This window comes from Halosimplex yunnanense (genome assembly GCF_054504345.1).
This window is the reverse complement of the sequence record NZ_JBTJEL010000024.1, coordinates 1-56286: the sequence shown is the minus strand read 5'-3', so window position 1 is coordinate 56286 and position 56286 is coordinate 1. Positions and strand designations below refer to the sequence as shown.

Sequence of the window (56286 nt, the reverse complement as noted above, 5' to 3'; positions counted from 1 at the left end):
AGGTCTACGACCGCTTCCGCGACGAGGGCACGCCCGCCGAGAAGCTCACGCAGTTCCCCGTCATCGGCTTCCTGTTCAACCCGTTCGTCACCCGTCGCGAGGACCTAACCGACGTCGAGCGCCGCGCACAGATGTTCGAGAAGCTGGACAGCCGAGTCAACGACGTGCGGTCGGAGTTCATCCAGCAGGCGTCGGGCTGGTCCGCTCGGCGGCTCAGCACGGTCGAACTTTTCGTGTTGAATATGGACTTCTGGAACGGCCGCGAACACGATTACGAGGACGCAGAGCGCGTCGTTCGGGAACAACCCATCATCGGCCACTCGCGCCGGGAGGATGACCACAATGCGTAACCTCGTCCTCCAGACGGGCAGCGGAGCCGTTAGCCAGCTCTCGGAGTGGCTTACGAATCCGACCTCAGCTGAAGGAGCGGCCCTCTACATTCTGCTCGCGGTACTGGTCGGGATCGGCGGGAAACTCCTCTGGGACCGGTACACCGAAGACGACGAGGAGGAGGTGGAGTTCTCAGACTTGCTCGACGAGGAGACCATCGAACAGGGCGCCGCCGAACGCCAGCTCCTCGACGACATCGCCGAGTCACACAAGACGGTGACGGCGCCGGCGGCGATCGAGTGGGAGACGCGCGCGGCACAGGTCGGCGAGCAGTGGACGACGACGCTGTACATCGCTGACTACCCGGACTACCCCAACGACGGCTACCTCTCCGAGCTCTTCGAGATGACCGACGTGCAGTTCGACCTGACGGCCCACATCACGCCGAAGAACCAGGAGCGGGCGCGGAACGAACTGCAGGACATCGCTGACGACCTTCAGGTGGACGCCGATCTCGAACAGAGCGTTCGGAGTGCCTACCTACAGGAGCGCGCCAACGAAGCCGCAGCGACGTACAAGGCCGTGGAGAATGGCGCGAATGTCTTCGACCAGGGGATGTTCGTCACGGTCAGAGCCGACGAGAAGGAGGAACTCCGGGACGCCGTCCAGAAGGTCAAGAGTGCGCTCCGTGACGATCCGGCGAACCTCACGCCGAAGACCGCCATCTGTCGGCAGGACCTTGCCCTTCAGTCTGCCGCGCCTATCGGCGACAACGAGTTCGGTCGCACATCGATTGCCCTCGGCGGCGCCGTCGGCGCGTTACTCTCCTCACCGCACAACGCGACGATCCTCGAAGAGGGCGGTGTCGAGTTCGGGATTCACAAGGACAACCAGAGCCCGGTGGTCATCGACCCATTCGCCCGAGATAACGGGTACGCGATGTTCACGGTCGGTGACACGGGTTCCGGAAAGTCGTTCAGCTCCAAGCAGAACTTCATCCGCTCCATTGAGCAGAGTAAGGACCGTATCGGCATTATCCTCGAGCCGCTGAACAACTGGGCCGGCGTCGCCGAAGCCCTCGACGCCAAACGCATCACGGTCGGCGGGACACTCGGCCTGAATCCGCTGGAGATCCGCGAGACCCCGGAACACGTCCAGCGGGCGATGGGTGAGGACGCGAGTCCGTTCAACGAGAAGCTCGACGACGCGATGAGCTTCCTCACGAACTTCTTCGCGCTGCGAGGCATATCCCTTGGCGACCGACGGACGACGCTCGAACTCGGGCTCAAGCGCGCCTACAAACGACAGGAGATTACCGACGACATCTCCACGCACAGCAACCCAAGCCCGACCATCCGTGACATGATGGACGTCTTCGAGGACATGATCGACGACCCCGAGGAGTTCGTCGTCCGCTCCGACGAGGAGTCCGGGAAGATCAAAGAAGACGCGACGTGGCTGCTCGACCAGCTCCGCCCGTTCGAGGATGACGGCCGCCACGCCAATCTCGGACAGGACTCCGAGTTCGACATCCGGGACGAGAAAGTCATCTATCTCGATCTGGCCCAGCAAGAGGGAAGCGTGGACAGCAGCACGGCGCTGACGATGCAGCTGTTGATCTCGCTGGTGTACGAGCGGGCGAAAGTTTCGGACAAGGAGGTAGTGTTCTACATCGACGAGGCCCGCTACATTATGCAGGACGCCGCGAGTCTGGCGTTCCTCGAAACGGTGTTCCGGCACCACCGCCACCACGACCTCTCGATTCGGCTGGTCACCCAGACCGTCGACGAGTTCTTCGAACACGCTGAATCCGAGGCGATCCTCGATCAGTGTGCGGTCAAGCAGTTCCATCGCCTGGACGGGATGGACGAGGAGTGGGCCGACGAGTTCGGCCTGAACTACGCCCAGATGCGGTTCGTCCAAGACGCGGTGCCCGGGAACGAGGACGCCGGCTTCTCCGAGGCGCTGGTGGGCGTCGACGGCGAGTGGCGCGGCATCCAGGTCAAGGCGATGCCCAAGGAGAAGCAGGTCATCGACTTCGACCCGACCTCCCAAGTTCGGTCCTCGCTTCCCGGCGCCGGCGAGAGCGCCGTCGATAGCGAGATGCAGGAGTTTCGGGCGGAGCTTGAAGACCAAGTAACGAACGGAACGAACGAAACGAACAGCTCCGACGAGGAATCCGACGCCGTCGCAGCCGAGCCGGACGGCGGGTCAACGGAGGGGAGCGACGATGACTGACTACCTGCGCGTCACCCCCACCTCCGAGCAGCTCGATCCCGAGAGTATCCCCCGCGTCCTCGACAGCCTCCACAAACTGACCAGGCCTGGCTCCTCAGGTCTGGGGGCGAAGCTGAACCCGCTCCACAGCGATACGCCGCCCCGGTTCGAGTTCCTCGCGATCAGTGATGGGCCGGATGAGCCGGTGGAGTTCTTCTACGGAGCCGACGCTCACCTCGATACGGTGGAAAAGCGGCTCCGCTCGATCTACCCGTCCACGTTCGATATCGAACGCGTCGACGTCGACGTCGCGAACCGCCTCATTCAGCCGGTCGAGTTCACCCCGCAGGAATTCATAGAGCACTACGAAGCCGGGCGGCTCCAGTACGAGTTCGGGCCGGGAGAGCAGTACGACTACGTCGACGAAGAACCGGCTGACCGCGAAGCCGACTCCGATCCGCTCGTCGACGGCGGCACGGTTTCGGCCACAATCCCCGACCATCACGTGGTCATCGGCGACTCTGTCCTCGAGTTAGCCCCGCCCGAGACACTCCCGGATGACGAGGAGCGACCATCCATCGAGAAGCCGACGATGACTCCGGAGGGGACGATTCTGACGCGGCCAGCCAACGATGCCGTCTCCCCGCTCGGTGTCCGGTGGTGTGGCTCCGCGTCTCGGAAGCAGGACTGGATGACGTCGCTGACCTCGTTCACGTCGGAGGACACCGACGGCGACCTCTCGTCCGTCGACCAACCCGGTGCCGCGCTCGCGACGCTCATCGACCACCTGATGGAGGCGATAGCACCGACCGCGTTCCAAGTCGTCTTCCAACGACGGAGCAGCTGGCAGTCCGACGCGGAGGTGCGGAAGGAGGACCTCATCGACGGCCGGGACACGTTCTTCCAAGAGGTCGTCGGGTCGTTCCTCGAGGTCGAGGAGCAACGGAGCGACCAGGACGAACGACAGCTCAGCGAGGCCGTCGAGAAACGAATCGCATCCATCGACGCGAAGAACGCCAAACGGTCGTTCACGGCCAACATCCGTGCCATTGGCGTCCCGACTGACGTCACTCACGGCGACCTCGATGCCCGCATGGATTCGCTCCTCCCCGTGTTCGACCCGCTCGACGGGCCGTTCTACGAGGTCGAGGGGCAGCGCCTCCGGGAGAGTGGCTTCCGTGAGAAAACGAAGGAGAAGAAGGCACGGGCCACACTTCAGCGCCTCTTCAATCGCGAGTTGACGACAGGTCGAGGGAAGACCCGCCCCGAGCTAGTCCTCTGTGGGACGGAACTCGCGAACTTCGTCCTTGTCCCCTCGTCCGAACAGTTGACCGTTGAGGGGACACGGGGGACTCGGGCTGAACAGCAGAGCCGAAATCCGCTCCCCTGGCCGAATCCCGACTTGATCCAGCAGTTCCAGGAGGGGATGGCGATTGGCTACGCGCTCGACGAAAACGGTGAGCCGCGACCGGATCCGATCCGGATCCCGCCGGACCTGTTGCCGACGCATTACGGGCGGTTCGCGTCGACTGGGGGCGGGAAGTCGAAGGCCATCATCAACGATGCGCTCTCCCTCCGCGGGTCGACTGGGGGCCCTGTCGTCCTCGTCGATCCGAAGGGTGACGGGATGTGCGAGAACTACCTCCGCTGCCACTACGAGCGGTTCGAGGGCCTCGACGACGTCTACCACTTCCGCGTCCCCGAGACGATTCCCGCGTTCTCGTTCTTCGATATCCGCCCGGCGCTCGAGGCGGGTCGTAACCGCGAGGACGCGATTCAGGACAAGGTCGACCACTTCCACGATATCCTCCGGATGATTATGGGGCGCGAACAGTACGGCCAGGCGTTCGTCGCGAACGAGATCCTCAGCTACCTCATCAAGGCGCTCTTCGACGAGGAATACGGCAGCGACGTGTTCGGGCTGGACGACCTCTTCGCCGCCGCCCTCCGGATGCAGCGCGAGCAGACGATTCCCCCCGTTTCAGCCGAGAACCAGAACATCGAGGAGTCGCTGACGCGGCACTTCGCGAAGGACAACCACCAGTTCCAGGTGTCGATGGACGCCGTCGGAAACCGCCTCGACAAACTCAAAGAGGACGCCCATCTCCGGCGAATCTTCAGCCACGTCCCTGAGCAGAACGATGCCGGCGAGTACGTCGACAACCGCTTCGATTTCCGCGAGTTCCTCGATGAAGACGCGACCATCATCTTCGATCTGGGGGACCTCCGACCGGAGGCCCAGCGAGCGATTACGCTGCTGCTGTTGAGCAACCTCTGGGACGCCGTCCAGGTGCGCCGGCGCGACGGCCAGACGGACTACGAGAAGCTCACCAACCTCATCATCGAGGAGGCGGCGCCGGTCGCGTCGACGAAACTCGTCTCCGAGCAGCTGCTACCACAGGGCCGCTCGTTCGGTCTGAGTATGGGCCTTGTGATGCAGTTCCCCGAGCAGGTCCGGAACCGAAACGAGCGCGCCTACGACGAGGTACTGAACAACATCAAGACGAAGCTCATTGGCAACATCTCGATCGAGCGCGATCTCGCGGAGTCGCTGGCTCACGAGGACCTCAGCCCGACCGAACTCCGCAACCGGATCAATACGCTCCCGAGCGGGGAGTGGATCGCCCAGCTCCCGAGTCCGTCGTTCGGGGAGACTGGTCCGCCGCCGTTCTCGCTGAAGCCACTCCCCATCGCGCCGGGGCATCCAGAAAGCGACCAGCCGCTCACAGAGCCACAGGAAGACCATTTCGAATCCGTGTCCCGGCCACGGATGGTCGAGCGCACAGCGACCCAGTACGGGCTGACAGCGACGACTGAATCGAGTCCGACTCCGGAGGAGACTGGATGGGGAAGTTCAGGAGCCGAAACGACGGTCTCGTCGGCTGATGGAGATACGGGGGACGACCCGAACCAGTCCGCATTCATCAGCCAAGCGACGACCGAGGACGGGTCTACGTCGACGACGCAACCCGAGACGGACAGCGAGTCCGGTGGAGACCACGGGGAGATCAGTTCGTTATTTGGGGAATCCACTGATGGCGACGAGGAGCCAGTTGCCGACCAGCCAGAGCAACCCGCCAACGGATCGTCGCCGGTTCAGGAAAGCGGCGTGCCGGTTCCCGATGACGAGCTCCGAGACCGCGGGCTCAGTCGCGACGACGTCCGGTTCCTGAGTCGTGTCCTCGACGTGATGAACAGAGCAGACGACGAGTATGCGCTCTTGGACAGCATGCGCCAGCTGCGAGACGCCTACGACGATCTCCATCTGGAGCAGCTCAAAGACCAGGACCTACTCGACGAAGGATCTGCTGCTGGCCGCAAGTACTACACCGTGCTCCCGGCCGGCCGAGATCTCCTCGGCAGGGAATTGAACGCCGGCCCCGGCGAGGGTGACCTCGGCGAGAAAACCCCACACAAAGTTGGCGTCCGGCTCCTCGAATTGTGGCTCCAGCAGCAGGATGACGTCGTTCGTGTCAAGCCGTACTACGAATACGACGATGGAACGGTGCTGGATGTGGCTGGGTTCAACGAAGAGGGCGACCTCGTCTGGGCTGGTGAAGCAGAGCTCGCGAGTAACAATAGGCATGCCCCGATCGAGGACTACGACAAGCTCAGTGCCGTGGACGGCGATGCAGTCTGGGCGTTCAACACTCGGCAGACAGCTACCGACGTGCTTGACTCGCTGGCCGACGCCGGTAAGATCGACGAGCGTGTCAATGGGCGGTCCGCGCGGTCGTTCGCGAACATCAGGGACGCCGTCGAAGAACTCAATTCTGACGGCTTGACCACCGTTCGTGGCTTCAAAAATCTCAAAGAGGATCTCGAGTCATGACGTGGCGACATGCAACTCGTGAGGAGATCTACGCCTACTACGCCGAGGAGTTCCCCCGCTATGTCGACGACCTGCCGGAGTTCATCACGGCGACCGGTCCGAAACAGTACGCTGTCGCCTTCCGCGAGTCCCACCCCGTTCGCAACGACGAGGTGCCGAATAAGGACTTCATCCGGCGGGATACGTGGCAAACGGGCCCATCAGGGGATCGAACGACGCCCGAGTTTGACGACTTCGAGGATGTCGTTGGGTTCATTCGGCACCCCGCTCGCAACGACCCGCTGGGGCGGAGCGAGTTCGCACTTGCTGATCCGGAGGTACTGGAAAAACGGGATCCACGCCCCGACGCCGTCTACTACGCACTGGATCACTGGGAACGGCCGTGGGTCCTGCTCGTCGACATCGACGCCAAAGACATCGCTCGGGAACGAGCCGCGGATACCGTCTCAGAGGACGTCGACGACCAGGGCGACGACGCGCTCCTCGACGACGCCGGCATCCTCGACGCCGAGCCGGCCGGATATCCGTATGCGTTCGAGGACGTCGACCGAGCCATCGAGTACGGCTTCGAAGTACGCGACATCTTCGAGACCGACCTCAACGCCGAGGAGACGATGGTCGTCTACAGCGGGCAGGGCGTCCACGTCTACCTCCTCGACTCTGACTCGGCGCACCGTTACGACGAGCAGAGTCGCGAAGTGTTGAACGACCTCCTCTTGGAGACCTACGAGATCCCCATCGACCCCGTCGTAACGGCTGACCGCCGGCGGGTCGCCCGCCTGCCCTACTCGCTGCACGCCGACGTCTGTAGCATCGTCCAACCCATCGAAAGCCCGGCATTCGACGTGCGGTCTGCCACGCCCGAGGTGATCGACGAATGAGCCCGAGTACACCAACCGACGACGAGGACATGGCGTATCGGGTCGCAGCGCTCCCGCTGGAGTACGGAGAGACACGCATCAACCAGCTGTTTACGCGTGGCTACAATCGATACGTCGTCGACGGCGAGGACCAACCCGAGGACCTCGTGAACGACATCGAACGGTTCGGCACCGCGGCATTCAAAGAACAGGTTCGCGCCGACGCAGCCGACGAGCCGTTCGTCGACGAACCGGGGACGCTCGCCGTGCTCGCGACGTTGAGTGCGATCTGTGTGAAGGAACACCCGAAGTTCGAGCACGCGTCGCCCCGGAACATCCAGGTGCTCTATGACATCCGTGAGCTGTACGTCAACAATCTCGCCTCCCTCATCCGTGCTCGCGGTGATGGGGCGCTCCAGCAGGACATCGCCGACGTGCTCTACAGCAAGGAGCCCGGTGAGGATGGGCCGCATCCCGGCCGGGTCTGTACGGGCATCACAGAGATGCCGGAGTTCGGGGATGGCCTGTACCTCGAAATCCCGATGGCGGCGGCATCACGCAAATGTCTCGTTCGGGAGGACGAGGCGTCGACGGGAAGTGACGATGGCGGAGAGATGCTGACACGAGTCGAAGACAACAAGCTGTACGTCCCGGTCGGTGATTTCGACAGCGAGTATCGGGACTACGCTGAGAGGGCGTTCAAGAAGCTCCTTCGGGTACAGGAGGATGGGCTCTCGGAGGAGCAGCTGACGTGGCTGACCACGAACGAGTCGGCCATCACGGAGCGGATCGACCGCTTCCTCGAGACCGGCCATCACGAGCGCATCTGGCGGAACTGGGACCGTGGCGAACGGTCGATTCGAGTGCTCCGGCGAGCCCTGAGTGACGCCCCCGACGACGTCGTCCAGAAAGGGGAGTTCCTTACAGCGAAAGAGCTCTATCGAGCGGTCAAGGCGTACGATGCCGAGGACGACTGGGAATCATCCGTGACGGATTGGATCTCGAGTCCGAGCAGTCTCGCCAAAACGTTGGCCGACCATGAGTCACATTCGGCGGTCACGATCGACCGCGACGGGCGCGTCAACACCTACCGAATCGGGAGGGCCGGAACCGGCGCCGAACAGATCGAGGTGCGGGAAATCGAGGATCTCTTCGAACTCCCCTGTATGGCGAATATGGAGGAGCGACTCCACGAGAAGAAGCCGGTGCGGAAGGATCTATACAACTTCGCGCGGATGGTGATGTGGCTTCCGCAGTACCAAGACAGCAGCCTCGACGAAATCGTCGCGGACCTCAAGGATGTCTTCTCCAGGTGGCCGTGGTACGACGAGCAGGAAACTGAGTACCAAGTCCGCTACGAGTTCTCGAACACGATCGACGGGGACACGCCGTTGCCGATGAACTGCGATAACGACGATATGCAACGGTACTGTATCGGCCAGGATCAATGTCCCTACTCGATCTGGGGCAGTCTCCCGTTCCCGGACGAGATGTACGAACAAGTTGACGAGCAGTCCGCCGGCCCCGCTGAGCAATTCTAAATAATTGACTTCCCCTCAGATTTTCGAGGAACGTGTTGCAGACCAAAACCAGTCTTTTCAGAATCCCCGTCGAGCAATTTTCAGCGGCTAACACAACCGGAATCGAGAGAATCGGGGTGTTTCACGATTCGAAGTACCGAGCCGGGGAGCCTCGAGAGACACTGAACAGGTGAAGCAGCGGCCCGATGAAATTTAGATACGTCCCAAATCACCTTCATTACCCCCTCGTCGAGCAAATTTTGGGACTCCAGTACCACTCCCGAACTCGTCGAGGTATTTTCTACCGCCTCAAATCGGCCCGACGGGGTTCTTCTTCGATTTGAGGCCGTCATATTGTCTTGCATATCGCGGATTTCGTCCAAAGAAAGAGGCGATATGCAATGTGCGAAGGCCGCCGGCTCTCTCGGGCCGAGGGGCCGTCACCCAGAGTTTGGATTCAGTAATCTATCAGATTTAGCGCATAGGTTGAGCGGGTGTGTGTCGGTGGTGTCTGTCGCCCCCGCGAGGGGGTGGCGGGGTACATCACGTTCCCCCGATACACGATGGCTTCGGAACGACACAGCAAGACACGAGCAGCGCATCAAGCAGCAAGTAGTCCCGACGGTCACGCGCCGTGGGCAGACCTCGAGGTGACGGTCCCGACCGACCGGGATCATGCGTCGATCGTCGCGCTCGTGGAGTGTGCTCTCGTCGAGGTCACGCACGAGGCCGTGGGCGCCGTTTTCGTCTCCCGGCAGGTCGGACGGGCGACGCGGACGCAGTACGTCGCCCGCGACGATGTCGGCGAGCAGTTCCAGAAGCGGCACTTCGACGCCCGGCTGGGCTGGCACGAAACCACCGTCCCTCGAGAAACCGTTCGCGACGAGCTCATCACCCAGCTCACGCGGTCACCGACCACGTCGGCGGACACGCGAGAGGCAGCAGCCGGCGAGCCAGACACCTTCGTCGTAAAACCAGTTCGAGAGCTCCGGACACCGTAGCGGTCAGGGTTAACCAACATTTCGAACCGATATCGACATTGTGTTGGTTAACGATGGGGCTGGATCCACACCCTCGCCCCCGCCCGCCGCCCTGATACTCGAGTGAGTATATCCTGACGGCCAGTCGGTCCGAAGGGTCGTGCGACGGGTTTTATCGGGCTACTGTTCGTCGAGAGCCAGTATGGTCGTCGTCGAGGAGGTCACCCGATTGAGCGAGCGCCGAACCCAGACCTCGTCCGAGGCGTTTCCGGACGAGGAACTGGCGTCGATTCGGGCGGCCGTCGAGGCTGTCCCCGTTGACGTCTTCGACGGCTCAACGAAACACACGGAGGTCGGCGGGTTCGATGCCGCGATCGCCGGCGGCCTCCCGCAGTACGAGTACGAGGGAGCTGCTGCCGATGGCTTCAACCCGAACTGCAAGCTCTGGTCGCATCTTGGGTTCAACTACAGCGTCGACCTCTACGACGCCGACGCCCGCATCGCCATCGAAGTCGAGAAGAGCGAGCGGAAGAACGTCAGCGACGATCTCCTCAAGTTCCAGAAAGGCTACCGCACACAGAAGGAGGGCCGCCCGAAGATCGAGTTCGGCTGTCTGGTGGTGCCCGTGAACTACCTCGGGCGGCACAACCTCTACCAGCATAGCCTGACCAAGCTCGACTTCATGAAGGGCGTCCTGTTCATCGATGACGTCGCCGTCATCGGCTACCGCGACCCACGGCCGGACTGACGCCCTCCGACGGAGCTGTTTGTCGGCGCCGGGAGGCGTGCAGCGCGCGACAGCGTGCGCAGCGTGATTCATCATGCCTGGTCCCGATCCTCACGACGACACGAGTGCCGACTACGAAGAGTTCGAGAAAGAACAGCTCGCCCAGGACCGCGACGCCGCGAGCCTCGCGACCGCGGACGTCGACGACGCGACGGCCCGGAGCCTGGTTGACGACCTCATCGACGCCGACGTCGTCACTACGGTGCCCGAAGACCAAGTTCTGGTTCACGAGCCGAGTGGCACTACCTTCGACTCGGCGACGCAGCTGGCCGTCTTCCACCGTGGCTGGACGGCCGGCCGCGACGCCGACGCGGAGAGCGAGTGATGCAGCAGACGCTCACCGGGTGTGCGTTCTGTGACGCGCCACCCGGCACCAAGGTGGGCGAGGCGCATACCTGGGGCGAAGACGAGCGGGTCACCCACCCGATCTGCGTCGCCTGCGCGATCCAGACGGAACCGGATCCCGACGAACGCGATCACTACGCCTGCGACAGCTGTGGGCTCGTCGTCGACGCCCTCGCGGCGCTGACGCGCTTCCGCGTCGAACTCGGTCATCTCGAAGGCCCGGTACAGCTGTGCGAGCGCTGTAGCCCAGGCGGGCTCGCGACGTACTGGACGCGCGACCTCGAGGAGCACCTCGTCAGAACGCCGGCGGAGTGACCCCAAACACTCTTTACTGCTTCGCTGTAAACTGTAATCAAGAACGACCCGTGTCACGCACTTCAGATCGCGCCGATGGCGACATCGTCCGGGACTTCCTCTCGGTCGCGGACCTGCTGGAGGAGCCACAGCTCGCCCAGCTGTACGCCTACCTCGCTCGTGAAGGCGAGGCGACCGTCCAGGACGTGATGGACGACCTCGAGTTCGCACAGGGAACGGCCTACAGCTACGTCAACCGGCTCGTCGACGCCGGCGTGGTCGAGATTACCGACAACGAACAGCCCCGCCGGTACGCCGCCCGAGCAATCGACCTGACCGTAACGACGGCCGCTGGCGACCGTGAGTACACGATCACGCCGGCGCTCATCGACGCCGTTGGCCGACGCGAGACGGACGCGGACATCGACACCTACATCGACCGTCACGGCGTCGCCGGCCTCGCGACGGCGCTCACCTACGCGGTCGCTCGCGAACGCGGTGAGGTAACCCACCGGCTGATGGCCGAGGATCTCGATATCTCCCCGCTGGCCGCGGAGATGATCCTTCAGGCGCTCCGGCCCGTCGTCCACGAGCATTACGACATCGAGGAAGCGGGGGCGTCGCTCGCGGAGCTGGATATCGACGACGGCGGCGCTGTCGACGACGCGTGAGCCGGCTCCACATCGCCGACACCGGCCTGTTCGTCGCGATGGGGCAGCCGTCGAACAGTCGCTACCAAGCAGTGCGGCGGTTCGCCCGCCGGAACGACGTCACCTTCGTCCTGCCCGAGCGGGTGTACGAGGAGCTGGCGGTCGACGATCCCGACGTCAAGGACGTGCCGGTCGACGCCGCGATCGACGAGGGATGGGCGACGGTGGCGGCGCCACTCGAGTTCTCCGAGCCCATCGTCTCCCGGGTGATGGACGGCGTCCAGCGATACATCGCGAACGCTGACGACCGGCCCGCGGACGAGGTCGAGCGGGCGGACGCTGCGCTTGCGGCCCTTGCCGCTCAAGAGCTCAGTTCGGGGACGGCAACGGAGGTGTACATCTACACGACCGATATCGCAGCCGGCGAGGGCGCTGAAACCGTGCTCGCGAGCGAGGGATACGGTGACTCGGTGACGTTCGTGAACGGCTTCCGATTCATCGAGGACCTGGTCGCCGGCAACAGCTAACCCTATTCAGGATCGAGGTCACGAGCGTCGAGGTCGCCGGCGAGATACTGCTCTCCCGTTCGCGTGATATCGTAGACGCCGTTGCCGAGGTGGACGAGGAGGCCATAGGTGACCAGCGTCTTGCAGCGGGCGTTGATGTGTTGGCGGGAGAAGCGCACGCGTTCGCTGTCCGCCATTTCCTTCGGGGTGTCGGGTCCGTCTTCAGAGAGATGCTCTAGAATGCGGTCATCGGCGCGAGACATCCAGTCGGCGTCAAAGCGCATAATCGCTTGTGGTTGCGCCGACGCTATCCCAAACGCGCTAAGTCAAGTAGCAAAGCGTATCGCTTCTATGGTTGACTCACAATGTTTTATACGCCTGTCATCCTAAGCCCCGAGCGTTCAGATGGAAACCCCTCCAACGGACAGTCCGGATGGATCGAGTGACTTCCTCGTTGAAATCATCGAGACACTGGAAGCGTGTGGGCTCGAGGACGACGCCTATCAGCTCCACGATTACGTCGACCCCGATGCGCTCGAACAGCTGATCGCCTCCGCCGATGAGACCATCGCGGTTCAGTTCACTGTCGAGGGGATCCCACTCGATGTCTCACCGGAGGGCGTGGACGTCATCGTCGAGGACGAGTCCGACGCTTTTTCCGAATAACGACTGGAGCAGTAATGATAGCGATTACTCTCGAAAGCCCTCGGCCGCTCGACGTCCCGCGACCGCCGCTGCGCTCCTCGTCCCTGCGGTGCTTGCGGGGTCGGGGGACGACCGAGACGGCCTCGCCCTTTCTGAGTCCGCCAGGAGTGTGGGTGGCCCACCGAGCGACGTGGTCGGCTGGATAGGTGTGTGCGTACCGGCCCGCCCCGCTCGCCGCTGCCGCCCTCCGCGTCGCTCGCGACCGACCATTCCGGGCGTGCGGGCGCTCTCCGCACTGCCCGCGCCCGTTCCGGGCTAAAATGAATCTGGTCTCGACGCCAGCGGGTAACCGCGGGGGGCTGCGCGGCGTGGCTGCTCACCCCCCACGCTTACTCCGCTGGCCGCTCGCTCCGGGCGGGTCGGCGCGCGGTGCTGGTTGGGTGACCTTCCTGAGGCGCGCTCTCGCTCGCGCCCAGTAGGGCGCTCGCGAAGGCGCGAGCGAGAGCGCGCAGATGGTTCTGTCGGTCGTTGCCGTCGGAAAACCGCGATGTAGGAGCATCGCGGTGGCGGCGCGTGAGCGCCTTCGTCGGAAATCACCCTGTGAGTGATTCCAATGTCTAGTAACAACGCTAGCGGAAAGGTCGTTTCGGTCGATGAACAGGCATTCGAGAAAGCGGGCGAGCAGGCGGTCGATGAAGACGGCTTCCCGGTCGTCGACGAGACGCCGGAGTTCGAGGCGACGGTCGAAGAGGAGACGCAGGCGAAGGTGGATGCGAACCACCCGGACGGGATCGCGGACACGAGCGAAGACCGGATTCACGGCGTTACCCTCGAACAGGAGGAACGCATTCAGGCGCGGGAAGCCGAACTGGAGCGCATCAGTGCCCAGGCCGAACTCGGGACGCAGGACGGTCGGGAGCAGCGCACGCGTGAGGTCGTCAGCGAAATGTGTGGCCGTGACGAGCCGGCGCCGACGGAGCGCACGGATCCCCGGGAGAAGCTGACGCAAGACGAACTCGCGGAGGTGAACAGGCAAGCGATGCGGATCAGCGACGAAGTGCAGGGCGGCTGGTCGAGAGCGGTCGTCGCGAAGCAGCTGGCCGAGAAGGTGGCGCGCGGTCGGGACGTCACGAAGGCGGTGCTGGAGACGCTCGAGGAGGTGAAGGCGGCGCCGGGGGCAATCGTGCCCATCGCGGATGTGCCGGACATCCCGGTCGGTGAGGTGACGGTCGAAGGCACAGTGAGCGAACTCTGGGATCCCAGTTCCCCAGCAATCGCCCAAGTCGGACTCATCGAAGACGAAAGCGGGCGTACGAAATTCACGATCTGGGAGAAGAGCAAGAAGACGGTAGTTCGAGAAGGGCAGACAGTCAGGTTCAGAGCGGTCAAGAAAAACTGGTACCAAGGACGGTGCAGTCTCGCCATCACGGGCTGGAGCAGGATCGAGTTCCCGGAGCGCGGTCGGTGGTGGGAAGAATAGCCAGTTGAGGCATCCTTCTTTTTTTGCTGTGTGCCGGACCGGCCCTGACCCCACCGCCCCACCCTCCGCTCCGTGCTCGCTTCGCTGCGCGCGCAGCCACAACCTCGAGACCCGATCTGAGATTTATCCCTGAAAACGGGGGAAACGGTGCGCGACCGGGCGGGTTTGTCCGACCCCACGAGGGGTGCGGGCGTGGCCAAAGCTCGGAGCTACGCATGAAAGTCGAAGGAGACTACACGTGCGACATCTGCGGCGAATCGTTCGAAACGAACGTCGAGATTGCCGGCCATATGCGTTCCCATCAGGTATCGATACCTGCTGAAACGATCATCGACGAACTACAGCGACTATCCGAAGAGAAGGGGCGAGTTCCAAAACAATCGGAGATCGAAGAAGAGACTGAATTCACAAAAGGCGCAGTGCGCTCAACGTTTGGGAGCTGGGACGAGGGATTGGAAGCTGCCAAACTTGAACCTCGAACAAACGGATATAGCGACGCAGAAGTCATCGAGGAGCTACAACGAGTCGCCAGCCAGATCGGCCATTCGCCCTCACGAAATGAGTGGCGAGAATTGGGGCGTATCTCGGCCAACACAGTCCAGACTCATTTTGGGTCCTGGAACGAGGGCCTCCGCGCAGCCAACTTGGAGACGACCACACAGCAGACCGCCACAAAGGAGGATGTCATCGAGGCGATTCAGAGCCTCGCCGCAGAACTCGGACGACCACCGAAAGCCCAAGAGATGGAACAGCACGGAGCGTGGTCGGTGAAAGTCACCCAGCGATGCTTCGGACGCTGGAATCGTGCGTTGCGCCGTGCAGGGTTCGAACCCCACAAACAATGGAGTATCAGTGAAGAACAGCTCCATCGGGAGATCGAGCGCTTAGTCGATGAGCTAGGCCACGTCCCATCGACTATCGAGATACGTGACTATGGTCGCTACTCGGTTGGATCTTATGTCCGCCGGTATGGGACCTGGCAAGACGCCATCGAAGCGGCCGGGTTCGAGTATCCCGGACGTCCAAGTGGCCCAGAGCATCCGCTCTGGAAGGGCGGCTACGGAGACATTTCCTACGGACCGAACTGGTACAAACAGCGCAAGCGTGCGCTGGAACGGGACGGCTTCGAGTGCCAGATGCCGGGCTGTCCGATTGACCGCGAGACCCACAGGGAACACTGGGATCGTGACCTGAACGTCCACCACATTACGCCGCTTGGCGCATTCATCGATACCGATGGAGTACTGGACTACGAACGGTCGAACCGGCTTGAGAACCTGATCACGCTCTGTCAACGCCACCATACGATGTGGGAGGAGTTCGCTCCGCTCCAGCCCGATCTCCGCTAACTACTCTCAGTGGTGTTTCTCGCCCCCAGCGATGGGTGGCGGGGACACCAGTAATCCTGTCTCACTATGACCGAAGATACGACACTCACGGCACGTGAACGGCTTCGTATTCACCTCCGCGAAGCCCACCGCGCTGGATGCCTGGAACGACCTGCCGCCGACGCCCCTGCGGGAGTGATCCGTCTGTGGGAACCGGCAGTCAGTGGACTTCGAACTGGAACTCGACATCATCCTCGTCGAGATTCTCAAGCTCCTGCGTCCTCTTCCGCTCCACACGGCCGAATATCCGCGTTTTCAGTTGGCGGCGACGGGTCGGATACTTGCGGTCGGTTATCATAATCTCTCCGTCCTCAACCTCGAACGATATCTTGCCTCGCCGCGGTCCGTGCTCCTTGCACGAGACTTGGTATTTCAGATCGTGTTCGCCCTCGTCGAATATCGCGCTCCCGAGCCAGAGCTCCTGGACGTCGCCCTCGTACACCACGTTTTCGAGGTAAATGTCGTGACGGCGCCCGCCACCGGTGAACCCGGACTTCCTGCCGCTCCGGATCTCCGTGACCGCCTGCGGCGGCTCGTACTCACTCACTATGGAGTCCGTCGCATCGATGTCATTCTCGAATTTGAACGCGTCGGCGGTGACGGTGAGCTGGACCTCACTGGCGGAACTATTCCCAACGTTCGCGAGGAGTAGCATGATGACCGCTTCGGCGTCCCCGTCTTCATCGGGTTGCGTCGGGCCCGAGGTGGATTGCTCGATTTCGAGAATCAGTTCGGGCCGTTTGTAGAGGAACGAGTACGACGTGACCGCGGCGGTCGTGACGATCGCAATCGGTACGATGTTTTTGATGATGAACACTCCCAGACCGGAGATCAAATCTATAGCGCCGGCGAGGATGTCCGGGAGCATGTGGTATTCCAAGACTCGACCGGCCATTACTTAACGCCCCTGACCGGGATGTGGCACCGACACCTCGCTCAGACTACCGATGCTATCGCGGCCTCCAAACGTTCGTGGACGTCGGTCGCACAGGTCAAAAACGGGTCTCCAATTGGAACGCCCAGACCCCGCTAGGACAGGGGTTCGTCGGAATCGCAGCCAAAGCTCACGTGGAACGTGATATCGTCCTCCGTCATCAAATCGAGGAGGTTCACAACGGCCAAGTACGGGTTTCCGCTCGTTTCGCGTGCACCAGAGGCCTCCACCGCTTCGTAGCCGTACGCCGTTTCTCGTACTTCACTATCCAGGACGACCTGATCTATATGGACCGGGGCAGCGACCCAATCCCCGACCGCGAGGCGCTGGAGGCGGCGTACGTTGAGCGGGGGCGTGGGTGTTCGCCAGCGAGTTGCGGAAGAAGTTCGCCGAGCACCGCGAGGGCCTGACGCCGGCCGATTGACGGCTCAGTGCTTTACTGTGAAAACGCTGTCCTCCTCTTCAACCATCTCCAGCAGCTCCATATCGGTTCGAAACTCCACCGAGTCTTTCTCGATGTACGACGGAACGAGGTTTGAGACCACCAGCTTTCGCGCCGATAGATCCTGCCAGTCGTTGCTAATCTCGTGTTCTACCTCCTCGCTGTGTTCGTCCAGGGCGGTGAATCGGTCGCCCGGATCAAGTCCAAGCCACAGATCCACCTTTTCCGGGAACGGTAGTCCGGTCGGCGCCCCCTCGTACCCGTCTGCCTCGATGTTGAAGACCTTGTGATCAAACTTGCCGTTCAGCGCCTCAATGCCCTCGGCAGTGTTCATCAAGAGCTCCGGCATCAGGTACTTGCATTCGACGAACCAGAGTTCGTCCTCGTCGTCGTTCACTACGAGCAGGTCGATCTCCGAGGAGTCCTCGCCGGGAATCTCCGCGCCGTGGTAGCACTCGAAGCCCTGGCCGGTAAGGTACTCGTACAGATTCTCCTCAAACTCTATACCTCGCCAGGTGGCGACCGTGTTCAGGATCTCGTGGCCACTGTCCTCGTCGCCGTTCTGGAGGAGCGGGAAGATCTGGAACCGCAGCAGCTGGGCGTACCACCGGGGGTAGATGAACCGGGTGAGTTCCCGTGTCTTCGGCGGGCGGCCAGGTTGCTGGTAGTAGACGTCTGTGACCTCAACCTCGAACAGGAAGGGATGGGCATCGAGATTGTCCTCGCCGACCACAACGTATTCGCGGACCTCGTCCCAGTCGTCGCCGAAGGTGTTCTCTCCGGCTTGAATAAGGCCGTCTTCGTTCGTCATTGCGAGCGTGCTGTCCTGGAGGATCAGTTCCCCTTCTTCGTTGGCGAACTGGCTGTCAATACGGTCGAGAAGCTCCGTAAGATCGAACACCGAAACGTGGTCGGGCATCGAGGTGGCGTAGATATCGCCGACGATGCTGTCAGCCGAGGCGACGAAGAGCATCGAGAGTATGAACCCGTAGAACGTATTGCCGAAGTCTTCCAGCGTGTCGATCTCGTCGCTCGACGGCTTCTCGAAACTCCGAATCTCGTTGTGTGTTTTATCGAATAGGTCGACATCTTCTTCTCTTCCACCAATCAGGCTCCGCAAGCATCGCTGGAAGCAGTACCTGTATTCAGAATCGCGCAAGTCGTAGTCGCTGAACAGAAATTTTCCCCTGTCCATCGGGACCGGGTATTCGAGACAAAGACGAAACTGGTCTTCCACGTGATTGAGTGCGGTAAGGAGTTCGGACTGCGTGGAAAGCAGCGTGTCAATAATGTCGTCGGGGTCGTCACCCCGATTTAGCTGATCGTCGCCGAATTGACTTTCGTCTGCCGTATATACGATTTTTATGAGATAAATTATATAGGCGAATTCTCGCATATTCAGACGACGATTTTCATAGAAGTCATGCGAGATGATATTGAGACGTTCTATGAGGTAGAGGAGCAAGTGGTCTTTGTCGTAGTCTTCTAGAAGCTGGATCAGGTTCTCGTCTCGCAGAAGCTGTCGATCCCGCTCTATTTTGTCCTCGACAACAGCCCGATCCGCCAGCTCGATGTCGAGACAGTTTGGGCACAGTAGTTTTTCTTCATCGCGATTCACGAAGAGAAGATGGCCGCATGTAGAACAAGGCATTACCGTGTATCCTGTAGGTCTCTGGATATGATATACTTTGGTAATCCTATTCGATGGCCGCTCATATTGGCCCGATAGACGGAGTATACCAATCGACCTAAGCCCTAACACCATCCGCTCCGTGTTTGTTTCGCTAAGCCTACAACCACAGCCTCAAGAATTGATTTCAAAAGGGGAATTCAGAATAGGAGAGGTTCCAGGGATAGACATTTTTGAGTGGACTATAAATTGGGGACTGAATGGACAGGTCCCGTCGACAGTTTCTGACTAAATCTGGTGCTGTCATCGGAGGATCGTATCTCCTCGGGACGGGTGTGGTTGGAGGAGCAGACTCTGAAAGCGATCTGCCAACACCCCAACCTCCGGATGGCGAGACTCTTGATATAGTATACTCAGAAGCATATGGCGAACTTGTGCTGTCGTCCGAGCGTCGTTACTGGGCGTTTGAGATTGATGGCGGGTGGGACGAACCTATGCTGATCGAGTACGAGGTCACCCCGAACGAGGGGTTCGATACGCCGGATGTCTTGATATTTGATGAGGACGATTTCGGGGAGTACAAGACGAAAATCGGTCGGTTCCCGATTGTAGATGGACCGCTTCTAACGGATAATACGTACTCGCTGGGACCGCTGGGGCAGATCTCTCTGCCGACAAAAACCCACCGCGAGAATATACATTTAGATAATATTCCAAAGTGGAGAGATAGCCAGCTGGGTTGGGGAGAAGACTCTCCTCAAGTAGATATGTATGCTCTGGAGTGTTTAACCCGGGAATCGTCCAGTGAGTTGACGGAGTCACATGTGGTGGAGCCAGGTGACTACTTTGCCGTATTCGATTGGACAGATGATGTACTGGAATCTACCTCAAAGGACAGGGTATCGGTAGATGTCTCTGTTCGAGCGGTCAACCCTGCGTTAGAGAAGGTGGAGAACGAGGTACCCACGAAGATGGAGGAACTCTATACTGGACTCCCAGAGGAAGAATCACCATTAGTGGAGGCGGGACGGGACTTAGCATCTGCCATCTGTGTCGAAGTGCCCGAGGAGTTCCACGGAAATTATTTAGAGGAATCCGTACCTGAAGCAGCTCAGGTTCTCTCCGGTCTCAAAATCGTCCTGGGCCTCGTCGAGGATCAGTTAGGGTACGATGCTTCGTTGGCGTACCAATTGACGACCCGAACAACGAGCTGGACACGGTGGAGTATGTCACTTCTTCCTATAGTCAGTAGTCTCAGTCAATTAGTTGATGATGCATGTGCGGTCACCGAGGCAGATCCAGAAGAGGCAGTGAGTGAGATCGAGAATATGTTGTTGAGCCTCGGAATCTTGGTCGCTGACCTTCTTGCAACAGCATTTGGCGTTACAGGTCGTGTGGCATCTTTCCTTGTGGGTATGGCGCGAAAATACTTGCTCGGGTTCGTTGCTCGGACGCTAGGATTGAAGGCTTACGTAGTATTGCTCAAGGAGCTTCTCACACTGACTCGATCAGGCATCTCTGAGGTTTTAGCTGTGATTAAGCGGATCACCCGTGAAATCGGTGAAGAATACGAGTTCCTAGACGAAAACGAAGTAGAACGAGTCGAAGCGCTAGATGAAGAAGATCTCGAGTCTTCCAGCTTCGATTTCGATTTCTTCAGCCTTAGTCCAGAGTGTAGCCCATAGATTGACTCCTATGACGTGTACACCCCGTCAACCAGGCACCACAATTTGAACGTGAAATGAGCGCTGAAAAACCGAATCACCTATTGATTTTAGGAGTGCGCCATCCTGATCGTCGTGTTCCGTCATTAGTTGATGAGAAAGTCGATGGAGAGGTCGACCGAATTTTCCATGAATCACCAGAGGGAGACTCGTCGAAGATAAAATATTCTGCGTGGACCGTTGTGAAGAACCCGTTAGCAGTGATTTTCGGCATACTTCGGTTGGCTACATTTGTCGTCGGCAATCTAGCTTTCGCAGCGAAGATGGTCGCTTCAGGAAACGCCACTCAGCTCACGTTGAAGAGTGGCGGACGAACACAATGTCTTCAGGCTGCCAAACAGCTCTCCGATAAACACGAAGTGGAATGGAAAGCAGTAGACGTCTCTTTAACAGAACGGGCCAAGTTGGTCCCTCGGCACTTGACGTTAATGAGCTGGCTTGCAGTCGTTTTTCTCCTGGTGTCGATAGTGCTGGCACTTACCGGTTCGATACCCTGGATGATTGCGGCCTTAGGAGCGGTTGCCTTCGCGACGACGATAGGGACGAGACTCGGCGATGTTCGTCGACCAATCAGGGATAAACGGATGTTTGAAAATATTCTCTCAGCCTGCGAGAAGCACGAATGTTCGCAGGTTGTTCTGATTACCGGCGAGAACCATGTCCAAGGCGTCGCCTCGAATGCGGCGCATTGGGATATCGACTACGAAACGTTCTGGCTCTCCTCTACGGCCGACATCGAGGACTAATTGAAACGGAGGACGCGCTACTCCGGAGAGTCTATTTGCCCCTCAATGGGTGAGGGGCTCGCTGTAAAGGCGGGTTCCTGAACACGGTGAGAACGATGGCAACCAGAGACATCTACGAGAGCGGATTCGACGAGGACGTCCAGACGGAATCGAACGCTAACCAGTGCCCCGAGTGCGACGGACGAGTCACCACGAACGCGGTCGAAACGGTCTGCGAAGATTGCGGCCTAGTTATCGATGAACAGCGCATCGATCACGGGCCGGAGTGGCGGGCGTACGACGACGAGGAGCGCGAGCGAACGGGTGCTCCACTCACTGCGGCTCGCCACGATCGCGGCCTGTCGACGGAGATCGGTCGCGGTACCGACGCGAAGGGGAACGAACTCTCGGGGCAGAAGCGACGGCGACTCGCGCGGATGCGCCGTGAGCAAACCCGTGGGCGCTGGCGGTCGAAGGCGGAACGGAATCTCGCACACGGGCTGGGCGAGGTACGTCGGTTGGCGAGTGTCCTCGAGCTCTCCGATTCGGTCCGTGACCAGGCGTGTCAGCTCTTCCGAAGCGCCCAGAACGAGGATCTGCTTCGTGGCAGATCCATCGAGGCCATCGCCGCGGCCAGCATCTACGGGGCCTGCCGGTGCAACGGCCTCTCGCGGTTAGTGGACGACGTCAGCCAGATGGCCCGCGTGGCGGAGTCACGGGTTACGAACGCGTACAAAACGCTGAACGAAGAGCTGGGCCTTCCTGCTGAGCCCGTCTCCCCCAGCATGTTCGTACCGCGCCTCGCCTCGGACCTCGAGTGTCCGGACAAGATCCGACAGCGGGCCCGAACACTCGCGGAGCAGGCCGAGGAACGCGGCGTCACGACGGGCGTCCATCCGGCCGGGTTCGCAGCGGCCTGCCTCTACAAGGCCGGTCGCGAGGAGGGACGATGGCTGACGCAATCTGAAGCCGCGGACGTGGCGAACGCCTCGAAAACGACTGTCCGGGCACACCGAGATACGTTGGAGGAACAGGTCGCCTGAGGCAAATCACTGTCTCTCCGTCTGTACTGCACATCGTTCGATCCACGCTACGATTTAAACACGAAGACGAGCCATGTTCTCTGTAGATCACTCTATGAACGGTCGTTACTCTGACTATGAGGAACTGCGGCCGACCGGTGAGGCGTCCCACGTTCCGGACATGAGGCTGGACGACGGGTACGAAGGTGACCCCCAGCGGCAACGCGTTGCGACGAGCGCTGGTGGCTACCCTGATGCGCCGACGACCACCGACGGCGAGTGCCAGTCCTGTGGGACGTCAGTCCCAGATGGCCAGATGAAATGCCGATTCTGTCTCACCAACCATCTCGAGAGTGACGCGACTCGCACGGACGAAACAGCGTCGACGACGTTCCTCGGCATCATCCACCTGGTCGTCGAGTCGACCACGTTCTACGGCGCCGTCGCGAAGGGCGGCGCCGCGGCGAACCTCCTCTCTGCCAACGAGGCGGAGCCGGCCGTCGACGACTACACACTCATCTACGACCTCGACGAGGCGCCGGCGCGCCAGCTGGCCCAGCAATGGCCCTCACTCCCCCACGCGGTACAGGTGTCGTCAGAGGAGGGAGAGCGGCTGCTCAGAGCCGCCCGTGATCGGACAGGGTGGTACGGGCAGGAAGCGTCGGAGCGTCATGAGCAGGCCCCGACGCGGCTCTACGACCAGCGAGGGAACGGCATCCGCGACGAGTCGCGTCTCGCAACGATCCTCGACGACGCCGATGACGCGGTATGGCTGGTTCCAGGGATCGCGCTGACGGAATCACCTGCGGAGGCTGTGGCTGATCGCCAGGTGTCGTCGGTGCCGACGACGCAGAACCTCGACTGTCAAACCTGTGGACGGACGGCCGACCATCGGTTCAAAACCCACGAGTCGGTCGCGGATGAGGCGTGGACGGGCCAACCGATCTGGGAGTGCCAGATGTGTGGCGCAGCTCGCTACGGCCCCAGTCTCGAGTAGGGCCAGTGCTGGGCGTCGATTAACCAACATCACTGTAGGTAGCTCCGAGTTTCGTTGGTTAATACCGTGATATCCTGCAAGCCCGACGCCAGTCTCGATGGGGTGTCTTTCCGCGCCGGCGAGTGGTGAGGCGCTTCCGATGGAGCAAGAGTTCAAACAGGGCTACCGGATGCATCGTATACTCAGCAATCTCAACCGACTCGACGTCGACCGATTGGACGACGCGGATCGAGAGCGAGTCGAGACCGCGAGAGACCTCCTGGAAGAGGTGAGCCTTCTCACGCGGCCGAGCGACGGAGCCGGGGCGGACGCCCACGCAGATTCCTAACTGGAGTCCCCGGCCACGACCAGGGAGGCAACTCTCGTGTCGGTTTATCGCCCCCGACAGGGGTGCGGGGGCGACCCCGTGAAGTCCAGACATGGCGACACTGCAAGCTGCGACGACGTCGACCGGCGCGATCGTATCGGATCCGCAGGCAGTCCACGAGCTCTGTGAGAGCTACTGCTTCGGGACGCGCGACTGGGAGGTCACGGAGGAGGGCGAGCTCACTATCTGGGGGTACGACGACTTCGAGGTGTACGAGGCGCGAGAGAACGGCCTGCCGGACTACGAAGGCGGGATCGTGACCCACGAATTCCTGCGAGAACTCGCCGACCACCTCGAAGCCAACGAAGAACTCGATATCCAGACGGCGGGGTTCACCAAGTGCCGCTTCCCAGTCCTGGCCAAGCGGTACGTCGTTCACAATGGCGAAGTCCTCCACGCGGACCTCAGTTCCCCCGACCCGATCGACGAGTAGCGTTGTTCGTCCCCCGGGAGGGGTGCGGGGCGGTCCAGTCGCGGTCGCCCCGTGAGGTGATTGCTCGATGGGACACCGCGCACTCGTTGCGTACGAACGCACAGACGGACAGTACACGCTCCACTACAGCCATTGGGGTGCAGCAAACCCCAAGCTCAAGCGCCGAATTTCGGCTGAATCGCCGTTCGGTGGCGACGACACCGACTCCAAGTGGGCGAAACAGCTGCTGGCGGAACTGGCCGATGGCCTCGAGGCAGATGCGGTCAACGGCTACCTCGCTGGCGAGGATCGACCGTCGACGGTCGTCGAGCCGAAACCCCGCGCCACCGGGCTCACCCTCGACGAGATCGTCGCGGACCATCTCGACTACCTCCACCACGAGGCGTTCTTCGTGGTGTCGACGACGTTTGAGGTGACCGCCTATCGGACGCTGTGGTTCGGGCTCCAGTACGACTCGGAGACGGTCGAACAGGGAGAGACAGTCGGGAACGGCGCGCTCGCGACGGTGCGCTGGTACGACGGCGAGCCGGTCGGTGATGGTCACCTGCAGGGCCAGTTCGCGGCCCTCAAAGACGTCGTCGGCGACATGCTCGACAAGGGCGTGTTCACACCGTCAACGGCGAGGCAGTACCTGAAACGGAAGCTGGCCGAGCGAGTCGGAGACCAACAGGACCTGCTCATTCCGACCGGGGAATCACCCTTCGAGAAGGCGAGCCTGAACCACTCCTAGTACGATCTGCTTCGTGGCAGCTACTGTTTTTCAGGGGTCGGAATGGGTGAGCCCCGCCGTAGGCTCGTGATAGGGCGCGTGGCACTCCCACCAGTTCGTCGGACAGGAAACCCGAAGAGACAACCAACTGCCCTTGGGTTAGCGTGGGAAGCCACCGACAACAGTCGTGGGAGGATGTTACTTCTGAGCCGGGAAGACAGAGTTTCAACAAAAGCCTCTCGGCCACAACTATTCGTCACTGGAGAGTGTTCCTAAGTGCCCCAAACTCGAGAGGCATAGCAGGCAACTCGCGGCTGGGCTTCCGTTCCTCTTCGAGATTGACGGCGAAGGCAAGGTAGATGAGTGCTGCTCGGGTTTTCCGCAGCATCGTGACTGCTTTCGTCTCGAATTCGTCTCGTGCCATCTTCGTCGCTAATTCATCCGTAAAATGGCCCGCTGGTCGCTCCGTTGTCTCCCACGCCGTGAGTTTCACATACCGGTGCTCGACACCATTCCGCAGTTCAGTAAGCTCTCGGCCCGCCAAATCCAGCGAGTTCTCTATCCGTAGCGAATCATCTCGCAGGTCCTTACTCAACCAGTACAGTCCTCGAAGCGGTAGGTTCGCCCGGCCTGAAAATTTCTCTTGCAGAGTACTCCCGTGCCGGTTCTGGAACCAGATGTCGGTAAATGAGACGTCCTCCGTATCGCGGCCGCATTCGAAATAGTAGTTGATGAACTGCGCGATCTTATCGAACAGAGAGTACGCTGTCCGGAGTGCAATCTTCAGCTGCTCACCATACACGGAGTGAACGGGGTAATCCAGCGTATTCGTCAGAGAGACCTCCTTATCTGCGAAGTGCGGGCCGTCAGGGTGACTCCCCTGGTACAGCAAATACCGGGCAGTCACGTACTCCTCGACCAAATGATTCCATAATCCAAGACAGGTCACGATTCGTTCCGTCCGAGCGTCCAGTAGCTGGCCAAGATGGAGTGTATCTTGAGCAGCAATCGGCTCGTCCGTTACATCGTTCAGCGTGTTCAGAAAGAGACGATGCCGGAGACCCCACCGTCGATACGCTCGCTCCTCGTCGCTGTCCCCGAGGTCACTCTCCTCGAAGTCAAGAATCTCATCAGATGGGGGTGAAGACTTGAACTCGGCTGTGATTCGGGTTTGATACCGGTCGAACTGCTGGAGCGTTTTCTCGGGCGAGAGGCCTACGAGGCGGTCCATCTTTGCCTTCTCTATTTCATCGTACGCTTTCTTCAGCAGAACCGCACGATGCCCCTCGTCGTAGTCATGCCTCCCGTACGTGTAGAAGCCGATGCCGCGTTGACCCCGGGCAGGGAAGAAGTACGGTTGGCGGATTAACGCCTCATTCCAGAAGTCGAACGCCTCGACGAACCGCCCGATGGTCGAATACAGATTCCCTAGGTTCGTGAACGACCGCCATTGTTCTAGTGGCGAGAGTTCGTCTACGGTATCTTCCTGAATTGCGAGGCGATAGTGCCGGATAGCGTGTTCCCGGTCGGTGTTCTCCCAGAGCCATTCGTCGCCCCGGTCGGCCTCCAAGGACATCCGGTTCGAATATGCTGTGCCGAGCCGGTAGTTCAACATTCCGCGGAGCTCGGCATCAAGCGAAGACGGGTCCAGGTCTTTGGCGAGGTCAATCCCTGCGGAGATCGCGATTCGACTTTCGATGTCGGCGCCGTGGTCAACGAGCCAGCCGATAACCCTAAGCTGATTGCGAGAAGAGAGATTCTCGACTGACTCGACCATTTTCAGGCGGTCGATGACCTCCTCCCGATATTCGGGAAGCAGATCCTGGAGTGACAGGACCTCTAAAGCTGTCAGACGAGACGTTTGCTCTGCTTCCACGGTTAACGGTCGAGAGCAGGGTGGCGGTTTATTCGATACATGTGCTCCGGGTTCGCTGTCTCGAGGGGGATGTCCATTTCAGTCAATACAATTGCATAATACTGTCGTGCGATTTTGTATTAGTACTGCTGCAATTCACATCGTAGAGGATGTGAAGTCTGATAGAGTTACGTAGCTACCTACTAAAGACCAGATTAATGTTACTTTCTTATTAATTTGTCTCGTAGCAACTGTTCTTTTTCAGGGGCAGGAAGGACCGAGCCCCGCCGTAGGCTCGTGATTTGATGACCGATGAAACAGCTGATGATTTCTTCGACGACTGCGAGTTAGATCCCGAGGCGATCCTCGGAACACACACCTTCGAAGACGTTCTGTTCACCGACGGCACGGAAACCCCGGTGAACGTCCTCATCGGCAAGACACCGGCACATTCGCAAGCAACCGTCGAGGAAGCGAAGGAGTTCGCTGCGAGTATCGACACGGAGACACCCCAAATCGCGCTCCCCGCATCCGTCGAGTCGCAGGTCGAAACACAGAGCAAGCCCTACACGGCGGCAGCGTTCTTCCACTTCAAGGCGACCGGGTCCCTCGAGCGTCACCGCGCCTACCACGCCGCCTACAATTCGGACGCGTTCACCGTTGATTTCAAGTCGGACTACGAGTCCGGCGACTTGACGATCACTGTCGAACGAGCGGACGAGGCCTGAGAATCCGCCGTCACGAGCAGGTTTTTCGAGCGCCGGCGATGGGTGCCGGCGCAGCTGGAGCGAGCAACGACACCCGGTGCGTCGGCGTTTCGAGGTGTTCGAGATGCATATGGTGATTTACGCACTGGTAGAGGCATCGACGCACGACAACGCGCTGGCCACCGGAAAGTCGGTGTTCGACCGCCTGGTCGGCGCGGACCCACACGCCGGCGCCGTCTTCGACTACTACGTGACCTTCGACGAGGAGGACACGTCCGTTGCGGGGAAGGCGCGATGGGGAGAGTTGCCGACTGCAGCCCCCGTCGACTCTGATGGTGGCCAGGATCTCCTTGAGCGTGGCTGGGAGGCGACGAAGGAGGAATTCGAGCGTAATCTCGACCGGGTGAAGGAGGCCATCGACGAGCTCTCCGACGAGGAGATCATGCGCGATGAGGACCTCGCCCGGCACGCCTTCCACCAGGTCGGTGCGTACGATGGCCCGACGATCTTCCTGTACACCGAACACGGAACCGGCATTCGCCACCGTGGACAGCTGGATCGACTCCTCGAGGAGAGTGAAGAGCTCTGGATCGTACCCGCTGACGTCCACTTCTGAATATGCCTCCCATCACCAACTGGCGACGCGAAAGCCGCTCGCCAACACTCGCGTATCGGAACACTGAGACAGGTGCGCGAGCCGTCCTGCATCGAGCCCCGGACTCCTACCGGTACAAGTGGCGCGGGGCAATCCTCGTCGACGGCTACCCGGTGTGGTCGCGGGGATACGAGACAAAGGACGCGACGTCATTCCGTGACAAACTCCGGGAGCGTCCGTCTCCGAACCTCAGCTGTCCGGAGTGTCCGAGTGACGACGTTCGTGTCGGCGAGAAGGCAGCAGACGGGGCCAAAGTCCAGCGGTGGTACGACTGCCCCGACTGTGGGTACGAAGCCCCCTCACGCACCGTCTACGGCGCCGAGCGGTAAGTGGGTGAGCGGTCGGCGCTGTTTTTCGACCGGGCACGAGGTGGTGGCCCGGTACGACCGGGTTAGTCAACCTATGACCCTCGAAGTACTTGACCGACACAGTAAGGCACTGTTCGAGTTCCTCTGGTGCCCCGTCTGCGGGCAGGAGGTTTTCACTCACATCCCCTTCGAGGGGGTGTTCTGCAAGAACTGTAACACCCAGGTCGAAATCCAAGAATCCCGAGAGACACGCGGCTACGAGGAGGCCGTGCTCGCCTGCTTCGATACAACCACGACCTGGAACCTCCACGTCAACGAGAAACTCCGTCGCGACCTGCCTGATGGGTCGGCCCGCGTGAAGATCCTCGGCGCACCGGGCGCCTACAAGGTCGACTGGTGGAGTCCAGAGCCGGGTGAGGACTGGGAACCGGTGGTGCGAGGAGAGTTCAACGGCGTCGAGGAGCCAGACGGGGTGTCACATCTAGCGTAGAAAGGCGGACAAGGACGGGGGTTGTTACGTGCGACACACCACACAATCGCCGCATCTACGAGTTGATCGTTTGCCGAAGGTCATCTCCGAGTTTCAATTTCGGAATATTAGCGAAGCTCAATACGGATTACGTCGAAACAGAAGAGTGACCGATTGTTACTGAGAGCCACGAATCCGCCGTTGAGCTCGAGAATCCAGTACCTGCTGGGCATAGAGTGAATCTTCTCGGTCGCTTTCCGCGACCCATTCAAACGCTTGGCGAGAAATTTGTTTCATCAGTAGCCCACCGTTTTCGATTTTCCACCCAAACGGTTCTTTAGGGTCTAATCCGCGCTCTCGAAGTATTTCACCGTCCACACGTAGAGCCATTACGAGGTCGTCCCCGTATTCAGCTGCTTGTTCCGGGCTCAGCACCAAGTTATCAAGGAATCCATCGCTGTTCGGCTTGGGCGTCATCCACTCGACAGTCCACTCATCTCCGACCGGCTTAGAAGGCATACCTGTAGAATAGTCGTTGCTCGATAAAATGGACAGGGGAACACAGGTTCGTATTAGAATGAAGAGTTTGCGCTCTGAGCAGATTAATGTCAGAGGTGAGAGAGCATCAACATCCTCGGGAGGTTTTTGAATACCGTCGAACCTGGGCAGAGCGGTAAACGATTCGACGCCTTGGCCCTCAGATTACGCCTCCGAGCGCGAGGATGCCAAGCAGTAGTACAACTGCAGTAACTACCCCACCAGCCGTGAGGACCTTGTTCTCCATCGCCTTCTCGTGGATGGGCATGTCGGCGTACTCCTCGCGGAACGCCTCAAGGTTCTCCTCGTCGTAGAAGTACTTCGTCTTCAGCGCGAACCGCTTGGTGACCGCACAGCCCGTACAGACCGGTTCCTGATCGAGCCGTTCGGTCTTGATGTGGCTGTCGCAGGCGATCGCTCCGCAGTTGGGACAGAACGTATACGCCTCGTCGACGCTGCTGGTCTCGCAGTGGACGCAGCGGTGGATGCCGTCCTCGGCGGTGACCCGCGAGGGGCCCGCTGCGAAGTATTCGTAGGGGTAGGTGTACTCCTGAAGCTCCGTCGTTTGTCGAACCTCGGGGAGGTAGACTGGCTCGATCGACTGGACGGAGATGTCCGAGCGATTCGGCTCGCAGGTCTTGTTGTACGTGACGTTGTTGTCGCCGGTGTAGGTGACCGTCGTCGTGTGGTGGTCCTGGAGCCGGTCGACGGCCCACTCCTTGTACTCCGTCTGGGTTTGCCCGTACCTGTGCTCCTCGACGGCGTCGAACACCTCGCCGAAGCGGTCGATGTCCAGGTCAACAGTTGCATGGAGGTTCTCCGTGACCAACGTCGCGACATCGTCGGCAGCGACCTGCGGCTGCCCGCGTTCGGCGTGGACGACGAACCGCGTCCGTTCGTTGATCCGGTGGATGACGCCGACCGACGTTTCGAAGACCGCGTTTGTGTCGGCAGTGACAGCCACCACCGGTCGAAACGCCGCTTCCGAGCGGGGCGTCGGCAGGTCGCCCGCCTCGATGTTCTCGATGTCGCGGAACGCCTCCTCAACGGGCGCGTCGACGTCGGCCGCCGGGTCGTACGGCCGAAGCGTTTCGTCACAGAGGATTTCGATCCGACCGTTGTAGAGGTCGAGACCGATATCGTCGGCAATCTCCCGCAGGTCCTCGCCGTCGAGCAGCTCGATGGGATGTGGGTCGTCGTTCTCCTGGAGGCGTGTCGCGTACTCCTGGGCGGGGTTGGTGAATCGGCCGGTGGTAGCGACCATCCCTCGCTTCGGACCGTCGAAGTCGAACGTGGCAATCGCCGAATGGAGCTTCTGGACAACCGGTCGCCCGACGGTGTCCGTGTGCTTGCACTCGACGATGATCGCGCGCCGAGTGCCGTCGACGACCTCCTCCATGATGACGTCGCGTCCCTCGTCGGCAGTCCGTTCTGCCTGGCGGACGTTCTCGTAGCCGAGGTTCCGGAAGACGTCTTCCATCACGTCCTCAAACTCGAACCCGGAGAGGTCGTCCAGTACAGCCATTCGGATATATCTGGATAGTACGTTGCAACTGCCAAATACGTTGTCGAACGCTACGCCGTCCTGTTTGTTGAACCCCTGAGAGGGGTGCGGGGGTCACCGAACCGCCCGCGAGCAACGTATGAACGGGAACGCACCTGCAGCCGGTTCAGAGGCAGTCTCAGTAGCATCGCCCACACAATCCCACCGAGACACAGTCGAATACGTCGGCTTCCGCGTCGATGGCCAAGCCGTCGTCCTGAACCTCTCAGAGCATCGGCGGCTCCCCCTCAAGCGCAGTCTAGACCTCGTCAACCACAGTCCAAGCGGGTTCGAGTGGGGGTACAGTGGTAGCGGGCCCGCTCAGCTCGCGTGCGCGCTCCTACTCGACTACTACGACGACGAGCAAGTCGCCCGAGAGCACTACATCGCGTTCCGTAATCAGGTGGTCTCACAGCTGGAGTGCGACGGTGCCGCGGCGTGCTGGCACCTTACCGGCGAGGAAATCGGCGCCGCGATGGCGTCAATCACCGACGACGTCGTCGCCCTCCCCGACGGTGGGCGGCCGTCGCCGACGCTCTCCGAAAACTGGCGAACCATCTCCCGCCCCGATCGGCGGGTCTTCCAGCGCGCTGATCGTGACCACTACATCGTGCTCGGAGAGGGAACCGACGAGTGGCTAGTCGTGCTCTGCAGTCAGGGCGACCGTGCATATCCTGCCCCGCTCGCACATCAGACGGTTTCCGAGGATGCTGACCTAGAACAGGTGATTCAGGAGCTCGCCGAGGAGAGCAACGACCTCATCGAACCCCAGGAGGGGGAGCACTGATGGAGACGCTTCGACTGGCTCGAGCCACCCACCAGCTCCTCGAACGTGGTGTCGAGGCGCTCGAGAAAATCGGGCGCGAACTGGAGCGGTACAACGACCGGCAAGAGGACACCGACAGCAAAAACGGAGGATGTGAGTAGAGGTCAAGGCCAGACGGTAGTTCGCGAGATGTTGTTTTTGCGCCCGGGAGAGGGGCGCAGGGCGCGAGACGATGTAGGCGCTCGTCGATGACCGTTCCTGTTCTAAGGTGACTGCAATGAAAGATCCAGAGTCCAGAACCATCTTCGCCGGCGTCGATGGGCGTACCGACACCGAACTACCCGAGTGGTACCGACAGCGTCACGGGAATGCAGAAATCGTGACGTTCGCCGAAGCGATTCGTGAGCTCCCGCAGGCCGTCGAAACGACCGTGGCGTACCAGAATCCGTACACCGACGAGTGGGTTGAGACGGAGCGGTTCAACGCACTCGTCGAGCCGAGTCGCGCTCGGGAGCAGGCCCGAGATGAGGACGCGGAGACGGACTCGTTGTTCCACATTCCCACAGACAGCTACTCGATCATCAATCCGGTCGACGTCTACGGTCCCCTGGAAGAGGTTCTCCGTGAGGAGACTATCGACGGGACGCCGCTGGGCGACGTGATGTTCGGCGAGATACGGCGCTACCGGGGCGGCGGCGAGGTCCACATGGACATCATGTTCGACGGCCTCGAAGTGCGGCTCCCCGGCCGGTCGGACCCAATCACGATGGGCGTCACGTCGGGCTACGACTTCTTCGGCGAGCACGCCGTCTACGTGGAGGGGTTCGCCCAAGACGGCTACTGTTCGAACACGATGCGCTCGCTCACCGACAAGGAGGTCATCAAGCACGTTGGCGACGTGCGGAACTTCCGGACCTGGTGGGAGGAAATCCTCGCACAGGTCGAACTCGTCGCCGACGACCTCTTCGAGTTCATCCGGGACGCCCAAGACATCAACCTCGACTTCTCGGAGCTCCCGTTCAGAGTCACGGAGTTCTACACCCTGCTGGGGTTCCCGGACTACCTAGCCGAGCGCGCGGCAGGCGATGCAGAAGCAAACGCGACGTCGCCCTTCGAGATCGATATGTGGACGCTGCATTCCGGCGCGACGTACGCGCTCACCCACTTCTTCCAGGGCAAGGAGGGCGCATCCCTCGATCAGTACGTCCGTATCGCCAACGACATCCTGTTCAACCCGGAGGGCACCATCGAGCGCGTCGAGCAGGCCTACGAGGAGCAGCTTGAGGCGGATGACGACGGCGGGGCGCAGGCGTCGCTCGCCGGCGAGCGGGCGCTCGCGAGTATCGAGCGTATCAGCGACGACCTGCAGGAGAAGGTCGACCAGTTCGAGGAGCGTGAGGATGCGCTGCGTGAACGGTTCCAAGACGCGATGGCCTGAGGCCGCGACGATGAGGTAGTCGTCTGGTCTGTTTTTCTCTCCCTCAAGGGGTGGAGGGCGATCAAGATGGAGAACTCCACGGACAGCGATGGGAGTGACAACGCATTCCCTCCCGAGAAGCGCCTCGAAGCACCGAATTATCGACTGATCGAAGCCGGGATCGCGACGATTCCGGATATGGAGACACTCCGGGAGTGTGTTGCCTACGAGAACGCACACCAGAACCGGACACAGATTTTGCGTCAGCTCCAGTGGAAAGCCGAAGAGTTGCGTGAGAGTGAGGAGTAGCGACTTGTCTTAACCAACGTTCGGAGCAAGACACTATCCTGTGTTGGTTAACGTCGAGTAGATCCCGTTTTTCCGGCCCCCGAAGGGGCGCGGGGCGGCCAGCAACGGCCTCGCGAGCCCAGTTATGTCCCTCGAGCTCAGTTCAACCTCCAGTGCTGCTAGCGAAATCGCTACCGCAAGACAAGCAGACCATATTGCGTTCCTTCATCGACTCCCGTTTGCCGCCGATGCTCTGGCTCTCGGCTATCTTCCGGGCTTTCGGGAGGACTGTAGGTATCAAGAAACGCAGTATCAGAACCTCAATATCCCTGTTGGGATGCTCGATAACGACTTCCGGAATCCCGATCTGGACCGATTCGTCAATCGCTTTTTCGAGCACGAACCACAGGTCGGTGTCATCGGCGACGTCTACGAACGCGACGACGTCGACGCCCACGTCGCCGCTGCTCGCGAAATTCAGGCCAGCTACCCAGAGGCCGAGCTCATCATCGTCCCAAAGTCCCGAGCGGTGATCGACGCGATTCCCGACGACCTCGTCCTTGGCTACTCACGAGGCTATGCTGACCGCTTAGCGCACGAATTCTCCGACCCAACCGACTGGCGCGGTCGGCGCGTCCACATCCTCGGCGGGAGCCCACCCAAGCAGCTCGACGCCATTCGACAGCTGACCAGACCGACACTCACCGATGAGCCACCGGCGGACATCGTCGGCGTCGACTGGAACGGGCTCCATCGCGGCGCACAGTTCGGTGAGTTCTGGACGGCCCACGGCTGGGACGACAGCGGTCGCAACGCCGATCACGTCACCGTCCGAAAGACGGTGCGCCACAGCCTCGCTCGCGTCCGTGAGTTTTGGAGAACCCACGGAATCTGGCCCGAAACGACACCGCGAGACGAGGGGCTCAACGTCGAGTACGAGGGACCGACTCCTACCGATCTCGAGCACGCCGCCTGTACCGGGTGCGGGACGAACGTCTGGCGAACTCGCCGCGGCCCGTACGTCGCCGAGTACGATACCGGCGCAATCTGTGGATACTGCAGCTACGAGTGCTACTTCAGCCACCGTCACCGGAACAACCTAGAGGAGATCGCCGGCGAGCAGAGCGTCTACCTGCCGCCGGCGTGACTTCGCGACCTGTTTTTCGGGCCCCCAGAGAGGGCGAGGGCTCCTTCGAAAGCTCTCAGAGGTGACTTCCAGTGAGTCAACAACAGAGTCCCGACAACGTCTCGATCGACGAGATCCCAGTCGATATCGACAACACGCAATCAGACACCGTCGAACCCGACGACGTCCCCGAGGAAATCGAGTCCATCACCCACGGGCTCGCCAGCGAGCACCCGCCGACGAATCCCATAGTGGTTCTCAAAGCGGCTCGCTGGTGGTATCTACACGGCAAGGGCGGAACGGATCCCGCCTTCCGGTGGGCAATCGAGTGGGCGCGCCACCTCGCGACTGACACGCCCAGCGACGTCGAACGCTTCGAGGAGTTCCTCGAGTACCTCGTCACGGTCGGCTTCGCCGACGAACGTCACGAACTCCGCTAACCGCGAGCGGTTTTTTGTGCGCCCCGGAGGGGTGCGGCGCGGTCTGAACAGGCGCAGTCGTCGTGAACTTAATTCGGTGAACACAATGGCTACGACTAGTAACTCGTCGGTCTCCTTCGAGGAGACCGACACGCGAGACGACGAGATGAACAGTACGATCGAACAGTGGATCGATGAGCTCGTCGCCGGCGTCGACGACGCGCAGGCTAGCGAGGAGTTCCAGGAGTGGCTCGACGTCCAGAGTCGCTTCCACGACTACTCCTACCGAAACACGCTCCTCATCAAGCAGCAGTGCCCCGAGGCGACGCGCGTGGCGGGCTACCGGACGTGGCAGGATGAGTTCGACCGGCACGTCCAGGAGGGCGAGTCGGCCGTCTGGATCTGGGCGCCGATCATCACAAAGCAGTGCCCGGAGTGCGAGAACTCGCCGAGCTACCACGAGAACAGCGACTGTGACTACGACGAGACGCCACCCGAGGAATGGTCGGAGGGGCTGGTCGGGTTCAAGCCCGCGCCGGTGTTCGATGTCTCCCAGACCGAGGGCGAACCGTTCCCCGACCTGGACACGGAAGCGACCGGCGACGCCGGCGACCTCGTCGAGCAGTTGACTGCCGCCGCTGATGAACTCGACGTGACGGTGCGAATCGTTCCAGCCGAGGAGTGGACGCACGGCGAGGCGAAGGGCATCTGCGAGCAGCTGAGTCTCGTCGATATGCAGCCCCGTGTCGAGGTACGGGATCGCGAGAACGACGCTGATCTCGCCCGGACGCTGGTTCACGAGTACGCGCACGCCCTGCTCCACTTCGACGTCGACGACGACACCGAGCGGTCGAAACGCGAAGTCGAGGCCGAAGCCGTCGCGTACGTCGTTGGGCGGTACTGCGGGCTCGACACCAGCGGCTCAGCGTTCTACCTCGCAGCCTGGGAATCGGACGATCCCGAGGTCGTTCGCGAGCGGCTCGGACGAATTAGTCGGACGGCAGAGGAACTTATCGACGTGCTCGAAGAGCCGCCTGCTCCCTAAATCGGTTAACCAACAGATTGCCCGGGTCTCCCTCTTTTGTTGGTTAAGTTTTTCTGCGCCCGCAGAGGGGCGGAGGCGCATTCTGACCTCCGTGAATCATGACTAACGACTATCTCACAACGGTCCTCGAGGAAGCCGAGCACGTCGCCGAGCAGCACGACCAGGTCGCCCGAAAGAGGGACAACCAAGCCCACGAGTACCTTCGTTACGCTGTCCTCCGGATACTCGAGGGGCAGGCAGACCACCTCCCGACGGGCTGGACGCCGATCGACGGTGTCACAGTGGGCTACGGCAGCGACGACGCGATGTTCGACAGCTGGAGCGCCAGCGAAGATTGGTGGGAAACTGTCCCGCCCCAGGAGGCGTGTACGCGCTTTCGGGTGTTCTTCCCGGACGACCACCAGACGGTTCCACGCGATATCGTCGACGTGATGGCCGCGCTGGGTGCCTGGCGCGTCTGGACTGGGAGCGCAGCGGCGTGCGGCTCCTACGACCATCGTGAGCGCCGTGAGGTACACTACCTGTGGCCGGAGGGCCATCCGGTGGAGGAAATGCTCCACGAGCGCCTCAGTGGCCCTGCGGAAGCTGTCGCTCCGGATGGTGGCCGAACGGGCGACGTTCGCGATCGGATGGTCGTCGACGATACTGCACAGTCACAGGACGAACTTGAGCCCCGCACGAAGCGCGCCGTCAACGAATCGATGGACGTCTCGCTCCTTTCGAAAGGTGGTCGCTATGAGGTCCAGTCCTCGTCCGGAAATCGGTACGAAGTCGACGTCATCGACGAATCGTGTACCTGTCCTGACTGGCAGCAGCGCTCACCAGAAGGTGGCTGCAAGCATCTGCGTCGCGTCGATTACGAGATCAAACGGGGCCGTGTCCCCCGACCAGACGGCCGGCTTCCCACTGCGTAGGGGCGGAGGAGGGCTATTCTCTCGGTCGAACAGTCCCGTCATCTCGACGGACCCGGTCGAACGTCGCGAGATACGCGATCCGGTCCCGAACCTCGTCGGTGTCTAGCTCCAATTCGGCAGCTAACTCATCGACGGTCATCGGTTCGTCGAGTACCTGGAGGACTTCGAGCCCACGGTAGTACTGCTCCGTCAGTTCTTGAACTCGCTGCTCGATGGGCGTGGTCACCCCGTACCGCTCTTCGAGCTCGACCAGGGCCTCGTTCGCGAACGTTGCGAACTGATCGTCATCGAGCCGGTCGATCTGTGCTTCGAGTTCATCTTTGACGACGTCGTAATCGAGGCCGGCCTGCACGAGCATATTCATGTCCTCGATGTCGTCGTCGCGGCCGGCGATCGCCTTGAACAGGAAGATATCCTCGTTGCTAACCAGCCGGACTGTCAGCCGATCCGTGTCGAGGAACGGCTCGCTGCGCTCTGCCATCCCGTCGGTTAGTACGAGCTTGTTCGCGACCTGCTGGTTGAAGATGTCGAGGCGACACCCATCGTCGTTCTCGACGCAGCTCGTCGCCCCCAGCGCCCGGTAATCTGGATCCAGCGATTGCACCTCCGCATACCCAAGGTCCATCAGGACGGCCCATAGCTGGCCGTATGCGTCGCCATCCGGGACGACCAGGTCGATATCTTTCGTCGCCCCCTTGAGGTCGCGCAGCGACATCGCTCCACCACCGATCAGGTAGACCGTAAGCGGTTCAGATAGTCCCTTTCCGATTCGCCGGAATTCGTTCTGGATGTACTCGCGTCCGAATGTTGGTCTCATTGTGGTAGTGGCACCTCGTAGTCAGCCGCCAGCTCTTGGAACTCGTCCCACTCCGGGAGCCGGTCGTCGTCGACCTCGCCGTGCGTCTCGAGGTAGCGGAGCAAGGCGTCGATCTCGTCTTCGAGTCCATACGTCGCCGCCTGCGCTCGGAGGTCCTCTTCGTCAACGTCGACGTGGCTGAGCAGGAGAAGACAGTACGAACGGTGGCGGCTGCCGTCGTCGATCAACAGTGTGTGACAGCAGAGCTCCGCCGGCGAGACCTCGTCAAGAGTCTCGGAGTAGCGGTAGTAGCGATGGTCAGTGAGCAGGAACTGGAGGTCGAAGGCCGCGAATCGAGCGAGCCCGGTTCCGTGGAACCCGTCTGCGTCGATCTCCGTCTCGGCTTGGGCGAGGAATTCGTCGTAGTTTTCCCAGAGAATCGTGCCCTTCGAGGCGACGGCTTCGAGGCGGTGGCGATGGAGATGGTGTGCGAGTTCCTGGGCGAACTCGTGGAGGCGGTCGAAATCAGCGTTGAAGTCATAGCGGCCGTTGTCCGTCCCGACGAGACCACGGTCGCGGAATCGCTTGAGGACACGGTTAACCGTATTGCGATAGTTGTCGCTCCGGTCAGCGATCTCGGTGACGGTTCGTGGCTTGTCGAGATAGTAGAGTACCTCGAGGGCCTTGCCGGTCAACAGCTCGGGGAAGTCGATGTGGGAGTGCTGACGGACGAGGTCCTGATAGAGTTCGACGGCACGAGCATCCGACGGGACGACTCGTTTTCGGCGGCCGTCGCGTTCCGTGTAGATGAGCCCCTTCTCGACGAGGTCGCCGACGGCACGGGAGAGGTAGCTCTCGCTGTGGTCGAGCTTCGTCGCGAGTTCGGAGATCGTGTCGCCGCGGTCGGCTGTGGCGAGGACCTCGAGTTCGATGCGCCGGAGCACGGTGTAACATAGTACGAAACTTGTATATAAAGGGGTTTCGAGTAGTGTTACAGGCAGAGAGAAACAAGAGCTTGCCCATCGTCTTAACCAACAAAACTATGGGTAGAGAGTCCGTGTTGGTTAACAGGGAGAGAATCGATGTCCTACGAACCACCGTCCCCACCAGCGAACCTCCCGACGGAGATCGTCGACGCCCTCAACGAAGCCACACCGGAGCATCTTCGGGACGCTGCCAGCTACGCCGAGGCGTTGGCCGAACACAAGGAGCGTGAAGCTCGTCTCGAGGAGGAAGCGGACGACGCCGATGTCGAGGAGCACCATGATGACCTCCCAGACGATGTGCCGGCGAAGGCGACGATCACGATCAAGGAGATCAACGATAACCGCTACTATTACTGGCAGTGGCGGGATGGCGATTCGGTGACATCGAAGTACAAAGGGCCGGTGAATCCCGACGAGTAGATGAGATGGAACTGTAGCCTGATGTTCGTTTCAACGTGATTCGTAGCGTAGCAGATGGCACCCCCCAGAGTGTGAATGGGACCGATTTACCCGACACCCCTCGGTGTGAATGGGATACCAACCGCCACTCTCTAACGAGACTTCACGCCGAGAGAAGACAGAGCAACCCGCAGATAGATTACGCCTCGTTTACCCCCACACCCCTCAGTGTGAATGGTCCACCACCCAGGGTACCGCGATTAAGAAGTCCTTAACAGCAGAAGTCCTCACGCCCTAGGGAGGGCTCTCGCCTCAGTGGCGAACCTTCGGCTTCGGCACAAGGCCTCGCCTTTCAGAATACATCTACTCGGAGGACTGTTTAGACTAAGGTATAATAAAGATAACTACAGCTGCGGTGCGGTGCAGTAGCGGGTCGGGTCAGCTACTGTGGCAGAACGTGTAAGCCGCTCTCCGTGCCGTACTAGGTTCTTCAGACGAACAAGCCTGCTTCTCAAACTCCCGCTCTATCTCTACAACCGTCGTTTCCTATGGGGGACCATTCACACCGAGGGGTGGGGGTGTCACCATCCCATCAACGTCTGGAGTTCCGGCGTCGAGTTGATCAGTCCAGTTCGTGTACTCTCAACGTCTCCTTGGAGCGAATACGACCTGAACTTCCCCTGATCTCCGCCTTCCTTCTTTTTCGATTCGAGAACTCCTGTCGTCACGTGCTTGTTCAGAAGCTCAAGCGCACGATTGTACCCCTTCGGCTCCACCTCAACGTCTCGTGCTACTGTTTGGTATACCTCGTGGATCTCTGATGTTCGGAACCATTCTTTCTCCGGATTATTTCGGTCAAGTCGTGTAAGAGCAAACAGGAGTAACTTCCCGGACAACGGGGTCCCTTTCACCATCTCCATAAAGAGTTCAACCTCGACAAGTTCGTCAGCTTCGAGAACGTGATTCGCGGTTACGATATCGTCGCCTTCTTCGTCGGCGATCTCGCCCGCATTCCGGAACAATCGAACTGCGCGTCGTGCGTCGCCGTGTTCTTCAGCTGCGAGTTCCGCTGTTGTTGGAATAACCTCGCCATTGAGGACACCATCATAAAATGCGTCTCGCCGATTTTCGAGGATTGCGATAAGCTGGTCTTCTTCGTACGGTGTGAAGGTCCGGTGTTCCGGTTGGAGAGTCGATTGAACCCGTGACTCGATTTCTCCTTTGAATTCGATGTCGTTCGAAATCCCGATTGTAACGACTGGGAACTCAACGTCATCTTTTGACTGTGCCCGTGACAGTGTGTAGAGTACTTCGTTGACTTCTCCATGCTTGTCGATCTCATCGATAATGACCACCAGACCACCAGAGAACTCCTTCTGAACAACGGGCCACAACTTCTGATCCCGATAGTGTTCTGCTGAGAGGCCCTGATACGGGACCTCGAGCGGGTTCTCTGCTTTCGCGTTCACCTGTTCTGCTATCTTTCTGAAGGTGGAGGTATACGTGGAGATGGGATCCGGATTAATGTATGCAGTAACGATCGGGGAGTCCGTTCCTACAGTTGCTGCCTCGAGTCGCTCACAGACGTGTCTCGCAACTAGTGTCTTCCCCGTCCCGGTTTCACCCCACTCCAGGACGTTATCCGGGACGCTATTTGTCCGCATTTTCCGGAGATTCTTCGCCAAGAACGTGATGTGATCGTCTCGACCGACGATTCGATTGGCGTCAGGAACGTTATCGATCTCAAGTAACCACGGTTTCTCAAAAATATCTGATTCGTCTTCCTCATCCCCCTCATCGACGTTCAAAATCTCGTCGACGGTTGTTTGCGTGGAATCGTTGTTTGGCATGGACGGACCAATTCACCCCATTCACATATAGGTTATCCACCCTCGGTGTGATTGAGTTCTCCACCATTCACACTCCGGGGTGTCCTGCTGATCCGGGGCACCCCCCAGAGTGTGAATGGGATTTACCCCGACGCCAACACGTGTTTTTGCTCACTTCAGGTGACATCTGTCCTTTGATCGAGGTTCCGTCGTCGGCTCAGCGTACGGGGTGACAAAATGAGCCAATCGAAGGCTGTTACTGCTATCTAATACCTAATCACCCGCTTGGGTTCGCAGTGAATTCTGTAAGATCCATCTCCCGTGTCTCCGCAAGTTCTCGTCGAATGTCCGCCCGGTCCCATCCGAGTGGTGACAGCACGCTCTCGACAGCTCGGATCAGCTGTGTCTCGTAGTATGAGGCGTCGTAGGTCTCGATATCCTCGTGAGCGAGGGCGACCCGTTCTCGTGAGTTCTTCTCGTCGTCGATGACCACGTACTCGATATCCTGTCCGGGATGGACGCCGAGGTCCTGGTCGCGAGCCCGTTTCAGGGCCGCCACGTTCTGGGTGTTCTGCGTGTACCCCTCCAGCGGCTTGGAAACGCGATTCCGTTCGACGAGGTCCTCGATCGTGACCTCGCCGGCGTGTAGGCGATCGATTGCATCTCGAAGGGAGGTGAGGACTGCTTCCGGTGACCGGGTCGCATCGAATCGTTCGAGGCACTCCCGCTGGCTCTTCTCGATAAACGGTGGCGTCGAGCGCTGCCGCGCTTCAATACCTCTCACTTTGAACTCGTCGGCGCCGGCGACTTTCCCGAAGTACTTCGTCAACGCGCCAGCGTCGCTCTCGCGCTGCGGGACGAACGCAACCCAGTCGTAGTGGGATTCGTGTTCGAGTCGGATTTCGACGGTCTCCGTGATCTCTGTCGCGAGCGCCTCGAGGTTCTCGCGGTCATCGTCGTCGACGTCGGAATCGGGCGTCACCCAGATGGAGTCGACGATGCCGTGGACGACGCGCCAGCCACCGGCCTCCAAGCGTTGCTTCGCCGTCAGCAGAATTTCGCGAGCAAACGCGTTGATCGCCTCGTGGCACTCGATCCGTCCGAATTTCGCATTGCTGAACCCTTGATACCCGAAGCAGGCGACGAGAATCCACTTCAGCGCACCCGACCTCCCCTCAAGCTCTGCGAGTCGGTCCTCGTCGGGATCGTCCTGCTGCTGTTCGCGACGGATGGCCGCCTTGATCTCGTCACGAGCATCGATGATGGGTTCGAGGACGTCGACGAGATAGCCCCGCTCGTCGCAGATCGAGTACCCGAGGCCGGGGACGTCCTCACGGTCGCTGTGGCAGCCACACCGGATAACGTCGGGCGAGACGTTCCGGGTACAGATGATGTTCGGGTACAACGAGGAGAAGTCGAGTTCATGGACGTCCTCGTGGACGCCGACCTCAGGAGCGAAGATGAAGCCGCCGCGATCGGCGTCGTGGAGCGTCCCCATCGGCTTGAAGAACTCGTGGCGCCATGAGTTCCACGGGACGAGTACGCCGCGGTTGTGGGCTTCACAGATCTGAATCGCGGTCAGCACGTTGCCGATCGACGCCCACGCCAGCTCCTGGACGGGTTTCTTCGACCGCGAAACGAGATCGAGGACGCCGTCGAGATTCGTCTCCCCGTAGAAGAACGTGTTACTCTCGTCGATGATCGCCCGGCCCGGCACGTTGTATCGCGCCGGTGAGTGGCCGACACGGCCGTAGCTCGAGTATGTCGATCGACTCGCGAGTTGCTGGTAGTCGATGTCCGGCCACCGACTCAGCGAGAAGTTGTCGACGCCGGTAGCCGTCGCCATCTCGTACAGGGTCGGGACGATCTCGCTCGTCGAGCAGACCAGGACGTCCGGATCGTGTGTGTCGAGTGCCCCCTGGACGGCGGTCAGGAGATCCGTCGGCGAGCCGGTGACTGTGTCGCCGGCGACGGACAGTTCCCCATAGACGTCGTTGCTCGTTTCGGTCACCGGAACGCTGAGCCGGAGCGTCGACAGCTCGCTCGCCGGCGTCGGATCGGCGCCGGTCTCCAGACAGTACCGGAACTCTCGCGAGAAGTCGACGTTGAAACAGGCGAGATCTCCGATTGGATAGTCCGACAGCTGGCGTGCCTGCCGGGCGAGTGGGGTGACGCGGTCGATGTGGGCGACGTCGACCGCGAGAACGGTTTCCTCGTCCCGTCGAAAGCCCGGCTGTCGCGCAACCATTTCGGTCGCGACGACATCCGGGTGCTGGTCGTACACGGACTGGAGCGTCGTGGGGTCGAGGTCGGACGCTGGGTCGCGAGCGGCGACGTAGAAGCGTGGGGTGTAGTCATCGCGCTCGGTCGCGACGGCGCCGTCGGCGGTTGTTTCCCACTCCAGTACGCGGCCGTCGTCCAGAAAGTCGATACTGAACGGCACTATGTCATTAGGATAGTCGACTCACCGATAAGCCGTGGCGTGTCGTTTCCGCATTTTGGTGAACGGACTTCAGGAACCCTTCTCAAGTACATATACTACTGTTTTGGGTATTTGTCCCTTTTTCTGGAATGATTTCCGGAATTCGTCTACCAGTGTTAACCACTGTACTCGAACAAGCCTTCATCTGTTGATGAAATCATTGAACGCTTAATAATACAAGCGACAGGATGACAACACGGTATGCTTCCTGACCAATATTCGCTTTCAACTACGGATCCTCCAAGCCATCTCCGAAATGGTGACTTCATTTATATCATCTTGCCCTTCAAACGTCTTTGGCAACTTGGCAATCTCTAAAGCGTGGCCAATAACCGGAATCACTTATATAACGTGGGGTCTTCCGAGATGATGGATCCGTGGACAAAGAGACAAGATTGCCAAAGAACTAAATATATGGGGGTGTGAATGGAAAACGTCGATGTCCGAGAACCAGAAAACGCTCGAAAACTTGCTCGTTGACGAGGAACAGATGCATGAAGAGATCCTCCATGATCTACTGGAGGAGCACATCCGAATTGGCAAACAGAGTGGAGACCTTATCCCTCAAGACCGATTTCGGGATCAGACGGCAAAGAATAAGACGCTGATAGTACTGCTCGCACAGAAGGCTCGTTCGGAACTGGATATGGTCGAGTCCGAGTGGATGACTCCCGGTGAAATTAGCACACAAAGTGGGGTTAACCAGAACACGGTGTACCCCACTGTAAGGGAGTTAGATAATGAGGGCCTGATCGAGGGTGACGACGGTACCTATCGAATCCCCTCGCATAGTATCGACCAAGTCCGTGACTATATCAACGAGGATGATACCGATGAGTGACAGCGCTGAGAGCCTCGAAGAACAGGTTGAGGAACTGGAGCAGCGAGTCACGGAGCTCGAAAATCGACTCGATGGGACAGACCAGCCAACCGCTGGAGCGAACATCAGGGAGTTCGTTGAGGAGAACGATCCTTCGAGTCACACTGAGCGATCCCTCTCTATCGCGTACTACCTTGAAACCCAACGTGGGGTTGACGAGTTCACGGTTGGTGATATCGAGGATGCCTATCGTGAGTGTCGAGTCCAACCTGCAGGTAATATGAGCGACGTACTGGGCCGTATGGAGGATCGTGATTGGATTCTTCGGACAGGTAGTGACGGACGTGCACAGCTGTGGAAACTGACTGCGACCGCCCTGAAAACCGTCGAGGAGGGTTCAAACAATGGATCTGAGTGAGCGAATCAACGAGGAGATCGTCGTCGACGATGCGACGATCTTAGAATCGGAGTTTGACCGCGTCAAGAAACTATTCGACCTGCATAGTGACGGGACTATCAATCTTGACAGCAGGGCCCGGTCGCTCGATGCCGAACTCCAGATTCTGGTGTACTTCATCGGGCAACGGTTCGCGTATGAAGGCAACCTCGTGGATGAACCAGAACTGGAGTCGTCGTTCTTCTACAGCCGTCTCGACAAGAGTGACCGCACGGTTCGGAATTACCTTCAGAAACTTCGCGAAGCGGGGTATCTATCGAAGGAGGGGCAAAGTAAACACGAAGTCCTCGTTGAGAACCTTCCGGAGGCTCTTGATGAAATTGAGGATGCGATGGGGGGTGGGGACTAATGACTACGAAACGGCTGTTCAGGCGCCCGAAGCACACGGAAGATGTCCTCGGAGAAATCACTAGTGGGGCATCTACTACTGACGAAGTCGCTGAAGGGCTCGGCAATTCGCGTAAGACAGCTATGAACAAAATTCACGATGGCGTCATTCTCGGTCTCGTTAACCGAGAAGATGGCCACCTGTCAGTGACTGAAGACTCGAGGCGGGTCGTCCAACTGCAGGATCTCACCCCTCTACGCGAGGCTTTTGAGGAGCTTCCGGGTGTCTCAAAGCTCCTCAATCAGATTCAGGACGACTCAATGACGTTCGAAGAAGCTGGTCGGCTAATTAGCTTCGAGACTAAATCTGGTGCTGCGGCTGAAGATACTTTTCGATCATATGGCTCTGTCTATGCCCATTGGATTAGCTATCTTGATCTCGGTACTAGATCTGACGGCGTTCTCGCTTCGAGCCCCGAACAGGTATCGGTCGAAACGGAGCCCTTAGAAAATCCGCGGGGAGCAAACTGTCCCCGCGTTGCCCCGGAGAAGGTTTTTGAGTTACTCCCCCGCATCTCAAGGGCAGACTCTCGTGAAGATTTGGAGGCGAGTACGGAGATGTCTACAAAAACGGTCGAGAAGACCCTATCGACCTGTTATGCGCTTGGGATTGCTGACTATACTCGTACTGGTCCGGTTGTAACTGACCGAGGAAGAGAGTTGCAACAATCCAGCATTGGCAACCGGAAATCGATACTCGCTGAAGAGTTGTTACAGATCCCGTTAGTTCAAGCATTCTGTGAAGAAGCTCCAGACGGAGGGTTTAGTGCGGAAACTGTGATGAATCGGGTTTCAGAAACCCATCTTAAAGGATGGAGTGAGGTCACCGTTCAAACTCGTGCCAATCGACTCGTCCCTTGGCTCACGTACACTGAGATTGCAGAAGACGAGACCCAGGGAGAATTAGTTCTGTCAGCAGAGCTTGATAATCAAGCCGCTACGCCGTAGTCAGATACTGCTTATGAGTTCTTCTGAGGCCTCTCGACGAGCAGCAGCGGCACGAATTTCATCAAGATCGTCAATATTCAGGTCGACTTCTGTGACCCGACCATTCTTTGATTTCGTTACGACATCCCGACTGTGGAGAGCATTGACTGCAGAGGCCACATGGCCTGTGGAACTAATATTGAGCTCATCGGCGATTTGTTCGTAGGTAACTGACTCATTATGCGCCATTATGGCTGTGATGACCCCCTCAACGTACCGAGGTGACGTTGCATCATCCTTTGCAGACGTGATTTTGTCTTGGATGGCTTCGTCACTCAGGAATTCTTGATAGGTATGAACACTCTTCTCGGCCGTTTCGCTGGGCTGCTCGGTTGAAGGGTTTGATTGCGTCGACAGCTCTTTTTGAAGCGTTTGAACGCGCTCTTGGAGCTGTTCTATCTCTTTCTCTTGAGGGTCCAGACCGAGTGCTTCACCCAATCGAAGATACGCTTCTGACACTTCTTCGATATTCTCGTTGAGGGTCTCGATGCTTTCGACGTGATCGGCGGCCTCCTCAAGTTCCTGAATTCGGTTGCGCAGCTCTCGGTTCTCCTGGCGGAGCTTCTGATTCTCCTCCTGTAGCGAACGTATCTGCTCGTTTTTTTCTTTCCGTATCTCTTCAACGGTTTCCTCAATCGTCTCCGAAGATTTTCTTTGGCCATCAGCCTCAAGGAGAGCTTCAGTAAACCGCTCTGCGAGGTCACTAACATCACGAGACCTCTCTAATTCTTCTTGAAGTTCACTGATGTGCTCCTCACGTGATTCCAGCTCAGATCGGAGGCGTTCTATTTCACTCTGCTCGGCCTGTTTCCTTTCGGATATCGTTTCCAGCTCCGAGAGGATATCGTTGCTGACAGATTTCAAATCCGGCCGCTCGATCTCTTCCAGCCCCGGCGTCGCCCCTGCGTCAAAAGTATACTTTCGACGGAACTGAACTTGCCTGATTTGGTCATTCCAGTCCGTATGGAGGATCGCTTCACCATCATCGAGGTCTTTGACTGTCTCCGCATATTCCGACCCCAAGACTCTGCGTACGACCTTCGTGTCATTCTCCCAGGTCAGACGATGCCAAACGTGCCAGTCGCACTGGGTGATGAAGTCTTTTTTGACATCTGCGGGGCGTTGCGAGATGCCACAGAGCCCGAGACCGTGTTTTCGTCCTCGTTTTGCGATTTTGATGAGCATCTGCCCAGCATCGTCGAGCCCCGACTCTGGGATATACTCATGAATCTCTTCAATAAGGAATAAAAACGGTTTCTTCAGCTTTTTTTCTTTCGCGAAGAGATGTCGCCCGACTTCTTTGATTAGTTCCTTCTGGTCTTCTTCATGGAGATACCCGGACACATCGAGAATGACGGGGATGTTCTCCTCGAGGGTGAGTTCCGCGATCTTCTCTGCATGCTCAGCCCCGACCTGCAAGTCACACTCTTCGTCCGCCCCTAAATGTAGAAGTTCATACTCCTCTTTGAGCCCGAAGTACTCCCCGTCGACATCGACGATCAGTACTGGATAGCCGTCTTCGAGCAGTTCCTCTACGACGACACTTGCCGTGTTACTCTTCCCGCTGCCTGATTTACCTAAAATCACCCCTCTTCCAGTAAGAACTTCGACGACGGGAAGAGTGTCTCCCGCTTCGTTAATCTGGATTTCATCTTGGGAGCTCGCCTCCGAAGCTTCACTCCCGGAAGCGGCCTGATTAGACATAGGCCATTCTTAGGAGAACCCACGGGCTGTTAACGTAAAAACTATACTATTTCTGTCATATTTTGGACCTTTCCTCGCTATTCGCCTCCGTTTTCCTCATTCGCCGTATCCTGACTCATGAAAGAATCTAGTGATTGGTCTGTAGAGTCTGAATCCTCTTCAGAATCTTGATTGTTTGCAGAATCACCCCCTACTCCACCCGTATTCGTTAACTCGTTGCTGAGATCTTTCTCGAGACCGCGACGTATTGCGAGAATCAGTTGTTCAACACTCTCGGGTTCATCATCACCGCTCAATTCTAGACTGACAGTGAACGAGTCTGATTGAGTTCGATTCACTGACTTGTGTTGGCCCCTCCCGTCCTGAGTCGGACTTCGCTGAGATGGGGTATCCCTCTCGGAGGTGTCTGGTTCAGCTTCGGGATTAGCACTCGATTTCGGAGACGCGTCTCGGTCACTCTGTCCAATTTCAGTATCTACGGTTGTTATCTTCTCTACGATATTTTCGAAGTCCTCCGTAACCTCTACCCGAGATTCTTTTCCACGCCGACCGACGATATAGTCCCCACACCCACCAGCATCGAGTGTTTGCAGGAAAGTTATTGCAGCATCTCCTAACGTGCTTTCACTCCCACTCAATCCCATCTCGGTTCGGAAGGTCCGGAGGACATCTTTCTTTGTAATTACCCCGCTGTCTTGTGCTTCTGGAGCCAGAGTTTCGAGTACATCTCTGTAGAGATCATGCTCGCTGAGCCCTTCTATGATATGTTCTTCAAGATCACTGTCCCCCTCGTCGCAATAGCTTGCACCAATCCCCCGTTCAGTCGCTTTAATTTCCCCTTCCGAGTCTGTTAGGAATCCCAGTCGAGTCCCGTATTCAATTGTATCGCTAACTAAACTTCGCCCGATGTCTGCCTCCTCATAGATTTCCTCGCGAGGGAGGGGGCCCTCTCGAAGAATTTCACACAGAGAGAGTAGATTTCCTACGGAGGCGTCCTTTCGGGGTGTCGCGTAACTCATCAATCTTCCTCGCCTGAATTAAGCCATTTCGTAGCCTGATGGATTTTATGAGGCGGAATGAGGTACCCTCCTTGTTCGTCGTCATTAACGGCAAAGTCCAGATCGGTCGCTGCGTGTCGGATGGTACTGTCGTCAACACCAATCAGGTCTGCAAAATAGGTTGAGTCTTGCCCGACTGTCTCATCTTCTTCAAGCTCATCGAGGCTCAGTAAGGCTCGCCGATACAGTAGAAGCGCTGTAAACTGCTTCTTCGATGTTGAGGAACTGAACTTTTCGCGCAGGACTGGCTTTGCGGTTTCGGTATCAATTCCGATCAAGCCTGAGATCGCGTCCCGTATTCTTTCCCGATCCTCACTGGCATCGACATACAAATCCGCTAAGGGATTCTCTTCTTGCTCTTTGTTTGCCATATCTGTCCTATTGTATACTCCCATAATCAAACTTCCCGGTCATTGGAGTCGTGACCAGACTGCCTCTCGGTACTTCCGCCCTTGTTTTTGAGTGCGGTCTCAAGTTCCCCGAGGCGCTCTTCGTGGTCGTCGAGGCGGGCCTCCTGTTCGAGATCGATGCTGAGCAGCGCCGGCAGCAGCGGGTTCTGGTGGTTCAACAACCCGCTCGCGTCGGCGTGCTCGCGGGCGTACTCGAACAACCGGTCGAATCGCGGCTGGTCGCGACGACGGAGTGCCCGCCGGAACTCCGCCCAGCGCTCTTCGATGGCCCGCAACGCATCTCGGTAGGTCGGATTCGTACGCCCCATCGCTATCGACCCCCTGTACCGCTCGCCGTCCACGCATCGAGCAAGGGATCCGCGGTGGCCGCCACCGTCTCACCGTCAGCGGTGACGCCCGTCCCGACGCCTTCCGGAGTCGGCGTCGGCGGCGCCGGCGTCGTCGGTTCCACTCCGACCTGCGTAGCGCGTGCCGCGAGCAGCTGCCGCCAGTACGCGAACGTCGTCTGGTAGTACGCGCCGTCCTCGACGGGATAGACGAGCGTCTCGAAATCCTCGCCGACGACCCGTGGCCCCATTCGAGTCTGCTCACACTCCAGGTGGTGGTCGGCGGCTGTCGCGACTGACCCGGTGAATTCGTTTCGTTCGTTTCGCGTAACGAGCACCGGGATATCGTACCCATCGGCGTAGGTCGCCAACCGGGCGAGAGTTCGAGCCTGGAGGGTTTTCGCGTGAGTCTCGCCGAGGGTATCGTCGGCGCGGTACTGGACGTCGACGGCCGGCGCGACGATGAGGGCGGGTGTGTGGGGCGACGTCTCCTCGTCACAACCTGGCGCCCCCCGACCGGCCGCCTCGGCATCGGCGGTGGACATCTGGATTGCTTTGTTCACCGCTGCCGGGAGATCACAGACGGCGCCGTAGTGCTGATACGCAGTAAATCCGCGGGCGACGTGAATTCGGTTGAGCAACCGTTGACAGGGCGCGATCTGGGCGAGTGTCATCGTCGTCGCGTGTCCGTTTGCGTCGACCCAGAAGGCGGGACCGTCGTGGAGAAGAAGATGATCGAGGACGAGCGATTGCAGGATCGGGACGCCACGGCTCCCCTCCACGTCGAGCAGCGTGATGCCGTCGTCGAGTTGCGGCAACAGCATCTCGTCTGTAGTCGGATCGGCCTGGTCAGCGAGGGACCGATTGCGGTCAGCTCCCCGTGTCGGTTGATCCACCGCCAAACGGTTCGACGTTGAGTGTTCTCCCATACTCGACTAGAGGTCTACGTTCCCGATAAGCCGCGGCGTGTCACTTCCGCATTTCAGGGAACTCGACTTGATCGCCTCCAATCCTGGTACAGTCCCGACTTGTCTCCGTTTGGATCCTGTTTCCGAGAATAGTTCCTGAATCAATCGTTCTTCGTGTTAACCAACACTCGTTCGTATTGACGGCGGAGTGTTGGTTAAACCTACACAGTTGCAGTCTCGAGCCTGACTGCTCGGAATGTTAATGCTCAACGCCACGTTGGAAGATGTGCTCTATGAGCTACCCACAAACGCACGTCGACCACCGAAACCCCGATCACCACGAGTCAATGCATCCAACTCGAAATATCGTGAACGCCCACGTTGTTGCCGGGGAATTCCTCACTTCACGGTACCACGATGCGCTTCAAACTGTTCTCCATCCCCTCGGCGAGTCTCTGGACACCAAAGACCAACATGCGCTCAACGACCTGGGAATCGTCCATGCTAATGGTTCCTTGAACGAAATGTCCCCTATCGTCCGTACATACGTTAAGCTTGACGACTATTGGACTCGAACCCATCGTACTGCAATCAACGAACTATTCGCTGATCGACGTGCTCACGTCCTGAGTTGCTGTACGCGGTTCCTTTCTGAGTTCTCCCGGCACACGCTTGAAGTCGAATCTGGCCGTTCCGGAACTGCGCTGGATACTACCCTTGCTCCGCTTCTCGAGTGCGGATTTCTCTCACACACAGAAGATGAGAAAACCCCATACTCTGTTGATGAACACCACGCGCTATATCGACCGACTGATCGGCTCTTCGACGCACTTCTTGACCAAGCAGCTGTTCTCTGTGAGCTACTGCCCCCGACCGAGCTCTAATCGCACGATTCAGAGCTTTTTCGGCTCTGTAGAAATCCCCTTGATTACATACCATCTGCGGTGAAACAGTCGTAAGTGGGCTTGCTTTCACGGCATTATTCAAGTATCACATCGTCCATCTCGCGGGTTTCGGGATGGATTCCATCATCAGGCACCTCATCGGCAGGCCATACGCCGCCCGGGTCAGAAGCCCACTCAATTCCACATTTCGGACATTCGTACGTTTCTCCTACTGCGATTTTGAGAAGTTTGGGCTCACAGTCCTCACATGGCTCCGGCCTGCTTTCGTCACTCATGATATTACGGTAATGGCATGGCGGGGGAATAAGCCTCGCCCCCGAGAGTTCTCACAAACCGAAGAACGATCGCTTTACTCACCGATCATCCCCAAATCTACCATCAAACGAGGGAACAACAGAACCAGCCTTCACATTACCAGATACGTTGAAGACTCTCCCGGCCGGACCCGGATGTATGTGTGGCCGAAACTCGCTTTTCATCGACGAGGCTGACCTCGAGGCTCGCTTCGACGCCGAGGTCGTCGCGGACGGGGGGTACACACCTCGATACAATATCGCGCCTGGCCACGACCTCCACATCATCACGAACGAGGATCCCGACGAGATTGACGCCTACCACTGGGGGCTGATTCCGTTATGGGCGGACGAACCCGAGGAGGGCATCATCAACGCTCGCTCCGAGACTGCCGACGAGAAACGCGTCTTCGAGCGGGCGTGGGAATCACGTCCCTGCCTCGTCCCCTCATCAGGGTTCTACGAGTGGAAATCGCCGAACGGCGGGTCGAAGCAGCCCTACCGGATTTACCGGGAGGACGACCCCGTATTCGCGATGGCCGGGCTCTGGGACGTCTGGGAGGGCGACGATGAGACGATCTCGTGTGTCACGATTCTCACGACGGAGCCGAACGACCTGATGAACTCAATCCACGACCGGATGCCGGTCGTCCTCCCGAAGGACGCTGAGTCCGACTGGCTCGCCGCAGACCCGGACACCCGCAAGGAACTGTGCCAGCCGTACCCGAAGGACGATCTGGACGCCTACGAGATTTCGACGCGAGTCAACAACCCCGGCAACGACGATCCCCAAGTCATCGAGCCACTGGACCACGGGCAATCGGGCCTTGGCGAGTTCAGTTCCTGATAGCTGACGGGGTCACCGTTACTGCATCGGCGACGCCGCCGCTGAATCGACGAGCGAGTACTCTCGGTCCCGACTTGTCCCTTCCGCCTCGAGGAGGTTGTACTGCTCCATTTTTGAGAGGTACGTGCGGATAGTCCGCTTCGTCCGCGGATCATCGACGTCCTCGGTATAGCGCTCGTGAATCTCGCTCGGCCCGACCGGGCCGTGCTCGCGAACGATGTCGTAGACGACGCGCTGGTGCGGCGTGAGCGAGTCGAGGCTCTTCTGCTTGATCTGGGCCCGAGCATCCTCGGCGGCGTCCAAGAGAATATCGTCGGTGATGCGCTCGTGGTTCTCGCGATCGGCCTTGCCGGCGGCCGTTCGGAGGATGCCGATTGCGAGGCGGGCGTCGCCGGCGGCCGCGTCGGCGATCCGGTAGAGCTGGTCGTCGGTGATGACGTCCTCATCGAGGCCCCACTTCGCCCGCGCACTCAGAATGTCGTACAGCTGCTCGTCGTGGTACTTGTCCATCCGGACGTGTTCGCTGGAGCGCAGCCGGCTCACGAGGCGGTCGTCGACGCGGCTGAACAGCTCCTCTTCCTTGTTCGCGATACAGATGATCGCGAACTGCGGGAGGCTGTGGAGGTCGTAGATGACGCTGGGGTCTTCGAGCTGGTCGACCTCATCGAGGATGACGACGGTTCGCGGGCCGTCATGCTGCTGGAGGCGATCAACGAGTTCGTCGTGGGGCGTCGACTGCCGGTGGATGTCGATGGTCGCGCCGAGGTCGTCGAGGATCTGGTAGAGGGTCCGAAATCGGGTGTAGTTACGCCAGCAGTTGACGTAGGTGGCCTCGACGTCGAGCACCTCCTCACGTAGGCGTTCGGTGACGAATTGCGAGATGCACGTCTTTCCCGTCCCACTGGGTCCGGTGACGATGGCCGTATCGGCAGGCTCTCCGTTCGTGATGGGCTCGAGGACGCTAGAGAGGTGGTTGACTTCGGCGTCGCGATGCTCAACTTCCCGAGGAACGAACCCGGCCCGGAGAACGCGAGCATCGCGGATCATGTTTGCTTGATAGAACGGTTTTCCGGCTAGTACTAAAAACGTGACCGGGTCGTTTCCGGAAACGATTCATTTTGACCTATTCTGACTGTACCGATACCTACGCTGTAACGCGATTCGCTTTGTGGAAAACAAAGTTTTCCGGGAATTTCCGGAATCGGTTCACGGGCGGGAGCGTGTGACGCCTGGGTTCTGCCAGTCATCGCTGTCGTGCTTTTCCCAAGGAATGAGGTTACGCCCTTGTCAGCACGACTCTGGCAGTCCAATTCGTCCATTAAGCTGTTCCAGCGCTCTTCAATTGTGTCCCCGGGCTGTTCACGAAGGGACTTATCGAGGTCATCGATTAGTTGTTTCTGGACTTGTTCGTGGCGCTCGGTCCCATACTCACCAAATACACCCTCATATCCTTCTCCGCGAAGTAGTCGAACGAGAGTCGTGATACGGAGGGCTCGATCCTCACTGACGCCAAACTCCTCTTCAAGCTGCATACACATCCTGCCCGCCCAATCGGATGCTCCCATATGGCTCCCTCTTGTTCTTTCTCAAGAAGATCGTTAATAATCGCCTCGATAGCACTCTTAGGAAGGTTGATCCGGAGGACCAGCGGGGGACCTCTTTATTCCACTATCGGATTCAACCACCAGTTTAGTAACATAGTATTGGCTCATCGGTTAATTCTCGCACTAGGCCGACTACTCTCTTGCCCCTGTTGGTCCCACTTCTTTCTCGGCCGCTTCGATGATTGCTTCATAGTCCTCTCGAGAGATTTCATGTATGCTATGCTGGGGAACCCCGGTCAACCCGGGTTTGTCCTTGAGGAAGGAGATCTTGTCTTTCACCGCGCTCTCATTGACGCCCTTCAACCGAATTGGGGGCTCAAACGGTCGATAGTCTGTGATATGTGCGAAATAGTCCACTGTGACTCCAGAGTCGGAATCCAGATCTTGTTCTTCTCGTTTAATGTGATCTATTTCACCAGTTCCGAATAGAATGTAATCTCCGGGACGATAATAGACGAATCTATCTCCCTCGGAAAGTTGGTTTGCTCCTGGTGTATTCCCTCTATAGTGGTAGACCTCTCCGACCTCGTCGTGGTAGTTGCTTCCGTCCGCTCCTTTCTGGTTCAGCCAAAAATACGCCATAGTTATTGTCCCTCAGATTTGGCAGACTGATAGTACTGGCAGGTAGCGCTAATAGGGCACGATTCACAATCCGGACTGTTAGGAGTGCATACGAGAGCCCCGAGATCGAGGATAGCTAAATTAAAACTTCGTGCAACATCTGGATCTGTTGGTGTGAGCGCATCCAGTAAGGTATACACATCATCACTCTTGTGAGGTTGCTGTGGCATCTCGTAGCCGAGAACTCTGCCGATCACTCTGGCGAAGTTGGAATCAACCAAGGACATAGGTTTTCCTCTTGCGAACAGTTGGGTCGCCCTCGCAGAGTAGTCGCCGACACGCCAGGGTTTCTTCAAATCTTCGATGGAGTCCGGAATTCCTCCATCGAAATCTTGGATAAAAATCCTCCCAACCTCTTCTAACGTCCTCTGTCTGTGGTTTACGAAGCCGAGAGAGTGAACCGCTTCCCTGATTTCCTCTTCTGAGGCCTGATTGAGAGCTTTTGGGTCCGGGAACCGTTGAATCAGGTCTGAGTATATTTTCTCAACCGCATCACCTCGTGTCCGCTGGAGCAGGATCTCAGCAAGGTAGACTTTCCAGGGGTCCTTCGTTTCCCTCCAAGGATAACTTCGTCCGTGATCTTCTAACCAGTTCAGAAGATTCGGAATGCAGGTAATGAAATCTTCAATCTGCTTTTTCGCATCGTTCACTCCTCCCTTTTCCGCCTGTGTGGCGGCTTCCTCTGTATCGATTAGCTGTTCGAGTTCTTCGACTGTAATGTCAGTTCTTCCAAACGGGAGTGAGGCTTGCTGAGTCACCTTTTCAGATCCTCAATTATCTCCTCGCCCTTCTCGGTTGCCTGCCATAGACGTCCCTTCTTCCGGTCTGGCGTTATGCATTCTGCGAGTCCATGGTCATCCAGGTCGGATAGAACATTGCTGACGTGACTTAGATAGTAGTCTGTCATCTCTGAGAGTTCTTTCGGTGTTCGAGGCTTGTCTTCAAGAGATAGCAGTAGGTTCTCACGGTACTCGCTGGCTTTCACCCACGAATATTCCTCGACGTCCATTCAGTATGGGGGATTGACCGAGGCGAAGTATTTAAGTTGATTACAATATACACACAAGATAGATACATGGCCCGAATAGGAACTTTAAACGACCGCCGCTACATTCGTCTGAACAGATGACTGAGGAACGTCTCACAGCTATCGACCTTTTCTGCGGGGCCGGAGGCCTATCACAAGGCCTCCACGATGCCGGTTTCAAAGTTCTATGGGGAATTGATCACGAGGAAAATACGAAGCCCACCTACGATGCGAACCATGAATGTGAAATGACGGTGGGGGACATCCGTGAGGAACAGCCACCGGACCTCGGCCTCGATGAAGGAGAACTGGATCTTGTCGCAGGGGGTCCACCATGTCCCACATTCTCCCTGGTCGGCCGAAGCAAAATCAACTCAATTGAGGGACGTGATAACCAGAGTGACGAACGCCACCTTCTATACGAAGAGTTTCTCCGCTTCGTCGACCACTATCAGCCCAAGGCCTTCCTGATGGAAAACGTGGAGGGAATGCTCTCCGCAGAAAACGAGGACGGCAAACCTGTCGTCGATACCATCAAGGAGCAGATGCGCGGGGAGCGGCAGGTTGCAGATCT

The 56286-nt window shown here is 58.9% G+C and carries 60 protein-coding genes (1 of these 60 only partly in view); 40 read left to right on the top strand and 20 right to left on the bottom strand.

What is annotated here, in order from left to right; translation table 11 throughout:
* The 11 genes from AB2U09_RS01135 to AB2U09_RS01085 all read left to right on the top strand — a co-directional run.
* Window positions 1–350, top strand: partial view of a TraC-like domain-containing protein gene (locus tag AB2U09_RS01135; protein WP_459190852.1) — the 3' end only. 772 nt of this gene lie to the left of the window's left edge; only the last 350 of its 1122 coding nucleotides appear in the window; its start codon lies beyond the left edge, outside the window; the stop codon is at window positions 348–350.
* The gene (locus tag AB2U09_RS01130; RefSeq protein WP_459190851.1) at window positions 334–2568 is read left to right on the top strand and encodes a VirB4 family type IV secretion system protein; all 2235 of its coding nucleotides are present in this window, start codon (window positions 334–336) and stop codon (window positions 2566–2568) included. Before AB2U09_RS01135 ends, AB2U09_RS01130 begins: the two co-directional genes overlap by 17 nt.
* Window positions 2561–6379 (top strand): ATP-binding protein, encoded by a 3819-nt coding sequence (locus tag AB2U09_RS01125; protein WP_459190850.1) that lies wholly within the window; start codon window positions 2561–2563, stop codon window positions 6377–6379. Before AB2U09_RS01130 ends, AB2U09_RS01125 begins: the two co-directional genes overlap by 8 nt.
* Complete coding sequence (locus AB2U09_RS01120) at window positions 6376–7260, top strand: bifunctional DNA primase/polymerase (protein WP_459190849.1); 885 nt, start codon at window positions 6376–6378, stop codon at window positions 7258–7260. The genes AB2U09_RS01125 and AB2U09_RS01120 overlap by 4 nt, the downstream gene beginning before the upstream one ends.
* Window positions 7257–8780, top strand: coding sequence for a primase-associated protein (locus tag AB2U09_RS01115; RefSeq protein WP_459190848.1), 1524 nt, complete (start codon window positions 7257–7259; stop codon window positions 8778–8780). The genes AB2U09_RS01120 and AB2U09_RS01115 overlap by 4 nt, the downstream gene beginning before the upstream one ends.
* A gap of 542 nt (window positions 8781–9322) precedes the next feature.
* Window positions 9323–9760 carry a DUF8030 family protein gene (locus tag AB2U09_RS01110; RefSeq protein WP_459190847.1) on the top strand — a complete coding sequence of 146 codons (438 nt, stop codon included), beginning with the start codon at window positions 9323–9325 and terminating at the stop codon, window positions 9758–9760.
* 181 nt (window positions 9761–9941) lie between these two features.
* Entirely contained in the window at window positions 9942–10487 is a 546-nt protein-coding gene (locus AB2U09_RS01105; protein WP_459190846.1) for a hypothetical protein, read from the top strand.
* A 73-nt stretch (window positions 10488–10560) separates the two neighbouring features.
* Entirely contained in the window at window positions 10561–10851 is a 291-nt protein-coding gene (locus AB2U09_RS01100; protein WP_459190845.1) for a DUF8069 family protein, read from the top strand.
* Window positions 10851–11186, top strand: coding sequence for a DUF7558 family protein (locus AB2U09_RS01095; RefSeq protein ID WP_459190844.1), 336 nt, complete (start codon window positions 10851–10853; stop codon window positions 11184–11186). Before AB2U09_RS01100 ends, AB2U09_RS01095 begins: the two co-directional genes overlap by 1 nt.
* Before the next feature lie 50 nt (window positions 11187–11236).
* Window positions 11237–11836 (top strand): DUF7437 domain-containing protein, encoded by a 600-nt coding sequence (locus AB2U09_RS01090; RefSeq protein WP_459190843.1) that lies wholly within the window; start codon window positions 11237–11239, stop codon window positions 11834–11836.
* Window positions 11833–12342 (top strand): PIN domain-containing protein, encoded by a 510-nt coding sequence (locus tag AB2U09_RS01085; protein WP_459190842.1) that lies wholly within the window; start codon window positions 11833–11835, stop codon window positions 12340–12342. Before AB2U09_RS01090 ends, AB2U09_RS01085 begins: the two co-directional genes overlap by 4 nt.
* 2 nt (window positions 12343–12344) lie before the next feature.
* Here AB2U09_RS01085 and AB2U09_RS01080 read toward each other — a convergent pair whose 3' ends face one another.
* The gene (locus tag AB2U09_RS01080) at window positions 12345–12605 is read right to left on the bottom strand and encodes a winged helix-turn-helix domain-containing protein (protein WP_459190841.1); all 261 of its coding nucleotides are present in this window, start codon (window positions 12603–12605) and stop codon (window positions 12345–12347) included.
* 121 nt (window positions 12606–12726) lie between these two features.
* Between AB2U09_RS01080 and AB2U09_RS01075 the strand changes: the two genes are divergently transcribed.
* The 3 genes from AB2U09_RS01075 to AB2U09_RS01065 all read left to right on the top strand — a co-directional run bounded on the left by AB2U09_RS01075 (window position 12727) and on the right by AB2U09_RS01065 (window position 15795).
* Window positions 12727–12987: a HalOD1 output domain-containing protein gene (locus tag AB2U09_RS01075; protein WP_459190840.1), complete on the top strand. Its 261-nt coding sequence runs from the start codon at window positions 12727–12729 to the stop codon at window positions 12985–12987.
* A 592-nt stretch (window positions 12988–13579) separates the two neighbouring features.
* A complete protein-coding gene (locus AB2U09_RS01070) occupies window positions 13580–14446 on the top strand; it encodes a DNA-binding protein (RefSeq protein WP_459190839.1) in 867 nt (288 codons plus the stop codon).
* Between the two features lie 215 nt (window positions 14447–14661).
* A complete protein-coding gene (locus AB2U09_RS01065; RefSeq protein ID WP_459190838.1) occupies window positions 14662–15795 on the top strand; it encodes a homing endonuclease associated repeat-containing protein in 1134 nt (377 codons plus the stop codon).
* A gap of 199 nt (window positions 15796–15994) precedes the next feature.
* Here AB2U09_RS01065 and AB2U09_RS01060 read toward each other — a convergent pair whose 3' ends face one another.
* A complete protein-coding gene (locus AB2U09_RS01060) occupies window positions 15995–16702 on the bottom strand; it encodes a hypothetical protein (protein WP_459190837.1) in 708 nt (235 codons plus the stop codon).
* Window positions 16703–17196: 494 nt separating this feature from the next.
* Window positions 17197–18828, bottom strand: a complete 1632-nt coding sequence (locus tag AB2U09_RS01055; RefSeq protein ID WP_459190836.1) for a hypothetical protein — start codon at window positions 18826–18828, stop codon at window positions 17197–17199.
* Window positions 18829–19100: 272 nt separating this feature from the next.
* Here AB2U09_RS01055 and AB2U09_RS01050 point away from each other — a divergent pair, with 272 nt between their 5' ends.
* From AB2U09_RS01050 to AB2U09_RS01020, 7 genes are all read left to right on the top strand, one after another.
* Window positions 19101–20525 carry a hypothetical protein gene (locus tag AB2U09_RS01050; protein WP_459190835.1) on the top strand — a complete coding sequence of 475 codons (1425 nt, stop codon included), beginning with the start codon at window positions 19101–19103 and terminating at the stop codon, window positions 20523–20525.
* Between the two features lie 56 nt (window positions 20526–20581).
* Complete coding sequence (locus AB2U09_RS01045; RefSeq protein ID WP_459190834.1) at window positions 20582–21310, top strand: hypothetical protein; 729 nt, start codon at window positions 20582–20584, stop codon at window positions 21308–21310.
* 95 nt (window positions 21311–21405) lie between these two features.
* Window positions 21406–22332: a transcription initiation factor IIB gene (locus tag AB2U09_RS01040; protein WP_459190833.1), complete on the top strand. Its 927-nt coding sequence runs from the start codon at window positions 21406–21408 to the stop codon at window positions 22330–22332.
* A 94-nt stretch (window positions 22333–22426) separates the two neighbouring features.
* A complete protein-coding gene (locus AB2U09_RS01035; RefSeq protein ID WP_459190832.1) occupies window positions 22427–23308 on the top strand; it encodes a biosurfactant protein 1 in 882 nt (293 codons plus the stop codon).
* Between the two features lie 139 nt (window positions 23309–23447).
* Entirely contained in the window at window positions 23448–23636 is a 189-nt protein-coding gene (locus AB2U09_RS01030; protein ID WP_006183366.1) for a DUF8012 family protein, read from the top strand.
* A gap of 91 nt (window positions 23637–23727) precedes the next feature.
* A complete protein-coding gene (locus AB2U09_RS01025) occupies window positions 23728–24108 on the top strand; it encodes a hypothetical protein (protein WP_459190831.1) in 381 nt (126 codons plus the stop codon).
* A 67-nt stretch (window positions 24109–24175) separates the two neighbouring features.
* Window positions 24176–24838: a DUF6735 family protein gene (locus tag AB2U09_RS01020; protein ID WP_459190830.1), complete on the top strand. Its 663-nt coding sequence runs from the start codon at window positions 24176–24178 to the stop codon at window positions 24836–24838.
* 235 nt (window positions 24839–25073) lie between these two features.
* On the opposite strand, the gene AB2U09_RS01015 is transcribed toward AB2U09_RS01020, so the two are convergent.
* Complete coding sequence (locus tag AB2U09_RS01015) at window positions 25074–26693, bottom strand: LA2681 family HEPN domain-containing protein (RefSeq protein ID WP_459190829.1); 1620 nt, start codon at window positions 26691–26693, stop codon at window positions 25074–25076.
* Window positions 26694–26977: 284 nt separating this feature from the next.
* Here AB2U09_RS01015 and AB2U09_RS01010 point away from each other — a divergent pair, with 284 nt between their 5' ends.
* The 4 genes from AB2U09_RS01010 (at window position 26978) to AB2U09_RS00995 (ending at window position 28832) form a co-directional block, all read left to right on the top strand.
* A complete protein-coding gene (locus AB2U09_RS01010) occupies window positions 26978–27400 on the top strand; it encodes a DUF8025 family protein (protein WP_459190828.1) in 423 nt (140 codons plus the stop codon).
* A gap of 103 nt (window positions 27401–27503) precedes the next feature.
* Complete coding sequence (locus AB2U09_RS01005) at window positions 27504–27995, top strand: DUF7995 family protein (protein WP_459190827.1); 492 nt, start codon at window positions 27504–27506, stop codon at window positions 27993–27995.
* A gap of 2 nt (window positions 27996–27997) precedes the next feature.
* Window positions 27998–28363 carry a DUF7568 family protein gene (locus AB2U09_RS01000; protein ID WP_459190826.1) on the top strand — a complete coding sequence of 122 codons (366 nt, stop codon included), beginning with the start codon at window positions 27998–28000 and terminating at the stop codon, window positions 28361–28363.
* 73 nt (window positions 28364–28436) lie between these two features.
* Entirely contained in the window at window positions 28437–28832 is a 396-nt protein-coding gene (locus AB2U09_RS00995) for a DUF7567 family protein (protein ID WP_459190825.1), read from the top strand.
* Between the two features lie 156 nt (window positions 28833–28988).
* On the opposite strand, the gene AB2U09_RS00990 is transcribed toward AB2U09_RS00995, so the two are convergent.
* Both AB2U09_RS00990 and AB2U09_RS00985 read right to left on the bottom strand, forming a co-directional pair.
* Entirely contained in the window at window positions 28989–29330 is a 342-nt protein-coding gene (locus AB2U09_RS00990; RefSeq protein WP_459190824.1) for a hypothetical protein, read from the bottom strand.
* Window positions 29331–29508: 178 nt separating this feature from the next.
* Entirely contained in the window at window positions 29509–30873 is a 1365-nt protein-coding gene (locus tag AB2U09_RS00985; protein ID WP_459190823.1) for a restriction endonuclease, read from the bottom strand.
* A gap of 118 nt (window positions 30874–30991) precedes the next feature.
* On the opposite strand from AB2U09_RS00985, the gene AB2U09_RS00980 reads away from it, so the two are divergent.
* The 8 genes from AB2U09_RS00980 (at window position 30992) to AB2U09_RS00945 (ending at window position 36866) form a co-directional block, all read left to right on the top strand.
* Window positions 30992–31678 carry a DUF6166 domain-containing protein gene (locus tag AB2U09_RS00980; protein ID WP_459190822.1) on the top strand — a complete coding sequence of 229 codons (687 nt, stop codon included), beginning with the start codon at window positions 30992–30994 and terminating at the stop codon, window positions 31676–31678.
* The gene (locus AB2U09_RS00975; protein WP_459190821.1) at window positions 31678–31818 is read left to right on the top strand and encodes a hypothetical protein; all 141 of its coding nucleotides are present in this window, start codon (window positions 31678–31680) and stop codon (window positions 31816–31818) included. The genes AB2U09_RS00980 and AB2U09_RS00975 overlap by 1 nt, the downstream gene beginning before the upstream one ends.
* A 116-nt stretch (window positions 31819–31934) precedes the next feature.
* Entirely contained in the window at window positions 31935–33095 is a 1161-nt protein-coding gene (locus AB2U09_RS00970) for a hypothetical protein (RefSeq protein ID WP_459190820.1), read from the top strand.
* Window positions 33096–33161: 66 nt separating this feature from the next.
* A complete protein-coding gene (locus tag AB2U09_RS00965; protein ID WP_459190819.1) occupies window positions 33162–33383 on the top strand; it encodes a DUF8129 domain-containing protein in 222 nt (73 codons plus the stop codon).
* 124 nt (window positions 33384–33507) lie between these two features.
* Window positions 33508–34509: a DUF6610 family protein gene (locus AB2U09_RS00960; RefSeq protein WP_459190818.1), complete on the top strand. Its 1002-nt coding sequence runs from the start codon at window positions 33508–33510 to the stop codon at window positions 34507–34509.
* 71 nt (window positions 34510–34580) lie between these two features.
* Window positions 34581–34928, top strand: coding sequence for a DUF8013 domain-containing protein (locus tag AB2U09_RS00955; RefSeq protein ID WP_459190817.1), 348 nt, complete (start codon window positions 34581–34583; stop codon window positions 34926–34928).
* Window positions 34929–35013: 85 nt separating this feature from the next.
* Window positions 35014–35952: an ArdC-like ssDNA-binding domain-containing protein gene (locus AB2U09_RS00950; RefSeq protein ID WP_459190816.1), complete on the top strand. Its 939-nt coding sequence runs from the start codon at window positions 35014–35016 to the stop codon at window positions 35950–35952.
* Window positions 35953–36050: 98 nt separating this feature from the next.
* Window positions 36051–36866, top strand: a complete 816-nt coding sequence (locus AB2U09_RS00945) for a hypothetical protein (protein ID WP_459190815.1) — start codon at window positions 36051–36053, stop codon at window positions 36864–36866.
* Window positions 36867–36879: 13 nt separating this feature from the next.
* On the opposite strand, the gene AB2U09_RS00940 is transcribed toward AB2U09_RS00945, so the two are convergent.
* Window positions 36880–37683, bottom strand: coding sequence for a DUF6036 family nucleotidyltransferase (locus tag AB2U09_RS00940; protein ID WP_459190814.1), 804 nt, complete (start codon window positions 37681–37683; stop codon window positions 36880–36882).
* Window positions 37680–38606, bottom strand: coding sequence for a MarR family transcriptional regulator (locus AB2U09_RS00935; RefSeq protein WP_459190813.1), 927 nt, complete (start codon window positions 38604–38606; stop codon window positions 37680–37682). Before AB2U09_RS00935 ends, AB2U09_RS00940 begins: the two co-directional genes overlap by 4 nt.
* Before the next feature lie 138 nt (window positions 38607–38744).
* Between AB2U09_RS00935 and AB2U09_RS00930 the strand changes: the two genes are divergently transcribed.
* The gene (locus AB2U09_RS00930) at window positions 38745–39068 is read left to right on the top strand and encodes a DUF6788 family protein (RefSeq protein ID WP_459190812.1); all 324 of its coding nucleotides are present in this window, start codon (window positions 38745–38747) and stop codon (window positions 39066–39068) included.
* Between the two features lie 560 nt (window positions 39069–39628).
* Here AB2U09_RS00930 and AB2U09_RS00925 read toward each other — a convergent pair.
* The gene (locus tag AB2U09_RS00925; RefSeq protein ID WP_459190811.1) at window positions 39629–40897 is read right to left on the bottom strand and encodes an orc1/cdc6 family replication initiation protein; all 1269 of its coding nucleotides are present in this window, start codon (window positions 40895–40897) and stop codon (window positions 39629–39631) included.
* Between the two features lie 256 nt (window positions 40898–41153).
* Window positions 41154–43319: a type B DNA-directed DNA polymerase gene (locus tag AB2U09_RS00920; RefSeq protein ID WP_459190810.1), complete on the bottom strand. Its 2166-nt coding sequence runs from the start codon at window positions 43317–43319 to the stop codon at window positions 41154–41156.
* Window positions 43320–43797: 478 nt separating this feature from the next.
* Between AB2U09_RS00920 and AB2U09_RS00915 the strand changes: the two genes are divergently transcribed.
* From AB2U09_RS00915 to AB2U09_RS00900, 4 genes are read left to right on the top strand one after another with little or no spacing between them, the layout of a single operon-like run.
* Complete coding sequence (locus AB2U09_RS00915; protein WP_459190809.1) at window positions 43798–44199, top strand: helix-turn-helix domain-containing protein; 402 nt, start codon at window positions 43798–43800, stop codon at window positions 44197–44199.
* A complete protein-coding gene (locus tag AB2U09_RS00910) occupies window positions 44192–44596 on the top strand; it encodes a hypothetical protein (RefSeq protein ID WP_459190808.1) in 405 nt (134 codons plus the stop codon). Before AB2U09_RS00915 ends, AB2U09_RS00910 begins: the two co-directional genes overlap by 8 nt.
* Window positions 44583–44984: a hypothetical protein gene (locus tag AB2U09_RS00905; RefSeq protein ID WP_310916844.1), complete on the top strand. Its 402-nt coding sequence runs from the start codon at window positions 44583–44585 to the stop codon at window positions 44982–44984. The genes AB2U09_RS00910 and AB2U09_RS00905 overlap by 14 nt, the downstream gene beginning before the upstream one ends.
* A complete protein-coding gene (locus tag AB2U09_RS00900) occupies window positions 44984–45970 on the top strand; it encodes an AAA-associated domain-containing protein (protein ID WP_459190807.1) in 987 nt (328 codons plus the stop codon). Before AB2U09_RS00905 ends, AB2U09_RS00900 begins: the two co-directional genes overlap by 1 nt.
* Here the strand turns inward: AB2U09_RS00900 and AB2U09_RS00895 are convergent, their stop codons facing one another.
* The 6 genes from AB2U09_RS00895 to AB2U09_RS00870 form a co-directional block, all read right to left on the bottom strand.
* A complete protein-coding gene (locus tag AB2U09_RS00895) occupies window positions 45971–47713 on the bottom strand; it encodes an ATP-binding protein (protein ID WP_459190806.1) in 1743 nt (580 codons plus the stop codon).
* 77 nt (window positions 47714–47790) lie between these two features.
* Window positions 47791–48732, bottom strand: a complete 942-nt coding sequence (locus tag AB2U09_RS00890) for a hypothetical protein (protein ID WP_459190805.1) — start codon at window positions 48730–48732, stop codon at window positions 47791–47793.
* Entirely contained in the window at window positions 48732–49142 is a 411-nt protein-coding gene (locus tag AB2U09_RS00885) for a hypothetical protein (RefSeq protein ID WP_459190804.1), read from the bottom strand. Before AB2U09_RS00885 ends, AB2U09_RS00890 begins: the two co-directional genes overlap by 1 nt.
* 26 nt (window positions 49143–49168) lie before the next feature.
* The gene (locus tag AB2U09_RS00880; RefSeq protein ID WP_459190803.1) at window positions 49169–49489 is read right to left on the bottom strand and encodes a DUF8156 family protein; all 321 of its coding nucleotides are present in this window, start codon (window positions 49487–49489) and stop codon (window positions 49169–49171) included.
* Window positions 49490–49491: 2 nt separating this feature from the next.
* Window positions 49492–50331, bottom strand: coding sequence for a hypothetical protein (locus AB2U09_RS00875; RefSeq protein WP_459190802.1), 840 nt, complete (start codon window positions 50329–50331; stop codon window positions 49492–49494).
* 1063 nt (window positions 50332–51394) lie between these two features.
* The gene (locus AB2U09_RS00870) at window positions 51395–51595 is read right to left on the bottom strand and encodes a hypothetical protein (protein ID WP_459190801.1); all 201 of its coding nucleotides are present in this window, start codon (window positions 51593–51595) and stop codon (window positions 51395–51397) included.
* Between the two features lie 178 nt (window positions 51596–51773).
* On the opposite strand from AB2U09_RS00870, the gene AB2U09_RS00865 reads away from it, so the two are divergent.
* Entirely contained in the window at window positions 51774–52460 is a 687-nt protein-coding gene (locus AB2U09_RS00865) for an SOS response-associated peptidase (RefSeq protein ID WP_459190800.1), read from the top strand.
* 18 nt (window positions 52461–52478) lie between these two features.
* Here AB2U09_RS00865 and AB2U09_RS00860 read toward each other — a convergent pair whose 3' ends face one another.
* From AB2U09_RS00860 to AB2U09_RS00845, 4 genes are all read right to left on the bottom strand, one after another.
* Window positions 52479–53507, bottom strand: a complete 1029-nt coding sequence (locus AB2U09_RS00860) for a Cdc6/Cdc18 family protein (protein ID WP_459190799.1) — start codon at window positions 53505–53507, stop codon at window positions 52479–52481.
* 689 nt (window positions 53508–54196) lie between these two features.
* Entirely contained in the window at window positions 54197–54646 is a 450-nt protein-coding gene (locus AB2U09_RS00855) for a hypothetical protein (RefSeq protein ID WP_459190798.1), read from the bottom strand.
* Between the two features lie 2 nt (window positions 54647–54648).
* The gene (locus AB2U09_RS00850) at window positions 54649–55443 is read right to left on the bottom strand and encodes a hypothetical protein (RefSeq protein ID WP_459190797.1); all 795 of its coding nucleotides are present in this window, start codon (window positions 55441–55443) and stop codon (window positions 54649–54651) included.
* Window positions 55440–55694, bottom strand: coding sequence for a helix-turn-helix domain-containing protein (locus AB2U09_RS00845; RefSeq protein WP_254859902.1), 255 nt, complete (start codon window positions 55692–55694; stop codon window positions 55440–55442). The genes AB2U09_RS00850 and AB2U09_RS00845 overlap by 4 nt, the downstream gene beginning before the upstream one ends.
* Window positions 55695–55810: 116 nt before the next feature.
* Here AB2U09_RS00845 and AB2U09_RS00840 point away from each other — a divergent pair.
* Window positions 55811–56286: DNA cytosine methyltransferase (locus AB2U09_RS00840; protein ID WP_459190796.1), on the top strand; the 476-nt coding region annotated here is incomplete at its 3' end.

Excerpts from the sequence above, each read along its gene's own strand:
- AB2U09_RS01010 (WP_459190828.1), top strand. The coding sequence starts at position 26,978 with ATGACCGATGAAACAGCTGATGATTTCTTCGACGACTGCGAGTTAGAT.
- AB2U09_RS01105 (WP_459190846.1), top strand. The coding sequence starts at position 9,942 with ATGGTCGTCGTCGAGGAGGTCACCCGATTGAGCGAGCGCCGAACCCAG.
- AB2U09_RS01075 (WP_459190840.1), top strand. The coding sequence starts at position 12,727 with ATGGAAACCCCTCCAACGGACAGTCCGGATGGATCGAGTGACTTCCTC.
- AB2U09_RS00960 (WP_459190818.1), top strand. The coding sequence starts at position 33,508 with ATGTCCCTCGAGCTCAGTTCAACCTCCAGTGCTGCTAGCGAAATCGCT.
- AB2U09_RS01125 (WP_459190850.1), top strand. The coding sequence starts at position 2,561 with ATGACTGACTACCTGCGCGTCACCCCCACCTCCGAGCAGCTCGATCCC.
- AB2U09_RS01040 (WP_459190833.1), top strand. The coding sequence starts at position 21,406 with ATGGCAACCAGAGACATCTACGAGAGCGGATTCGACGAGGACGTCCAG.
- AB2U09_RS00950 (WP_459190816.1), top strand. The coding sequence starts at position 35,014 with ATGGCTACGACTAGTAACTCGTCGGTCTCCTTCGAGGAGACCGACACG.
- AB2U09_RS00965 (WP_459190819.1), top strand. The coding sequence starts at position 33,162 with ATGGAGAACTCCACGGACAGCGATGGGAGTGACAACGCATTCCCTCCC.
- AB2U09_RS00995 (WP_459190825.1), top strand. The coding sequence starts at position 28,437 with ATGACCCTCGAAGTACTTGACCGACACAGTAAGGCACTGTTCGAGTTC.
- AB2U09_RS00860 (WP_459190799.1), bottom strand. The coding sequence starts at position 53,507 with ATGATCCGCGATGCTCGCGTTCTCCGGGCCGGGTTCGTTCCTCGGGAA.
- AB2U09_RS00895 (WP_459190806.1), bottom strand. The coding sequence starts at position 47,713 with ATGTCTAATCAGGCCGCTTCCGGGAGTGAAGCTTCGGAGGCGAGCTCC.
- AB2U09_RS00890 (WP_459190805.1), bottom strand. The coding sequence starts at position 48,732 with ATGAGTTACGCGACACCCCGAAAGGACGCCTCCGTAGGAAATCTACTC.
- AB2U09_RS00910 (WP_459190808.1), top strand. The coding sequence starts at position 44,192 with ATGAGTGACAGCGCTGAGAGCCTCGAAGAACAGGTTGAGGAACTGGAG.
- AB2U09_RS01020 (WP_459190830.1), top strand. The coding sequence starts at position 24,176 with ATGGGACACCGCGCACTCGTTGCGTACGAACGCACAGACGGACAGTAC.
- AB2U09_RS00975 (WP_459190821.1), top strand. The coding sequence starts at position 31,678 with ATGGAGACGCTTCGACTGGCTCGAGCCACCCACCAGCTCCTCGAACGT.
- AB2U09_RS01065 (WP_459190838.1), top strand. The coding sequence starts at position 14,662 with ATGAAAGTCGAAGGAGACTACACGTGCGACATCTGCGGCGAATCGTTC.
- AB2U09_RS00880 (WP_459190803.1), bottom strand. The coding sequence starts at position 49,489 with ATGGGGCGTACGAATCCGACCTACCGAGATGCGTTGCGGGCCATCGAA.
- AB2U09_RS01045 (WP_459190834.1), top strand. The coding sequence starts at position 20,582 with ATGAGCGCTGAAAAACCGAATCACCTATTGATTTTAGGAGTGCGCCAT.
- AB2U09_RS01080 (WP_459190841.1), bottom strand. The coding sequence starts at position 12,605 with ATGCGCTTTGACGCCGACTGGATGTCTCGCGCCGATGACCGCATTCTA.
- AB2U09_RS00845 (WP_254859902.1), bottom strand. The coding sequence starts at position 55,694 with ATGGACGTCGAGGAATATTCGTGGGTGAAAGCCAGCGAGTACCGTGAG.
- AB2U09_RS01095 (WP_459190844.1), top strand. The coding sequence starts at position 10,851 with ATGCAGCAGACGCTCACCGGGTGTGCGTTCTGTGACGCGCCACCCGGC.
- AB2U09_RS01120 (WP_459190849.1), top strand. The coding sequence starts at position 6,376 with ATGACGTGGCGACATGCAACTCGTGAGGAGATCTACGCCTACTACGCC.
- AB2U09_RS01100 (WP_459190845.1), top strand. The coding sequence starts at position 10,561 with ATGCCTGGTCCCGATCCTCACGACGACACGAGTGCCGACTACGAAGAG.
- AB2U09_RS00970 (WP_459190820.1), top strand. The coding sequence starts at position 31,935 with ATGAAAGATCCAGAGTCCAGAACCATCTTCGCCGGCGTCGATGGGCGT.
- AB2U09_RS00855 (WP_459190798.1), bottom strand. The coding sequence starts at position 54,646 with ATGGCGTATTTTTGGCTGAACCAGAAAGGAGCGGACGGAAGCAACTAC.
- AB2U09_RS00865 (WP_459190800.1), top strand. The coding sequence starts at position 51,774 with ATGTGTGGCCGAAACTCGCTTTTCATCGACGAGGCTGACCTCGAGGCT.
- AB2U09_RS00990 (WP_459190824.1), bottom strand. The coding sequence starts at position 29,330 with ATGCCTTCTAAGCCGGTCGGAGATGAGTGGACTGTCGAGTGGATGACG.
- AB2U09_RS00930 (WP_459190812.1), top strand. The coding sequence starts at position 38,745 with ATGTCCTACGAACCACCGTCCCCACCAGCGAACCTCCCGACGGAGATC.
- AB2U09_RS00985 (WP_459190823.1), bottom strand. The coding sequence starts at position 30,873 with ATGGCTGTACTGGACGACCTCTCCGGGTTCGAGTTTGAGGACGTGATG.
- AB2U09_RS00875 (WP_459190802.1), bottom strand. The coding sequence starts at position 50,331 with ATGCTGTTGCCGCAACTCGACGACGGCATCACGCTGCTCGACGTGGAG.
- AB2U09_RS00980 (WP_459190822.1), top strand. The coding sequence starts at position 30,992 with ATGAACGGGAACGCACCTGCAGCCGGTTCAGAGGCAGTCTCAGTAGCA.
- AB2U09_RS00915 (WP_459190809.1), top strand. The coding sequence starts at position 43,798 with ATGTCCGAGAACCAGAAAACGCTCGAAAACTTGCTCGTTGACGAGGAA.
- AB2U09_RS00900 (WP_459190807.1), top strand. The coding sequence starts at position 44,984 with ATGACTACGAAACGGCTGTTCAGGCGCCCGAAGCACACGGAAGATGTC.
- AB2U09_RS01050 (WP_459190835.1), top strand. The coding sequence starts at position 19,101 with ATGGACAGGTCCCGTCGACAGTTTCTGACTAAATCTGGTGCTGTCATC.
- AB2U09_RS01060 (WP_459190837.1), bottom strand. The coding sequence starts at position 16,702 with ATGCTCCCGGACATCCTCGCCGGCGCTATAGATTTGATCTCCGGTCTG.
- AB2U09_RS00925 (WP_459190811.1), bottom strand. The coding sequence starts at position 40,897 with ATGCCAAACAACGATTCCACGCAAACAACCGTCGACGAGATTTTGAAC.
- AB2U09_RS01110 (WP_459190847.1), top strand. The coding sequence starts at position 9,323 with ATGGCTTCGGAACGACACAGCAAGACACGAGCAGCGCATCAAGCAGCA.
- AB2U09_RS00945 (WP_459190815.1), top strand. The coding sequence starts at position 36,051 with ATGACTAACGACTATCTCACAACGGTCCTCGAGGAAGCCGAGCACGTC.
- AB2U09_RS01070 (WP_459190839.1), top strand. The coding sequence starts at position 13,580 with ATGTCTAGTAACAACGCTAGCGGAAAGGTCGTTTCGGTCGATGAACAG.
- AB2U09_RS01115 (WP_459190848.1), top strand. The coding sequence starts at position 7,257 with ATGAGCCCGAGTACACCAACCGACGACGAGGACATGGCGTATCGGGTC.
- AB2U09_RS01130 (WP_459190851.1), top strand. The coding sequence starts at position 334 with ATGACCACAATGCGTAACCTCGTCCTCCAGACGGGCAGCGGAGCCGTT.
- AB2U09_RS00870 (WP_459190801.1), bottom strand. The coding sequence starts at position 51,595 with ATGAGTGACGAAAGCAGGCCGGAGCCATGTGAGGACTGTGAGCCCAAA.
- AB2U09_RS01035 (WP_459190832.1), top strand. The coding sequence starts at position 22,427 with ATGAACGGTCGTTACTCTGACTATGAGGAACTGCGGCCGACCGGTGAG.
- AB2U09_RS01030 (WP_006183366.1), top strand. The coding sequence starts at position 23,448 with ATGGAGCAAGAGTTCAAACAGGGCTACCGGATGCATCGTATACTCAGC.
- AB2U09_RS01000 (WP_459190826.1), top strand. The coding sequence starts at position 27,998 with ATGCCTCCCATCACCAACTGGCGACGCGAAAGCCGCTCGCCAACACTC.
- AB2U09_RS01005 (WP_459190827.1), top strand. The coding sequence starts at position 27,504 with ATGCATATGGTGATTTACGCACTGGTAGAGGCATCGACGCACGACAAC.
- AB2U09_RS01025 (WP_459190831.1), top strand. The coding sequence starts at position 23,728 with ATGGCGACACTGCAAGCTGCGACGACGTCGACCGGCGCGATCGTATCG.
- AB2U09_RS00940 (WP_459190814.1), bottom strand. The coding sequence starts at position 37,683 with ATGAGACCAACATTCGGACGCGAGTACATCCAGAACGAATTCCGGCGA.
- AB2U09_RS00885 (WP_459190804.1), bottom strand. The coding sequence starts at position 49,142 with ATGGCAAACAAAGAGCAAGAAGAGAATCCCTTAGCGGATTTGTATGTC.
- AB2U09_RS00905 (WP_310916844.1), top strand. The coding sequence starts at position 44,583 with ATGGATCTGAGTGAGCGAATCAACGAGGAGATCGTCGTCGACGATGCG.